General features: G+C 60.3%; 57 protein-coding genes, 2 tRNA genes and 1 pseudogene (2 of these 60 only partly in view). 14 read left to right on the forward strand and 46 right to left on the reverse strand.

The window, feature by feature from the left end:
* From D1223_RS13455 to D1223_RS13475, 5 genes are all read right to left on the reverse strand, one after another.
* A protein-coding gene (locus D1223_RS13455; protein WP_119376927.1) for a hypothetical protein crosses the window boundary here: on the reverse strand, nt 1-105 show its start. 681 nt of this gene lie to the left of the window's left edge; the window shows 105 of its 786 coding nt (coding positions 1-105); its start codon is at nt 103-105; the stop codon falls past the left edge of the window.
* An 87-nt stretch (nt 106-192) separates the two neighbouring features.
* Nucleotides 193-2,469, reverse strand: a complete 2,277-nt coding sequence (locus D1223_RS13460) for a xanthine dehydrogenase family protein molybdopterin-binding subunit (RefSeq protein WP_119376928.1) — start codon at nt 2,467-2,469, stop codon at nt 193-195.
* Between the two features lie 2 nt (nt 2,470-2,471).
* Entirely contained in the window at nt 2,472-3,521 is a 1,050-nt protein-coding gene (locus D1223_RS13465; RefSeq protein WP_119376929.1) for an FAD binding domain-containing protein, read from the reverse strand.
* Between the two features lie 9 nt (nt 3,522-3,530).
* On the reverse strand, nt 3,531-4,013 hold the full coding sequence (locus D1223_RS13470; RefSeq protein ID WP_119376930.1) for a (2Fe-2S)-binding protein: 483 nt from the start codon (nt 4,011-4,013) through the stop codon (nt 3,531-3,533).
* A gap of 187 nt (nt 4,014-4,200) precedes the next feature.
* The gene (locus tag D1223_RS13475) at nt 4,201-5,094 is read right to left on the reverse strand and encodes a LysR family transcriptional regulator (RefSeq protein ID WP_119376931.1); all 894 of its coding nucleotides are present in this window, start codon (nt 5,092-5,094) and stop codon (nt 4,201-4,203) included.
* Between the two features lie 162 nt (nt 5,095-5,256).
* Between D1223_RS13475 and D1223_RS13480 the strand changes: the two genes are divergently transcribed.
* Nucleotides 5,257-6,510, forward strand: coding sequence for an acetyl-CoA hydrolase/transferase family protein (locus tag D1223_RS13480; protein WP_119376932.1), 1,254 nt, complete (start codon nt 5,257-5,259; stop codon nt 6,508-6,510).
* Nucleotides 6,511-6,514: 4 nt separating this feature from the next.
* Here the strand turns inward: D1223_RS13480 and D1223_RS13485 are convergent, their stop codons facing one another.
* The 6 genes from D1223_RS13485 to D1223_RS13510 form a co-directional block, all read right to left on the reverse strand.
* Nucleotides 6,515-7,279 carry an SDR family NAD(P)-dependent oxidoreductase gene (locus D1223_RS13485; protein ID WP_119376933.1) on the reverse strand — a complete coding sequence of 255 codons (765 nt, stop codon included), beginning with the start codon at nt 7,277-7,279 and terminating at the stop codon, nt 6,515-6,517.
* Complete coding sequence (locus tag D1223_RS13490; protein ID WP_119376934.1) at nt 7,276-8,607, reverse strand: FAD-binding protein; 1,332 nt, start codon at nt 8,605-8,607, stop codon at nt 7,276-7,278. Before D1223_RS13490 ends, D1223_RS13485 begins: the two co-directional genes overlap by 4 nt.
* Nucleotides 8,604-10,058 (reverse strand): UbiA family prenyltransferase, encoded by a 1,455-nt coding sequence (locus D1223_RS13495; protein ID WP_119376935.1) that lies wholly within the window; start codon nt 10,056-10,058, stop codon nt 8,604-8,606. Before D1223_RS13495 ends, D1223_RS13490 begins: the two co-directional genes overlap by 4 nt.
* On the reverse strand, nt 10,055-10,465 hold the full coding sequence (locus D1223_RS13500) for a GtrA family protein (protein ID WP_119376936.1): 411 nt from the start codon (nt 10,463-10,465) through the stop codon (nt 10,055-10,057). The genes D1223_RS13495 and D1223_RS13500 overlap by 4 nt, the downstream gene beginning before the upstream one ends.
* Entirely contained in the window at nt 10,459-10,758 is a 300-nt protein-coding gene (locus D1223_RS13505) for a hypothetical protein (protein ID WP_147372821.1), read from the reverse strand. The genes D1223_RS13500 and D1223_RS13505 overlap by 7 nt, the downstream gene beginning before the upstream one ends.
* 195 nt (nt 10,759-10,953) lie before the next feature.
* On the reverse strand, nt 10,954-13,026 hold the full coding sequence (locus D1223_RS13510) for a hypothetical protein (RefSeq protein WP_119376938.1): 2,073 nt from the start codon (nt 13,024-13,026) through the stop codon (nt 10,954-10,956).
* A gap of 235 nt (nt 13,027-13,261) precedes the next feature.
* Between D1223_RS13510 and D1223_RS13515 the strand changes: the two genes are divergently transcribed.
* A complete protein-coding gene (locus D1223_RS13515) occupies nt 13,262-13,651 on the forward strand; it encodes a VOC family protein (protein WP_119376939.1) in 390 nt (129 codons plus the stop codon).
* 100 nt (nt 13,652-13,751) lie between these two features.
* Here D1223_RS13515 and D1223_RS13520 read toward each other — a convergent pair.
* A tRNA-Lys gene (locus D1223_RS13520) sits at nt 13,752-13,827 on the reverse strand.
* Between the two features lie 113 nt (nt 13,828-13,940).
* Here D1223_RS13520 and D1223_RS13525 point away from each other — a divergent pair.
* Nucleotides 13,941-14,732: a hypothetical protein gene (locus D1223_RS13525; RefSeq protein WP_119376940.1), complete on the forward strand. Its 792-nt coding sequence runs from the start codon at nt 13,941-13,943 to the stop codon at nt 14,730-14,732.
* Here D1223_RS13525 and tgt read toward each other — a convergent pair.
* Complete coding sequence (gene tgt / locus D1223_RS13530) at nt 14,686-15,822, reverse strand: tRNA guanosine(34) transglycosylase Tgt (protein ID WP_119376941.1); 1,137 nt, start codon at nt 15,820-15,822, stop codon at nt 14,686-14,688. The genes D1223_RS13525 and tgt overlap by 47 nt on opposite strands.
* An 89-nt stretch (nt 15,823-15,911) precedes the next feature.
* Here tgt and D1223_RS13535 point away from each other — a divergent pair, with 89 nt between their 5' ends.
* A complete protein-coding gene (locus D1223_RS13535) occupies nt 15,912-16,475 on the forward strand; it encodes a nucleotidyltransferase family protein (protein WP_119376942.1) in 564 nt (187 codons plus the stop codon).
* On the opposite strand, the gene queA is transcribed toward D1223_RS13535, so the two are convergent.
* The 5 genes from queA to D1223_RS13560 all read right to left on the reverse strand — a co-directional run bounded on the left by queA (nt 16,476) and on the right by D1223_RS13560 (nt 23,159).
* Nucleotides 16,476-17,528 (reverse strand): tRNA preQ1(34) S-adenosylmethionine ribosyltransferase-isomerase QueA, encoded by a 1,053-nt coding sequence (gene queA / locus D1223_RS13540; protein WP_119376943.1) that lies wholly within the window; start codon nt 17,526-17,528, stop codon nt 16,476-16,478. It lies immediately after the preceding gene.
* A 12-nt stretch (nt 17,529-17,540) separates the two neighbouring features.
* Nucleotides 17,541-18,452, reverse strand: a complete 912-nt coding sequence (locus D1223_RS13545) for a peptidylprolyl isomerase (RefSeq protein ID WP_119376944.1) — start codon at nt 18,450-18,452, stop codon at nt 17,541-17,543.
* Between the two features lie 2 nt (nt 18,453-18,454).
* Entirely contained in the window at nt 18,455-18,949 is a 495-nt protein-coding gene (gene coaD, locus D1223_RS13550; protein WP_119376945.1) for a pantetheine-phosphate adenylyltransferase, read from the reverse strand.
* 49 nt (nt 18,950-18,998) lie between these two features.
* Nucleotides 18,999-21,773: a DNA gyrase subunit A gene (gyrA, locus tag D1223_RS13555; protein ID WP_119376946.1), complete on the reverse strand. Its 2,775-nt coding sequence runs from the start codon at nt 21,771-21,773 to the stop codon at nt 18,999-19,001.
* Nucleotides 21,774-21,923: 150 nt separating this feature from the next.
* Entirely contained in the window at nt 21,924-23,159 is a 1,236-nt protein-coding gene (locus D1223_RS13560) for an acyl-CoA dehydrogenase family protein (RefSeq protein WP_119376947.1), read from the reverse strand.
* 161 nt (nt 23,160-23,320) lie between these two features.
* Between D1223_RS13560 and D1223_RS13565 the strand changes: the two genes are divergently transcribed.
* Both D1223_RS13565 and D1223_RS13570 read left to right on the forward strand, forming a co-directional pair.
* Nucleotides 23,321-24,337: a Kelch repeat-containing protein gene (locus D1223_RS13565; RefSeq protein WP_233353165.1), complete on the forward strand. Its 1,017-nt coding sequence runs from the start codon at nt 23,321-23,323 to the stop codon at nt 24,335-24,337.
* Between the two features lie 32 nt (nt 24,338-24,369).
* The gene (locus tag D1223_RS13570; RefSeq protein WP_119376948.1) at nt 24,370-24,996 is read left to right on the forward strand and encodes a YitT family protein; all 627 of its coding nucleotides are present in this window, start codon (nt 24,370-24,372) and stop codon (nt 24,994-24,996) included.
* A 1-nt stretch (nt 24,997) separates the two neighbouring features.
* Here the strand turns inward: D1223_RS13570 and D1223_RS13575 are convergent, their stop codons facing one another.
* The 3 genes from D1223_RS13575 to ssb form a co-directional block, all read right to left on the reverse strand.
* Nucleotides 24,998-25,738, reverse strand: coding sequence for a type I pantothenate kinase (locus D1223_RS13575; protein ID WP_119376949.1), 741 nt, complete (start codon nt 25,736-25,738; stop codon nt 24,998-25,000).
* Between the two features lie 78 nt (nt 25,739-25,816).
* Nucleotides 25,817-27,271 (reverse strand): amidohydrolase family protein, encoded by a 1,455-nt coding sequence (locus tag D1223_RS13580; RefSeq protein WP_119376950.1) that lies wholly within the window; start codon nt 27,269-27,271, stop codon nt 25,817-25,819.
* Nucleotides 27,272-27,760 (reverse strand): single-stranded DNA-binding protein, encoded by a 489-nt coding sequence (gene ssb / locus D1223_RS13585; RefSeq protein ID WP_119377149.1) that lies wholly within the window; start codon nt 27,758-27,760, stop codon nt 27,272-27,274. It lies immediately after the preceding gene.
* Nucleotides 27,761-27,969: 209 nt separating this feature from the next.
* Here ssb and uvrA point away from each other — a divergent pair, with 209 nt between their 5' ends.
* Nucleotides 27,970-30,897, forward strand: a complete 2,928-nt coding sequence (uvrA, locus tag D1223_RS13590; RefSeq protein WP_119376951.1) for an excinuclease ABC subunit UvrA — start codon at nt 27,970-27,972, stop codon at nt 30,895-30,897.
* Nucleotides 30,898-30,899: 2 nt separating this feature from the next.
* Here the strand turns inward: uvrA and D1223_RS13595 are convergent, their stop codons facing one another.
* From D1223_RS13595 to D1223_RS13615, 5 genes are all read right to left on the reverse strand, one after another.
* Complete coding sequence (locus D1223_RS13595) at nt 30,900-31,868, reverse strand: hypothetical protein (protein WP_119376952.1); 969 nt, start codon at nt 31,866-31,868, stop codon at nt 30,900-30,902.
* A 39-nt stretch (nt 31,869-31,907) separates the two neighbouring features.
* Nucleotides 31,908-32,804, reverse strand: coding sequence for a hypothetical protein (locus D1223_RS13600; RefSeq protein WP_119376953.1), 897 nt, complete (start codon nt 32,802-32,804; stop codon nt 31,908-31,910).
* Between the two features lie 109 nt (nt 32,805-32,913).
* On the reverse strand, nt 32,914-33,189 hold the full coding sequence (locus D1223_RS13605; RefSeq protein WP_119376954.1) for a hypothetical protein: 276 nt from the start codon (nt 33,187-33,189) through the stop codon (nt 32,914-32,916).
* Nucleotides 33,190-33,274: 85 nt separating this feature from the next.
* Nucleotides 33,275-33,583, reverse strand: coding sequence for a hypothetical protein (locus tag D1223_RS13610; protein ID WP_119376955.1), 309 nt, complete (start codon nt 33,581-33,583; stop codon nt 33,275-33,277).
* Nucleotides 33,584-33,655: 72 nt separating this feature from the next.
* Entirely contained in the window at nt 33,656-34,375 is a 720-nt protein-coding gene (locus tag D1223_RS13615) for a fused DSP-PTPase phosphatase/NAD kinase-like protein (RefSeq protein WP_119376956.1), read from the reverse strand.
* Nucleotides 34,376-34,510: 135 nt separating this feature from the next.
* Here D1223_RS13615 and D1223_RS13620 point away from each other — a divergent pair, with 135 nt between their 5' ends.
* Nucleotides 34,511-35,317, forward strand: a complete 807-nt coding sequence (locus D1223_RS13620; RefSeq protein WP_119376957.1) for a hypothetical protein — start codon at nt 34,511-34,513, stop codon at nt 35,315-35,317.
* Here the strand turns inward: D1223_RS13620 and D1223_RS13625 are convergent.
* Both D1223_RS13625 and infA read right to left on the reverse strand, forming a co-directional pair.
* Nucleotides 35,314-35,889 (reverse strand): Maf family protein, encoded by a 576-nt coding sequence (locus D1223_RS13625; RefSeq protein WP_119376958.1) that lies wholly within the window; start codon nt 35,887-35,889, stop codon nt 35,314-35,316. The two genes, D1223_RS13620 and D1223_RS13625, sit on opposite strands and share 4 nt — an antisense overlap.
* Nucleotide 35,890: 1 nt before the next feature.
* Complete coding sequence (gene infA, locus D1223_RS13630; RefSeq protein ID WP_084394245.1) at nt 35,891-36,109, reverse strand: translation initiation factor IF-1; 219 nt, start codon at nt 36,107-36,109, stop codon at nt 35,891-35,893.
* 182 nt (nt 36,110-36,291) lie between these two features.
* Between infA and D1223_RS13635 the strand changes: the two genes are divergently transcribed.
* Entirely contained in the window at nt 36,292-37,338 is a 1,047-nt protein-coding gene (locus tag D1223_RS13635; protein WP_119376959.1) for an HWE histidine kinase domain-containing protein, read from the forward strand.
* On the opposite strand, the gene D1223_RS13640 is transcribed toward D1223_RS13635, so the two are convergent.
* The 5 genes from D1223_RS13640 to D1223_RS18945 all read right to left on the reverse strand — a co-directional run bounded on the left by D1223_RS13640 (nt 37,314) and on the right by D1223_RS18945 (nt 41,083).
* Nucleotides 37,314-37,802: a UPF0262 family protein gene (locus D1223_RS13640; RefSeq protein WP_119376960.1), complete on the reverse strand. Its 489-nt coding sequence runs from the start codon at nt 37,800-37,802 to the stop codon at nt 37,314-37,316. The genes D1223_RS13635 and D1223_RS13640 overlap by 25 nt on opposite strands.
* Nucleotides 37,795-39,102: a histidinol dehydrogenase gene (gene hisD, locus D1223_RS13645; RefSeq protein WP_119376961.1), complete on the reverse strand. Its 1,308-nt coding sequence runs from the start codon at nt 39,100-39,102 to the stop codon at nt 37,795-37,797. Before hisD ends, D1223_RS13640 begins: the two co-directional genes overlap by 8 nt.
* Nucleotides 39,102-39,563 carry a DUF2948 family protein gene (locus tag D1223_RS13650; protein ID WP_119376962.1) on the reverse strand — a complete coding sequence of 154 codons (462 nt, stop codon included), beginning with the start codon at nt 39,561-39,563 and terminating at the stop codon, nt 39,102-39,104. The genes hisD and D1223_RS13650 overlap by 1 nt, the downstream gene beginning before the upstream one ends.
* Nucleotides 39,564-39,574: 11 nt before the next feature.
* The gene (gene murA / locus D1223_RS13655) at nt 39,575-40,855 is read right to left on the reverse strand and encodes a UDP-N-acetylglucosamine 1-carboxyvinyltransferase (RefSeq protein ID WP_119376963.1); all 1,281 of its coding nucleotides are present in this window, start codon (nt 40,853-40,855) and stop codon (nt 39,575-39,577) included.
* A 78-nt stretch (nt 40,856-40,933) separates the two neighbouring features.
* A complete protein-coding gene (locus tag D1223_RS18945; protein WP_199288216.1) occupies nt 40,934-41,083 on the reverse strand; it encodes a hypothetical protein in 150 nt (49 codons plus the stop codon).
* 77 nt (nt 41,084-41,160) lie between these two features.
* On the opposite strand from D1223_RS18945, the gene D1223_RS13660 reads away from it, so the two are divergent.
* Nucleotides 41,161-41,235, forward strand: a tRNA-Thr gene (locus D1223_RS13660).
* 538 nt (nt 41,236-41,773) lie between these two features.
* Here D1223_RS13660 and D1223_RS19290 read toward each other — a convergent pair.
* The 9 genes and pseudogenes from D1223_RS19290 to D1223_RS18860 all read right to left on the reverse strand — a co-directional run.
* Nucleotides 41,774-42,802 (reverse strand): annotated as a pseudogene (locus D1223_RS19290) (recombinase family protein); the annotation flags it as partial.
* Nucleotides 42,799-43,170 carry a hypothetical protein gene (locus D1223_RS13680; RefSeq protein WP_119376966.1) on the reverse strand — a complete coding sequence of 124 codons (372 nt, stop codon included), beginning with the start codon at nt 43,168-43,170 and terminating at the stop codon, nt 42,799-42,801. The pseudogene D1223_RS19290 and the gene D1223_RS13680, both read right to left, overlap by 4 nt.
* A 164-nt stretch (nt 43,171-43,334) precedes the next feature.
* Complete coding sequence (locus tag D1223_RS13685; RefSeq protein ID WP_119376967.1) at nt 43,335-43,757, reverse strand: hypothetical protein; 423 nt, start codon at nt 43,755-43,757, stop codon at nt 43,335-43,337.
* Between the two features lie 17 nt (nt 43,758-43,774).
* Complete coding sequence (locus D1223_RS18745) at nt 43,775-44,077, reverse strand: hypothetical protein (RefSeq protein WP_147372826.1); 303 nt, start codon at nt 44,075-44,077, stop codon at nt 43,775-43,777.
* Nucleotides 44,068-45,696: a type IV secretory system conjugative DNA transfer family protein gene (locus tag D1223_RS13690; RefSeq protein ID WP_158588487.1), complete on the reverse strand. Its 1,629-nt coding sequence runs from the start codon at nt 45,694-45,696 to the stop codon at nt 44,068-44,070. The genes D1223_RS18745 and D1223_RS13690 overlap by 10 nt, the downstream gene beginning before the upstream one ends.
* Nucleotides 45,697-45,706: 10 nt before the next feature.
* Nucleotides 45,707-45,997, reverse strand: a complete 291-nt coding sequence (locus D1223_RS13695) for a hypothetical protein (protein ID WP_147372828.1) — start codon at nt 45,995-45,997, stop codon at nt 45,707-45,709.
* A 50-nt stretch (nt 45,998-46,047) separates the two neighbouring features.
* The gene (locus tag D1223_RS13700) at nt 46,048-46,569 is read right to left on the reverse strand and encodes a hypothetical protein (RefSeq protein WP_119376970.1); all 522 of its coding nucleotides are present in this window, start codon (nt 46,567-46,569) and stop codon (nt 46,048-46,050) included.
* A gap of 370 nt (nt 46,570-46,939) precedes the next feature.
* The gene (locus D1223_RS13705) at nt 46,940-48,211 is read right to left on the reverse strand and encodes an SEL1-like repeat protein (protein WP_119376971.1); all 1,272 of its coding nucleotides are present in this window, start codon (nt 48,209-48,211) and stop codon (nt 46,940-46,942) included.
* A 69-nt stretch (nt 48,212-48,280) separates the two neighbouring features.
* Nucleotides 48,281-48,436 (reverse strand): hypothetical protein, encoded by a 156-nt coding sequence (locus D1223_RS18860; protein WP_158588488.1) that lies wholly within the window; start codon nt 48,434-48,436, stop codon nt 48,281-48,283.
* Nucleotides 48,437-48,618: 182 nt separating this feature from the next.
* On the opposite strand from D1223_RS18860, the gene D1223_RS13715 reads away from it, so the two are divergent.
* Nucleotides 48,619-48,981: a hypothetical protein gene (locus tag D1223_RS13715; protein WP_119376973.1), complete on the forward strand. Its 363-nt coding sequence runs from the start codon at nt 48,619-48,621 to the stop codon at nt 48,979-48,981.
* A 93-nt stretch (nt 48,982-49,074) separates the two neighbouring features.
* Nucleotides 49,075-49,659, forward strand: coding sequence for a hypothetical protein (locus D1223_RS13720; protein WP_119376974.1), 585 nt, complete (start codon nt 49,075-49,077; stop codon nt 49,657-49,659).
* A gap of 29 nt (nt 49,660-49,688) precedes the next feature.
* Here the strand turns inward: D1223_RS13720 and D1223_RS13725 are convergent, their stop codons facing one another.
* On the reverse strand, nt 49,689-50,150 hold the full coding sequence (locus tag D1223_RS13725; RefSeq protein ID WP_158588489.1) for a recombinase family protein: 462 nt from the start codon (nt 50,148-50,150) through the stop codon (nt 49,689-49,691).
* A 274-nt stretch (nt 50,151-50,424) separates the two neighbouring features.
* Here D1223_RS13725 and D1223_RS13730 point away from each other — a divergent pair, with 274 nt between their 5' ends.
* On the forward strand, nt 50,425-50,784 hold the full coding sequence (locus tag D1223_RS13730; RefSeq protein WP_119376976.1) for a hypothetical protein: 360 nt from the start codon (nt 50,425-50,427) through the stop codon (nt 50,782-50,784).
* Here D1223_RS13730 and D1223_RS13735 read toward each other — a convergent pair.
* The 3 genes from D1223_RS13735 to D1223_RS18750 form a co-directional block, all read right to left on the reverse strand.
* Complete coding sequence (locus D1223_RS13735) at nt 50,781-51,986, reverse strand: hypothetical protein (protein WP_147372832.1); 1,206 nt, start codon at nt 51,984-51,986, stop codon at nt 50,781-50,783. The two genes, D1223_RS13730 and D1223_RS13735, sit on opposite strands and share 4 nt — an antisense overlap.
* 194 nt (nt 51,987-52,180) lie before the next feature.
* A complete protein-coding gene (locus tag D1223_RS13740; RefSeq protein ID WP_119376978.1) occupies nt 52,181-53,047 on the reverse strand; it encodes a DUF4238 domain-containing protein in 867 nt (288 codons plus the stop codon).
* Nucleotides 53,044-53,904 (reverse strand): hypothetical protein, encoded by an 861-nt coding sequence (locus tag D1223_RS18750; protein WP_147372833.1) that lies wholly within the window; start codon nt 53,902-53,904, stop codon nt 53,044-53,046. The genes D1223_RS13740 and D1223_RS18750 overlap by 4 nt, the downstream gene beginning before the upstream one ends.
* A 678-nt stretch (nt 53,905-54,582) precedes the next feature.
* On the opposite strand from D1223_RS18750, the gene D1223_RS13745 reads away from it, so the two are divergent.
* A protein-coding gene (locus tag D1223_RS13745; RefSeq protein WP_119376979.1) for a class I SAM-dependent DNA methyltransferase crosses the window boundary here: on the forward strand, nt 54,583-56,247 show its 5' portion. The gene runs 1,113 nt beyond the window's last position; the window shows 1,665 of its 2,778 coding nt (coding positions 1-1,665); its start codon is at nt 54,583-54,585; the stop codon falls past the right edge of the window.

The raw sequence follows: 56,247 nt of genomic DNA on the forward strand, positions 1-56,247 counted from the left end.
CTTGATCTGGAAGCGCCCGGAGAGGTCGGCATTCTCCTTCAGCGACCCGCCAGACGCCATCAGGGCGACGAGTACCCCTCGCTCTACCGGTGTCAGATCTGCCAAATCCCGGCCCTCATCAGCTCTTCCTGGTCGAGAGGCCTACCTTAGCGAGCGAGTCGGGCAAAGGTCGATACTGATTGTCCGTACCGATCAACCGCGCTGACGGGCCAACTCACCCTCAAGCAGGTCCTTGATATGGATCGGATAGCGCTGGGGCCGCACACCAGTTGCATGCCAGACGGCATTGGCAATCGCACCCACGGTGCCGGTAATTCCGATTTCGCCAACGCCCTTGATGCCGAGCGCATTGGCGTGCGGGTCATGCTCCTCGACCAGGATCGACTCCACCGACGGCACATCGGCAAGCACGGGGACATGGTAGCCGGCCAGGTCATTATTGATCGGACGGCCCGACCGCAGGTCGTGAATGCCTTCCTCGTGCAATGCGAAGCTGAGGCCCCAGATCATGCCGCCATTGAGCTGGCTCTTGGCAAGCCGCGGATTGATGATCCGGCCAGCCGCGAACGCGCCGACAAGCCGGCTGACGCGGACCTGGTAGAGATCGGGATCGATCTTGACCTCCGCGAAGACCGCGCCGTGCGAATACATGGCATATTGCTCGGCCGCCGATTTCTCACGGCGCCCGCGCCCCTGCCCCTGGACCTCTGCCACACCGGCCCGGGTCAGGATCTCGGCATAGGTTTCGCCGCGCGCCGGATCGTCGATCCGGTGCAGGCGTCCACCACTCGCCCTGACACCTTCATTGCCAGCCCCATAAAGCGGCGACTCCGGATCATTCATGGCGATCTCGGCCACCTGCCGGACCGCATCGCTGCCAGCGGCAAACAGCGCGCCGCCTGCCGACGCGGTGTGCGCCGAGCCGCCAGCGACGCTGCCATCGGGAAGGCCGGAATGGCCGATCTCGAACTCGATCTCATCGGCCGGCATGCCAAGACCATCGGCGGCCATTTGGGCGAGCGCCGTCCAGGCCCCCTGCCCCATATCGGCGCCGGATGTCTGTGCGGCGACGCTGCCATCGCTGCGGATGACGGCGCTGGCCTTGGCCGGGAAGAATGGCGCGTGGAAAAGAGCGGTGCCGACGCCCCAGCCGGTCAGGTATCCGTCCGCGTCACGCATCTGGCCGGGCTCGAGCGGGCGGTCTTTCCAGCCGAAACGGGCCGCGCCCTCGGCATAACATTCGCGCAGCGCCTTGGCCGAAAAGGGCTTACCCGTTCCCGGATCGGTCTCGGCATAGTTGAGCAGGCGGAAATCGAGCGGGTCCTGCTTCATCCGGTAGGCCGCCGCATCGATCGCGACTTCCAGCGCAGCCGTGCCGCTCGCCAGGCCCGGTGCACGCACCGCGCCCGGCGTTCCCGTATCGACGCGCAGGCCGGTATGAGACACCTTGATGGCCGGGCTCGCATAAATGCTGAGCGAGGCATTGGCGGCAGATTCAAGCCAGTCGTCGAAGCTGCTGGTTGACGACAGGGAATGATGATCCAGCGCCAGGATGCGGCCTTCCTCGTCGAGATCGATCCGGACCGTCTGGCGCGTGGCGCTGCGATGCTGGACCGGGCCGAACATCTGGTCGCGGCGCAGGACGAGCTTGACCGGCCGGCCCACTTCTCGCGCGGCCAGCATCGCCAGGTATTGAGGCCCGAAGACAACGGCTTTCGAGCCAAACCCGCCGCCAAGATAGGGCGAGCGCAAGGTGACGTTCTCCGGGTCGATGCCGAGATAGGTCGCGATCCCGGCCCGCGCGAGCCCGATTGCCTGGTTCGGCATGTCAATGGTCAGCTTGTCGCCATCCCATTGGGCGATGATGACATGCGGCTCCATCGCATTGTGGTACTGCAGCGGGGTATCGACGGTGACTTCGACCGTGTGCGCGGCCCTTTGCCTTTCGGCCTCTAGGTCACCGACCTGCCGGGCTGGCGGGTTCCCCGTCGTGACGTATTCCGGGTCGTAGGTTTCACCGTTCTCAAAACCGATACGGGCCGGCTCCTCTTCGTATTCCGGCGCCAGCAGTCGGGTACCCTCTGTTGCAGCCTCCAGCGTTTCAGCCAGGACGAGCGCAATCGGCTGGCCGGCATAGCGCACGCGATTGTTCTGCAGGACTTCCATGCGCGCGCTGAACGGCATCGGCTTCTCATCCGGCGAAACGGCGAGTGAAGGCGCGTTCTCCGGCGTCATCACATGGACAACACCCGGATGGGCCAGTGCTGCTTCGGTGTTGAGCGAAACGACCTTGCCCCGCGCGATACCGCTTTCAAGATAGACCGCATGCAGCAGGCCTTCGGGCTTGTTGTCGGCGGCGTAATTGGCCTTCCCGGTGACCTTGGCAACGCCTTCGCGGCGCGTCATGGACTGGCCGGAATTGGAGCCGAGGCGGACGTGTCCCGCCGGTGCGATGGGTGTATCAGCCATTCTTACCTCCCTGCCGCCTGCGCGGAGAACACAGACCCCGGCAGGGCCGGTATCGTCTGAGGCGTTCCGGCCAGCGCCTGTTCGATGGCGCGATGTACAAGCCGCTTTGCGAGTTCGATCTTGTAGGCGTTGTCGCCTGAGGGCGAAGCATCCGCCAGTGCCGCCTCTGCTGCCGAACCGATCAGCTCAGGCGAAGGCGCCTTGCCTTTCAGGGCCGCTTCTGCCGAGCGGGCCCGCCACGGGCGAGCGGCGACGCCGCCTATCGCAATCCGGATCTCCTGCACGACACCGTCGCTGATATCGGCCATGGCCGCGGCAGAGACGATAGCGAAAGCATAGGAGGTGCGGTCACGCAGCTTGATATACCGGGCATGTCCGGCAAAGCGCGCAGCGCCTGCGGGCAAGGTCACGGCGGTGACAAGTTCGCCGGGGCGGATGTCGGCACCGCCCGGCGCGTCTTCGGTTGGCAGCGCGTAGAACTCTTCGACGGAGACGCTGCGGGGGCCGTCCGGGCCTTCAAGCTCGACACCGGCCTCGAGCGCGGCCAGCGCGACGCAGAAATCCGACGGATGCGTCGCGATACACTGGTTTGTCCAGCCAAGTACGGCGTGCTTGCTCGTCTCCCCGCCAATCGCATCACATCCGGCGCCCGGCTGGCGGCGATTGCAGCGGCTCTGCTGGTCGTAGAAATAGAGACAGCGGGTCTGCTGCATCAGATTGCCGCCGACCGTTGCAGCATTCCTCAGCTGGGCCGACGCGCCCGAAAGCAGCGCTTCGGCCACTGCCGGATACGCCTTCGCAAAGGCGGTATTGCGCGCGAGATCCGAATTGCGGACCAGCGCCCCGATGCGCACGCTGCCATCCTGCAGGGTCTCGATCTCGCCAAGGCCCGGCAGGCGGGAGATATCGACAAGCACATCCGGCTTTCGCGCGCCCACCTTCATCAGGTCGAGCAGATTGGTGCCGCCAGCCAGATAGGCCGCGCCCGGTTCGGCGCCAGCGGCGACTGCGTCGGCAATGGATGAGGGGCGTTTATAGTCGAACAGGTTCATGGCTTACCCTCACTCCTTGCCCGACAGGCGGGTCTGCGCGTCGAGCAGCGCTTCGGTGATGCCGGCATAGGCTGCGCACCGGCAGATATTGCCGCTCATGCCCTCGCGCAGCTGCTCGGGGTCATTCGCCGTCCCGTTTTCGCTGAACAGGCCGATCGCGCTCATGATCTGTCCCGGCGTGCAATAGCCGCACTGGAAACCGTCATTCTCGATAAAGGCCGCCTGGACCGGGTGGAGCGTGTCGCCATCGGCAACGCCCTCGATCGTGGTGATATCGGCGCCGTCATGACTCATCGCGAGCGCAAGGCAGCTATTGATCCGCCGGCCATCCACAAGAACCGTACAGGCCCCGCACTGTCCCCTGTCGCATCCCTTTTTCGTTCCCGTCAGCCCGACCCTTTCGCGAAGCACATCCAGCAAGGTTGGCCGTGCATCCTCCAGCTCGATGTCGTGTTTCGTTCCGTTGATGGTCAGGGTGAGGGTTTGGGTCATGGGCACTCCATGAAGGTGATGGGCTGTGCAGATAAGGCTGGCGAGCGCTCAGGCAAGTGCGGTGGGCCGAATTCCTTTTTGGCATGGTTCAGGCCAGGCCATCGAGTATGACAGGGTAAACCAAGCCTCGCGCATCCGTGCCCGTCTGGCCAGACCTGCCGCGGCGTATGGGCAGACGACATATTGTCTAGCCCGAATGACTGAGGGCATCGGTGAGAACCTCGAGGGCCGCCGAATCCTTTCGCCGCTGCGGGTAGTAAAGGAAGTAGCCCGGAAATGGCGGGCACCAGTCGTCAAGCAAAGTGACAAGCCTGCCATCAGCCAGCGCCCGGCTGACGAGGCCCTCCGGAACATGGCCGATGCCATAGCCCTCCAGGGCCGCGTCGACGACATGCTCGATCGCATTGAAGCTCAACTGGCCATCGACGCGTACGCGGACCTCGCGGCCGGCCTTGCCGAACGTCCAGACCGGCAATCCGCCCGAGGCAGGCGGGCGCAGTCTGATGCAGGCATGCCCGGTCAGGTCCTGCGGCTTTTTCGGGGCCTTTCGCCCTTCAAGATAGGCGGGCGCAGCCACGGCCAGCATGCGGAAATCCGGACTGATGCGGACAGCGAGAGTCTCTTCATCGATCCGTTCGCCGGGGCTTACCCAGGCATCGACCGGCGCGCCAGCACCATCGGCCGAGCTATCTTCGCTGACGACTTCCACCTGAACGTCGGGGTAGTCCCTGAGCACCGGCGCAAGCTTCGGCCAGAGAATGGCCGCCTCGGCGTAACGGGACGCGCGGATCCGGATTGTCCCGGCCGGCCGGTCTTTCCGTTCCAGGATGCGCGCGAGGTCGGCTTCCATCTCGCCAAGATGCGGCTCGAGGCGTTCGAGCATCTGTTGGCCAAGCCGGGTGGGCGTGACCTTGCGAGTCGTGCGGTGGAGCAGCTGGACGCCGAGACGCTCTTCCAGGCCGCGCACCGAGTGGCTCAGCGCCGATTGCGACACACCGATCTGCGTTGCCGCTCGGGTAAAGCTGCTTTCGCGCGCGACCATGATGAAGGACATCAGGTCGACAATGTTTTCCCTCAGCATTGATAAACTGTTCTCATGAGCCCCCGCACTTTATCCCATACTACTCTTGAATGATCGGGTTTCCAAACGTCTATTCGCCCGCCCCCGTCGGGAAATCACGGCGGACTGCGTCGTCAGGGGACGCATTCCAATCTCTGCAGGTGCGTTCTATGACAGCGCGTGATGGATAGAGACGGGATCGAAATCGCCCTGGACGCCCTCGACTGGCCCGCGCTTGTCCGGCCTGGATCGCTGGTTGTCTGGGGACAGGGCTGCGCCGAGCCGAACGGGCTGACGGCGGCTCTCATGGACGCGCGCCATGCGGTTGGGCCGTTTCGCGCTTTCGCCGGGATCAGCTATGGCCCCAGCGTGTCGCCCGGTTTCACGGACGCGGTCAGCTATCTCTCCTATTGCGGCACCGGGCAGAACCGGACGCTCGGGCGCGCGCTCGACATCCTCCCGGTGCACTATTCACGTCTGGCCCGGACCCTGGAGCAGATCGGCGCAGGCGAGCTTGTCCTGATGATCCGTCTCGCCCCGGGCGCCGACGCGGACCATTTCAGCTTTGGCGCCGGCGCAGACTATACAGCAGACCTTCTGAGAACCGCCCGTCTTGTCATTGCCGAAGTCAGCTCTCAGACACCGACGACCGGCACCGGGCGGGAGATCCGGCGCAGCGACATCGACATCATCGTGCGCACCGACACCCCCTGCCTCGTCCTGCCCACGGTCGAAATGGGCGATATTGAAACCCGAATTGCCAGGCATGTGGCCGGTCTCGTGCACGATGGCGCGACGATCCAGATCGGCCTCGGCACCTTGCCGCAGGCCATCCTCGACGCGCTACATGGCCACAAGGATCTTGGCGTCCATTCCGGGCTGGTTACCCAGGGCATTGCCGACCTGATGGACGCCGGCGTGATCACCAATGCGCGCAAGTCCTTCGACCGCAGCACCACCGTCGCCGGCCTGCTCGCCGGCGGCGAGCCCTTGATGCAATGGGCGAACGGCAACCCGCGCCTGTCGATGCGGCCCAGCACTTATACGCACGCTGCCGATATCCTGGCCGGCATCGACAATTTCACCGCAATCAACAGCGCGATTGAGGTCGACCTGACAGGTCAGGTCAACGCAGAGGTCGCTGGCGGGCGGTATGTCGGCGCGGTCGGCGGGGCTGTCGATTTCATGCGTGGGGCAAGGGCATCGCGCGGCGGCGCCGGGATCATCGCGCTGCCCTCAACAGCGCGCGGGCGCAGCCGGATCGTGAACAGGGTGTCCGGGCCGGTGACGACTTCGCGGGCCGATGTCGGCTTCGTGGTAACCGAACACGGCATCGCCGACCTTCGCTTCGCAACGCTCACCGAACGCCGCGACCGCCTGCTTGCCATCGCCGCACCGGAGCATCAGGCCGCCCTTGCCGATGGCGACGCAACCTGACGCGTCAGATATTGACGCGCTTGAAGACGAAATTCGGCGTCATCCTGATGGCCAGCATGATCCACCGCCAGAACCACGGCGCGTAGACGATCGGCCCGCCCTTTTCGAGCGCGCGTTCAATCGAAACCGCCACGCCATCCGGCTTGGCCCAGAGCGGGCCGCCCTTGTCCAGATGATCGGTCATGGGTGTGTCGACAAAGCCGAGCTTCACGTTCACAGCCCGCAACTCTTTCGACATTGCATCCCATTTGTGGGCGAGGCCCTGCATGAAGACTGACAGGCCTGCCTTGGCAGCGCCGTAGACATAGTTCGACCGCCGGCCCCGGTCCCCTGCGACCGACGAGATGGTCAGCACGACCCCCTGCTCACGCGCCTCCATCAGCTGCGCCGCCGGCAGGATCCAGTCGACCGCCGAATTGAAGTTGATTTGCAGGATATCGCGGGCATGCGCCGGATCGGTTTCGGCGCGGGCCTGGTCGCCGATGATACCGTAAAACACGAGCAAGCCGTCTATCGGACCACCTGTCTGCGCAATCTCCTCGAGAATTGCGGCCTGACCGGTTTCCTGCGCCAGGTCGAGCGCGTGGCTGGACGCGATCTCGGCGCCTCTCACTCGCAGGTCGTCCTCGATCTCCTGCAGGGCGCTGCTGTTGCGTGCCAGGAGGGTGAGCTTGTGCCCCTTTGTGGCGAGCCGCCGGGCCGTGGCGACGGCAATCGCCGAGGTCGCGCCGAGAATGACATAATGCTTGGGCATGGAGGCTGTACTCATGATTGGCTGACCCGTTGCCAGAAGCTTGAGGAAATGGCCGGATCGCGAAGCGCTTCCACGCGCTGCCAGTCGGGATAGCCCGATTGGAACATGTCGGCGGAAATCCGGCCATCCTTGGCCGGGTAGAGCCGGCCGCCAGCGGCGCTGACGATCTTGTCGAGATTGGTCATGAGCTGCAGGGTCTTCTGTCCCTTGTTCTGGAAATCGAGCGCGAGCGTAACGCCCTCCCTCGGGAATGAAAGCCATCCTCGTCCCTCGATGGGACCAAGGGTCTTGAGGACAGCCAGCATCGACCCTTGTCCGGATTCGGCGATCAATGTCAGCATTTCCCGCGTGGCCTCTTTCGCCGTCGAGAACGGGATGACCGACTGGTACTGGAAGAAGCCGCGTTTGCCGTAGAGGCGGTTCCAGTTCTTGATCGCATCAAGGACATGAAAGTGAGCGGTGTAAGGCACCTTCGAGCGGCCCGCCTTCGAGAGCTGGCGCCATCTGTACAGGGAATTGAACGTCTTGAGCGTCAGCGGATTCAAGGCGAAGCCCGGCGCCGTGAAGGGGACATTCAGCATTCCGGTCCTGTGCGGCTCCAGCACGCCGTCGGACGACCAGTTTCCACCTGTGAACACGCCCCGGCCGAGTTCATCTTTCCGGGCCGTGCAGTCGACCCAGGCCACGGTGTGCTCGAATTTCGGGGTGTTCTCCTCCATCACCTCAAAGAAATGATCGAGGGATTTAATCGCGAAGATTTCCTGCTCGATGTTTGACGATGCGATCCTGACCAGCTGGATCTCGCCCCAGGTGATAATGCCCGTCATGCCCAGCCCGCCAACGGTTGCCCGGAACAGCTCGGGCTCGGAGTCGGGTGTAACTGTCACCTCGCCGCGATCGGAGCGGAGCAGACCGAAAGCCCGGACATTCTCGCCAAAAGAGCCGGCAACATGGTGGTTCTTGCCATGGACATCATTGGCAACCGCCCCGCCCAGCGTCACGAAACGCGTGCCCGGCGTCGTATGCGGAAAGAAGCCGTACGGCACGGTCACCCGCATGATCTCGCCAAGGCTTACGCCGGCCTCGGCTCTCAAGATGCCGGTGTCGCGGTCGAAGGCGATGAAGCGGTCGAGGCCGCGCGTCTCAAGGATCACATTGCCGGGCGAGAGGCAGCTGTCGCCATATGAGCGGCCAAGACCATGCGCGAGCAGTGTTTTGTCCATCCCGGCGGCCGCGTCGAAGACATCGCCCACCCCGTCGCGCCGCGCCGGCGCCGCTACGAAGTGCGGCTCCCGGGTGACACCGCCCCATGACCGGATCGCCTTTGTTTCCTTCAGGGTCATGGCACGTCCAGGAAGACAGCGCCCGCAAAGCAAAGGGCCAGCAGCAGGCCGAGGCCGAGACTGATCCGGTCGCGAACAGCGAAGGAAACCGGGTCATCATGCAGTTCACCGCGATGGGCGAGCAGCCAGATCCGCATCAGCCAGAACCCGATGAGGACCGGGACAGCCCAGAGCAGGCCCTGGAAGACATATATGTCCGACTTGAAGGCGCTTTCGGCCAGGAACAGCACCATGATCACAATCGATGCCGCCGCGGTCGACAAGCCGATGCCGAGCGTCAGCGGGGCATCTTCGGCGTAATAGCCACGCCCACGGACCTGCTGGCCGGGCGCCGTCGACGCGACTTCGACATGGCGCTTGGCCATCGACAGCGAGAAGAAGAAGAATACCGAAAATGTCAGCAGCCATTCCGACAAGGGCTGGCTGATGATGAACGCTCCCAGCGCTACCCGCCAGCTGAACAGCGCCGCCAGAACGCTGACATCCAGCATCGGAACGCGTTTGAGACCGAAGGAGTAGGACAGCGACAGGCCGAGATAGGTGAGCAATCCGATGCCGAAGGGGACGGAGACATAAAGGGCTGCCGCCAGTGCACCGGCAATCATCAGCGGTGCCGCTATCAATCCGTGCAGGACAAACAGGTCACCTGCGGCCAGCGGGCGATTGCGTTTGGTGCGGTGACGCCGGTCTGCCGACAGGTCCAGCAGGTCGTTGAGAAGATAGGTTCCGGAGGCGGCCATCCCCATCAGAAAAAAGCCGAGAATCGCAAGCCCCCATGCATCCGGATTCATGAACTGGCCGGACAGGAAGAGCGGCGCAAACAGCAGGAAGTTCTTGGACCATTGGTGAAGCCGCAGCGCCTTCAGCCAGACACCGAGCGGGTTCTGCCGCTTGTTCTCGAAGGTCTGCTCGACGGGCTTTCCAAAGGAGCGCGCCTTTTTCTGGATCGCTTTCGAAGCGCCAGCGAAGACAATGCCGCCAGCCTCTTCCCAGATCGCAAGGTCCGCCTTGCTGTCTCCGGCATAGACAAAGCCGTCCGGGAACGTCTCGAGCAGGAAGTCGCGCTTCTTCCGCCCCTTGAGGTTCACGCTATCCGATGACCCGTAGGCGCCGTCGAGCAGCTCCCTGTAGCGTTTGAATATTTCGTCCGCGACCGACTGCGTCGCCGCCGTGACGAGGTAGATGCTGCGGCCCCTCGCCTTTTCGGAGCGGAGGAAGGGCAGAAGGTCGGCACGCTCGGGAAGCGCATGAATGTCCACCTCGGCAGTCTCATGGATGAAGCGCTTGAACGCCGCACGCCCGCTCAACAGGGTAAGCAGGCCGCCCGAGGTCCTCAATGGCTTGCGAAGGACCGCATTGGCAAAGCCTTCGGCCAGGGTGTCCGTCACAAGGAGCGTTCCGTCCAGATCGACAATGAGCGGCAAGTGTTTCGACATGGGCGTCCTGCTCATACGTCCTTCTTGGCCCGCGGCCCGAAGGTGAAATACCGGTGCCCCAGATAGCTTGTCAGCACAGGCGAAGCGACACCGGCCGCATGGGCTATGTCTTCAGGGCGCCATGTCCATCCGATGGCCGGCAGCAGGTAATCGGCAAGTCCGATTGTGACGAGCCAGACCTGGACAAGCGCGACGACGTTCACAAGGGCAAACCGGGTAAATTCGCTGGAAACGCGGCGTCCGCTTTTCTGAAACACAAGTATTCGGAACAGCGTATAAGCGACTGCCATACCGATCAGGTAGGCGACGACAATTGCAATCTCGAGCGACATGTAGGCCGACAGCACCATGCGCGAGAGCCAGTTGCACAGAGCAGCAAAACCACCGGTCAGCAAGAAGTAAAGGAACTCCCGGCTCACCATGGCCGCTCTACCTGTCCTTTTTCGACATCATCGACACGCGCATTTGAATAACGGAGTATCACTTGAAAGAACGCCCCCAAATCACCGGTTCTCGATTTCGCTTTGTGGCGGACCTGACCGGTCTGACGCAAACAGCAGTTGATTGATCGGAAAAACGACAGCTTTTCCTCTGTACGCGTATTGGCCGGGTGCTTGTCGGCCGCAATGATTTCGAGGTCCGCAGACTGCTTCAGGGACGGAATGAGGTTCTGCCCAACCAGGCCTGCAGCTCCAGAAACAAACACTTTCGGCACGTCGAGCGTCCTAACATTCTGATGGTGAAACCAGCGGCTGCGAGATGCTGTCCAAACCTGTTGCCCGATGACGTGTCAAGGGCGCGGCTCGTCCATCGGCGTCATGGAAAACAGCTAGCCTGTATTTCGCGCCTCATCGCCCAAACGGCGGCCGCTCGCGCTCCCCTGACCGCCCGTTCCGCATGGCGCCAGAGCTCACTGGCCTGCGGGCACCTTGGTAATCGACAGAAGCGTGACCGCGAGATTGCGATGATCGTCGCTGCCGAACTGGCCGGGCGACAGTGTCCCGTCAGCCTCAAGCGACAGGACGCTTGTCCGCGGCAGCTGGAGATCGGGCGTCACCTCGATTTCGACGGACGCGTAGATCTTGCCGAATCTGAAGGTGTGCGAGAACACGTCTTCGCCGCCGATGCGGCCGACCAGCCTGCGCGTATAAGACTCGTTTGGCAGGTAGGCCGCGAAGTCCAGGACGATCCTGTCGCCGAGTTCGAGCTCATCGAATGGGAGCAGCAGTTCGGCATGCTCGCTGTCCATCCAGACGCCATCCGAACCGACTGTCGAAAACCCGTCGATCGCCAGGACATCCAGCAGCATCGTGTCCTCGATCCTTTCCGGCGTGAAGCGTCCCGAGAGGACGTAATCGTCCCGCTCGGCCTTGTAGACCCCGGTCGTCTGATAGGATGCGATCAGATTGAGCGGATTGCGGATATGGTCGAATGTCGGCGTGACGCCGCTGTCATTGCGGGCAAGGAAGAACACGTCGCCATTCTCGAATGCCGTTTCGATATCCTGCGCCGAGCAGATGTTCCGCCGTCCGTACAGGACGTGCCATTCATCCCGCATCAGGCAGATATCCCCGGCATTGGCGCGGTCGTAGAGGTTCACGATCATCGCCCCCTCCTGCCAGAAGCGCAGCTCCAGCGGGATGAGCACCGCTTTCGGCCCGGCTGTCGCCTCCAGCATGGCCGGCGCGATGCCAGGATCGTGGATCACCTCACGGATCCGGTTCGTGTCGCCCGTGGAAAACGTGCCGAGATAGACCGAGACCGCACCGAGAAGCAGTGCCCCCCTGAAGAGCAGATGGCTGATCGGAATCGCGCGGAGCACAATGAAAACCAGAGCCGCAAGCCCAGACGCAATCGCGCCGTAATACCAGTAGCCGATGTAGTATTCGTGCAGGTTGTCGATCTTCGCGGTTGCGTAATAGGCCAGTGCGAGGGTGAAGGCAGCAAGGACCCAGATGGCATCGACCAGCGCGCTGAAATCCTGCCGCCGCCCCGTTCCGGCGGTCCCCGGCACGTCGGACGCATCTCCGGTCGCCGCGGTGTGATCCACCTGCCCCGCGCGCAGGCGCACGGCAAGGACGATTGCGGCGATCACCGCCAGGACCGGGATCAAGAGCGCCCAGCCGGTTTTCCAGTAATGGGCCGTGTAATAGAGGCCTTCGGCCAGCGAGTTGCTCTCACGGTCCGAAAATTCCGCATACCGCATGATTTCCGGCGGCATGACGGTGAGATTATGCACGGCGAACGGAAAGACGAACGCCGTAAAGATCACCGCGCACCAGACAAGGTGTGACCGTTTCAGATCGAAGGCGAACGGCGTTTTGCTGGCGAATTTGTAGACGAGGCGAAGCGCGACCAGCACGGCGATAAGCGGGACGAGTGCCAGATTGCTCGCATGACCGTGCACGAGCGCCCCGCCCGCAAGGCAGAAGCCGATCAGCGCAAAGCCGGATCCGTTGAGCACGGCCCAGGCGCTGACCCCCAGTAGGAAAGCACACACCAAAAAAAGGTTGGGCGGCCAGACGGTGGAGACGACATCCAGCGTCATGTGCAGGCAGGCAATCGAGACACAGACCGCAACGATCGCCGCCACCAGGTGCTCGCGGTCTACACCTCTCAGGGTCCGGACCGAAAGGATGAAAAACACAGAAGCGTATATGGCGGTGCCGATATTCTGGGCGACCGGCGCCGACGTGACCTTGAGAAGATCGTGGAAGATGACCTCACCAAGGGTCATCAAATAGATGAAGAACGGGCCGGGGTGAACGAAACCGACGCGCGAATAATGACCGTGCCAGACCACGCCAGACTTGGCCTGGTCGATCAGGATCGAATTGGCCGCCCGGTCCGAGATGGGCACAAGGTCCGCACCGAGCGGAAGCACGAAAAGGACAGGCGCGATGATCAGCAGGAAAAGCAGACAATACAGCGCCTTATCCACCCAGAACGAGGCCTGTTCCGTTCGCATCGTTTCGGTTGTCACCGTCGTGTCCTCACCTGCGGTCTGTTGGGAAAATGCTCATCGGTCCCGCCGCGAACGGCGCTGAAACATGTGCGATTACTCCTAGTGTACAGGCTGCGCACGCGCAATCCGTCAGGCCGGCTGAAAAGCTGCCCCTGCTTCGCCTGCCTCAAAGCTCTAGCCCGCGGGCAAATCGAAAAGGCCTTGCCTGCCCGCGCCCATCCAATACCCTGCGAGCGACGACGGGGGATGATCCATGAAAATGTACATCAAGAGCGTGATGGTCGACGATCAGGGCAAGGCGCTGGCCTTCTACACCGAAAAGCTCGGATTCGCGGTCAAGCACGACATACCCATGGGTGAATTCCGCTGGCTGACCCTTGTATCGAAGGAAGAGCCTGATGGCGTCGAGCTTGCGCTGGAGCCAAATGTCCACAAGGCGGCGCGAACCTTCCAGGACGCGATCTATGCTGACGGGATGCCTTACACGGCGTTCAGCGTAGACGATTTGGACGCCGAAGTGGAGCGGCTACAGTCGCTCGGCGTCGAATTCCGGCAACTGCCGACGGATGCGGGCGGTGTAAAAATCGCCGTCCTGGATGACACATGCGGTAATTTCATCCAGCTCATCCAGCTCAACGGCTAGCCCGAGCCCGACGGACAGTCGGGACGCGAAAGGCTGGTGCTCATGGAGGCTGCGACGCAGCTGGTCGAGGAAACCCCTTTCCTGTCCAGCCTGCAGTAAATGGTACGCCCAACAGGATTCGAACCTGTGACCTACTGATTAAAAGTCAGTTGCTCTACCAACTGAGCTATGGGCGCGCCGAGCCGGTTACCTAGCCGGGTGCGCCGTGGAGGTCAACGCAGCTTTGACGGCGAATTGCAGGTCATGTGGCGCCTTTATTTCGCCCGCTTGATGCGCTCAAATATTAACCATGAAGGCAGTTGTAGCGTTTACGATATCCTGCGCCGCACTTCTTGCGGCCTGCGCGAGCCACGAAACGGGCGCTGCGGCCAATCGCGCCGTCAGCGAAACGCGCTCGGGCGCCACGACAGCCGCCATGACCCCGCTGCGCGATCTCAACCTGCAACGCGAACCGATTCCCGCCATCCTGCAGGAAATCGAGAACCCGTATGACATTCCCGCTGACATCTCCTGCCTCGAGATCTCCCAGCAGGTTGCCGCACTGAACGAAGTGCTGGGCCCGGACTGGGATGCCCTGCCGCAACATGAAGCCGATCCGACCGTTTCCGATTACGCCGCCGATGAGGCCTCCGAGGAAGTCCTTGACATCATCGCCGACGAAGCCGGCGCCATCATTCCCTATCGCAGCTGGGTGCGCCGCCTCAGCGGGGCCAAGGCCTACCAGAAGAAAGTCAGCCAGGCCGAAAAACGCGGCAGCCACCGGCGCACCTACCTGAAGGCGCTGGGCTTCATGAAGGGCTGCGAGGGCATTGCCGCACCCTATCGCGAACCTTCAGACGAAGCGCTTTCCGTCGAGCCCGCCCCGCCGCCGGTCGACTTCGTCGATACCACCCCGCCCCAATACCGGCCGGCCAGCGCCGATGCGTCTGCGCCGGTGACCCCGAATACGGGCATGAGCCTCGAAGAGACCTATGACTGGCCCGAGGAATGGCCCGATGACAAATGGTCGGAGAGCCCGGCCGAAGCGGAAGAGGCTAGTCCTGCTTCGGACGCGACTTCGTCGCCGCCCAGCGATGGCTGAGATGGGCGCGCAGCGCCTCGAACCGGTTCTCTGAAATCGCCAGCCGGATCTCCGCCATCAGCGCCTGAAAGAAGGCGGTGTTGTGCCAGGAGAGGATCATCGGCGCGAGGTACTCGCCGGCCTTGATGAGGTGGTGCAGATAGGCGCGCGAATAGTCCTGGCTTGCTGGGCAGTCGACCGCCGCATCGATGGGGGATGTGTCTTCGGCGAACTGCGCATTCTTGAGGTTGATGGGGCCGTCCCAGGTCCAGGCCTGGCCATGGCGCCCGGCCCGCGTCGGCAGAACACAGTCGAACATGTCGATGCCGCGCGCAACGCTCTCAACAAGGTCGATCGGCTTGCCGACGCCCATGACATAGCGCGGCTTGTCGTCCGGCAGGTGCGGTACCGTCATGTCGATGGTCCGGCACATCTGGTCATGGCCTTCGCCGACGGCCAGACCGCCGAGCGCGATCCCGCCAAAGCCCTGTGACACGACCCCCTTCGCAGACCGCTCGCGCAGATCCTCGAAATTCGAGCCCTGGATAATGCCGAACAGGGTCTGGCCCTCGCGCTGGCCGAACGCCCCGAGGCTCTTGCCGCCCCAGTCGAGCGACAGCTCGAGCGAGCGCAAGGCTTCTTCATGGCTGCACGGAAAATCGGTGCACTCATCGAGCTGCATGGAGATGTCCGCGCCGAGCAGGTCAGCCTGGATCTCGATGCTGCGTGCGGGCGTCAGGCGGTGCTCGGAGCCGTCAATATGGCTGCGGAAGGTCACGCCGTCCTTGTCCATCTTCCTGAGCTGCGACAGCGACCAGACCTGGAAGCCGCCACTGTCGGTCAGCATCGGGCCGGACCAGCCGGAGAAGGCGTGCAGCCCGCCGAGCCGCTTTACCCGCTCGGCGCCGGGGCGCAGCATCAGGTGATAGGTATTGCCGAGGATGATATCGGCGCCGGCCTGCTTGACCTGGTCCATATAGAGCGCCTTGACCGTCCCGGCAGTGCCGACCGGCATGAAGGCGGGCGTGCGGATATCCCCGCGTGCTGTCTTCAGCACACCGGTCCGCGCCGCCCCCTCGCGGGCCTTGATCTCGAATGGGAAAGTCGCCATGCGAGGGCATGTGGCTCAACCGCAGGGGGCTGGCAAGCCTTCAATCGCGGCTGGCATGACGTCCATGACGGACAGGAGGTGAATCCGAATTGCTCGATCAGGCCGGCTTTCTCCGCCATGTCCGCGCCGTGCCAACCAATGTGGCCCTTCTGGAGCGGCTGCCCGCGCTCGGCCTGCCGGATTGCTACCTCGCAGCGGGCTGCCTGTTCCAGCCCGTCTGGAACCATCGCTCGGGCAACCCGCCAGGTTGGGGCATCAGCGATTTCGACATCTTCTATTTCGATGCGTCCGATGTGTCCTGGGAGGCCGAGGACGAGGTCATCCAGCGCGCGGCGCAGCACTTCTCTGACCTTGATGCGACGATTGAAATCCGTAACCAGGCGCGGGTCCATCTCTGGTATGAGCAGAAATTCGGCCGACCCATCGCGCCCCTCACTTCGTCACGGGACGGGATTGAGGGCTTCCTTGTCGCCTGCACCTGCATCGGCATCAATGTCGACACTGGAGACATCCACGCGCCGGACGGCCTGCAGGACCTCTGGAACGGTATCCTGCGCCCCAATCCGAAGACGGCGGACGATCCGCTCTTCCTGAAAAAGGCCGAGAGTTACAAGGCGCGCTGGCCCTGGCTGACCATCCAGAACAACACCTGATCAGGGCAGCAGCAGGCAGGCATCGCCATAGGAATAGAACCGGTATTCCTGCCTGATTGCATGCGCATAGGCCGCCTGCATCACATCCGTCCCCATCAGTGCGCAGACCAGCATGAAGAGCGAGCTTTCCGGCAGGTGGAAATTGGTGACCAGCGCATCCGTCGCCTGGAGCCTGTCGCCGGGCTTCAGGAAGATGTCCGTCGGCCCAACCGTCGGCACAATAAGCCCGCCCGCGACCGAGCTTTCCAGCGTACGTAGCGCTGTCGTGCCGACCGGGACGATACGCTTGCCTGCCTCGCGGACCGCGTTCAGCCGTTCGGCCACTTCCGGGCTGACGCGCCGCCATTCTTCATGCAGCTTGCCGCTTTCCAGCTGGCTTTCCTTGAGCGGCGAGAAGGTGCCGAGGCCGACATGCAGGCGCACCGTCTCGTTCAATATGCCGACCGCGGCCAGTTCCTCGCGCAGGCGCGGGGTGAAGTGCAGGCCGGCCGTGGGCGCGGCAACCGACTGGGCATCCTCTCCGGCAAAGCTGGTCTGGTAGGTCTCCCGGTCCTTGCCATCAGCCGCCCGGCGCCGGGCGATATAGGGCGGCAATGGCATTGCGCCGAAGGCATCGAGCGCGAGATCCAGCGCCTCGCCTTCCACGTTGAAATCAAGCGTGATTTCGCCGGTCTCCGCCTTGCTGGTGAGCGCCGCCTCGAAGCCCTCTCCGAAAATGATCCGGTCACCCGGCTTCAGCCGTTTGCCCGGCCGCGCCAGGGCGCGCCATTCGGACGGCCCGGCCCGCTCGACGAGATTCGCGTCAACGGCGATATCCGACCCCGATGAATCGCGTGCAAGGCGAGTGCCCTTCAGGGCTGCCGGGATGACGCGTGTATCGTTGAAGACCAGCGTGTCGCCGGCCGCGAGATAGCGCGGCAAGTCCCGCACGCCCGCATCCTCCAGCCGGCCATCGCCGTGCACGACCAGCAGGCGCGCAGCATCCTGCGGCTCAGCCGGCCGCAGCGCGATCAGCGCTTCGGGAAGATCGAATGCGTAAGCCGTCAGGTCCAAGGCAGGTAGCGCCTATTCGTCGATGACGGCAGGCACGCGCGGGATGTCGCAAATGTCGTTCTTCAGCTGCGCTGCCGCGGCCAGCCGGTCGGTCCAGACCTGGATATCCGTGCGCTGGACATAGGCGACCGGACGCTCATCATCAGGCAGTTCGGAGGCCATATACGCCTCTTCAAGAATGTCGGGATCCTCGATCGGCGTGCCATTCGGTTCCGGCCCGATCTTGATGGCGCGTACGACATCAAACCCGTCAATCACACGGCCCCAGGCGGTGTAGCCCTTGTCGAGGTGCTCGGCCTGGTAGCGCATGAGGAAGAACTGGCTGTTGGCGGAGTTTGGATCGTCAGTCCGCGCCGTCGAGACGACACCGGGGCAATGCGGCACCCAGCTGTCGACGCTGCCATCCTTCGTCATCTCGGCGAGATAGGCGCTCTGGGTGGCGATCGGGAAGCCCTTGTAGAGGCCCTGCGTCGCGCCGCCCTCAGGACCGATCGGATTGATCTTCATCTCCTGCGGGTTGCGGCGGAAGGTGAACTCGCCCTTCAGGTCCGGCAGGCCGGACTCGCGGCCCTTCAGGGCAAAGATATCGCCGCCCTGCGCCATGAAGTCATCGATCACGCGGTGAAAGCTGGTGCCGTCAAAATCGCCGGATTCAGCGATGGTGCGGAACTGTTCGACATGGTTCGGCGCCACGTCCGGCAGCATCTCGATGATGATACGCCCCTTGCTGGTCTCGAAGACCAGCATGTTGTCCGCATCGACCTGGCGCCACTCATCGGGCGCAGCGTTCACGTCTTCCATGGTCCACTCCGGCGCGCTCGCGCTGGAGGGTTCGGCATTCGCGCTGCCATCGCTCTCCTCGCCGCAGGCGGTGGCGACCAGCAAGGCACTACAGGCAAGGGTAACGGAAACGAGGCGTGTCATCGTCACTTGTACTTCTCCAGAAGCCTCTCCCTCACGCGCGGCGTGACGAAGGAGGTGATATCGCCCCCGAACTTCGCGATCTCCTTGACCAGGCGAGACGCGACAGCCTGATGCTGAACATCCGCCATCAGGAAGACGGTTTCAATCTCGCGATTCAGCTGCTCGTTCATCGCGGTCATCTGGAACTCATATTCAAAGTCCGACACAGCGCGCAGGCCGCGGACGATGACGTTCACATTGCAGGTTTCGGCAAAGTGCATCAGCAGGTTGTCGAAGGGCCTGACCTCGATCGTGACATTGCGCGGATTGGGCAGGTCGGCGGTGTCCTGCTCGACAATCGAGACCCGTTCCTCCAGCGAGAAAAGCGGCTTCTTGGCTTCGTTGACGGCAACCCCGATGATCAGCTTGTCGACCAGCTTGAGGGCCCGGCCGATAATATCAAGGTGCCCCATCGTGATCGGATCGAAGGTTCCGGGGTAAAGTCCGACGCGTTCCATTGAGGTTCCTCCCTGCCCCGTGCACTGAATAGCAGGCCAGGACGGCCTGCTACTCTTCTGTATCGTCTTCGCTGTCTTCTACAAGACGTGCAACAGAGACAACACGCTCGCCCTCATTGGTGCGCAGCACCCAGACGCCCGAAGTTGCCCGTCCGGCAATGCGGATTTGGTCAACCCCGGTGCGGATGAGCTGGCCGCCATTGGTGACGAGCATGACCTGGTCATTATCGTCGACCGTGAAGGACTGGGCGATCTTCTTGACCGGCCCCTTCTTCTTGTCGCGGCCCCAGATATTGTGCGCGACGAGGCCTTTGCCGCCACGGCCGGTGACCCGGTAGTCGTAGCTGGAAGAGCGTTTGCCCATGCCGTCATCGGTGATCGAGAGGATGAACTCCTCCCGGGCGCCCAGTTCGGCGATCCGCTCGGTGCTGAGCGCGGCTTCTTCCTCACCGCTCTCGTCGGCCTCATCGTCGGCGGCAATATCGCCTTCGTCGATATCGTCCTCGCCACTCGCCGCGCGCCGCATGGCGGCTGCATGCTTGAGATAGGCGCGCGCCTCGGCGGAGGTCACTTCGACATGGTGCATGATGCCCATGGCAATGACTTCGTCGCCCTTCTCCAGACGGATGCCGCGAACGCCAGTGGAATTGCGGCCCGCAAAGACGCGCACATCATCGACCTTGAAGCGGATGCATTTGCCGAGCGCTGTGGTCAGCATGATGTCATTGTCTTCGGTACAGATCTTCACCGAAACGATGCCATCGCCCTCATCCAGTTTCATCGCGATCTTGCCGTTGCGATTGACGCGGATGAAGTCGCTCAGCTTGTTGCGGCGGACCGTGCCCGAGCGCGTGGCGAACATGACGTCGAGCTCGTTGCGGCTCTCCTCATCGTCCGGCAGCGGCATGACCGAGGTGATGCGCTCATCCTTGGCCAGCGGGAAGATATTGACCAGCGCCTTGCCGCGCGATTGCGGCGAGCCGACCGGCAGGCGCCAGACCTTTTCCTTGTAGACCATGCCTTCGGAGCTGAAGAACAGGATCTCGGTATGGGTATTGGCGGTGAAGAGACGGGTGACGAAATCCTCGTCCTTCATCGAGACGCCGGAGCGCCCTTTCCCGCCGCGATGCTGGGTACGGTAGGTCGAGAGCGGGACACGCTTCACATAGCCGCCATGGGTCACCGTGACGACCATGTCCTCGCGCTCGATCAGGTCCTCATCGTCCATGTCCGCATCGGCGAAGGTGAACTCCGAGCGGCGCGGTACGGCGAACTTTTCCTTCACCTCGCTCAGTTCGGCGCGGATGATGTCGAGGATACGCGGCCGCGAGCGCAGGATGTCGAGATAGTCGGCGATCTTTTCCGACAGGCCTTTCGCCTCATTGCCGATCTCGTCACGGCCAAGGCCGGTCAGGCGCGAGAGCTGCAGGGCGAGGATGGAGCGGGCCTGCTCGTCGGAGAGGTAGATGGTATCGCCATCGCCCCGGCGGGTCCGCCTGTCGGCGATGAGGTCGAGCAGCGGGCCCATATCCATGATCGGCCAGGCTTTCGCCAGCAATTGCTCGCGGGCTGCATTCGGATCCGGCGCATGGCGGATGATGCGGATGACCTCGTCGATATTGGCCACGGCCAGCGCAAGACCGACCAAGACGTGTGCGCGGTCGCGGGCCTTGTTCAACTCGAACTTGGTGCGCCGGGCAACGACTTCCTCGCGGAACTGGATGAAGGCCTGCAGCACGGCCCGCAGGTTCAGCTGTTCCGGCCGGCCGCCATTCAGCGCCAGCATGTTCACCGGGAAGGAGCTTTGCAGCGGCGAGAAGCGGTAGAGCTGGTTCAGCACCACATCGACGCTCGCATCCTTCTTCACCTCGATCACGACGCGGATGCCGTGACGGTCGGACTCATCGCGCAGGTCGGCAATGCCCTCGATCCGCTTGTCGCGGACCAGTTCGGCAATCTTCTGCACCATCGCCGCCTTGTTCACCTGGTAGGGAATCTCGCTGACGATGATCGCCTGGCGACCGGAGCGCACCTCTTCGATCTCCGTGCGCGAGCGCATCAGGACAGAGCCGCGGCCCTCCAGCAGCGCCTTGCGCGAACCGGCATAGCCAAGGATCAGGCCGCCGGTCGGAAAGTCCGGCCCCGGGACGATTTCCAGCAGTGCCTCGTCGTCAATGGCCGGATCGTCGATCATGGCGAGCGTCGCATCGACCACTTCGCCGAGATTGTGCGGCGGGATATTGGTCGCCATGCCGACCGCGATGCCGCCGCCGCCATTCACAAGCAGGTTCGGGAACTGCGCCGGCAGGACCATCGGCTCCTGCTGCGAGCCGTCATAGGTGTCCTGGAAGGGCACCGTGTCCTTGTCGATATCGGCGAGCAGGTACTGCGCCGCCTTCGTCATGCGCGATTCGGTGTAGCGCATGGCGGCCGGCGGGTCGTTGTCGATCGAGCCGAAATTGCCCTGCCCGTCCACCATGGTGAGGCCCATGGAGAAGGGCTGCGCCATCCGCACCAGCGCATCATAGATCGCGCTGTCGCCGTGCGGGTGGAAGTTACCCATCACGGCACCGACAATATTGGCCGACTTCTTGTAAGGCTTGTCAGGCGTGTTGCCGCCGACATGCATTGCATACAGAATCCGGCGGTGAACGGGCTTCAGGCCGTCGCGCACATCGGGCAGCGCGCGGCTGACAATCACGCTCATCGCATAGTCGAGATAGGAGCGCTTGAGCTCATCCTCGATATCGACCGGATCGATGCCGTCCTGGTGCGGCGGCTGCGGGTTCTCGGGTTCTTCTGGCGGAGTGTTTTCGTCGCTCACGGAAGACCTGCCTTCTGCTATCCTACGCAGGCGTCGAATCGCCCGCCGAATCTGGCTTTCAGCCTAGCAGGCGGCAGCCACAGAGACCACCCTCGGCGCCACCTTTAAGCAGCGCTGGCAGGCCTTTCCACAGGCGACGTCGCCCAACCTCTAAAGAAGGTCCCCGCCGGCCGCGGCTGCGGTCGTTCCGTCCTTCTTGAAGGCGCGGATGACATTCTTGCCGGTGATCCATTTATGGACCTCGTCCGGGCCGTCCACCAGGCGCTGCGAACGTATATGGGTGTACCAGGCCGCGAGCGGCGTATCGAGGCTGTAGCCGAGCGCCCCGTGCAGCTGGATTGCGGTGTCGACCACCTTGTGGACCATGTTGGCGAGGAACACCTTGGCGATGCCGTTCTCCTGGCGCAGGTCCATGCCGTTCTCCGCCTTGTAGGCAATGTGCATCAGCATGAGGCGCGCGATGTAGAGCTGGCTTGCGCATTCGGCCAGCATGAACTGGACGCCCTGGCGGTCTTCGAGGCCCTTGCCGAAGGTCGACCGGCTGGTGACGCGTTCGGTTGCGAGATCGAGCGCGCGCTGGGCCATGGCGACATTGTGCATCCCGTGGCGCAGGCGCCCATAGGCAAGCCGGTGCTGGCCCATGGCAAAGCCCTTGCCCTCCCCGCCCAGCAGGTTTTCCTGCGGCACGCGGAGGTTTTCGATCTTCACCTCGGCATGGCCGCCGCCCATGATCTCGTAGAGCGGGCCATGGACGGCCATGGTCGGGATATCGCGGACGATATTGTAGCCCGGGTCGGGCAGCTCGACGATGAAGGTGGAGAACTGTTCGTGGCGCGGCGCTTCCGGATTGGTCTTGGCCATGACGACGGCGATGTCGGCGACCGACGCCGCAGACGAGTACCACTTCTCGCCATTCAGCACGTAGTGACTGTTGCCGTCCTTCTCGGCGCGGGTCTGCATGCCGGTTGCGTCAGCGCCCGCGGCCTTCTCCGTCATCGAGTAGCAGACGCGCTTCTCGCCATTCAGGATCGGCTTCAGGAACTTTTCCTTCTGATAGTCGGTGCCGTGCGCGAGCAGCGTCAGCATGGTGGCATCGTCCGGGCCCTGCGAGTTCATCGACAGCGCGCCAAGATGGCTCTGGCCAAGCTCCATCTGGACCAGCGCATTGGCAAGCGGCCCAAGCCCCATGCCGCCATGCTCTTCCGGAATGAAAGGCAGCCAGAGGCCCTGCTTTCGCGCCTTGCCGCGCAGCTCATTGAGGACGGTCTTGTAGTCCTCGCCGGCTTCAAGCCGTTTCTCGGCCGGGATGCACTCATCCTGCACCCATTGGCGCACGCGCTCGCGGACCTTCTTCGCCTCTTCGGGTATCGTGAAATCAATCGCCACAGCGGGCCTCCCTTGTTTGTCTTTCAGGCGAGCCTAGCGGCGATCTTCACTGCTGCACACGCCTGCCGCGAGGTCACGGAGGAAAGCGGGAGTGCAGCTTCGAATTGCCTCTGGCCGCGCGCCGCCGCTAAGGTCGAGTCGGACAGCGTGGAGGAATCGGCATGAGCGAGAAGTCTTCGTGGAACCGGCGCAGGCTTCTGCAGGCCGGTGCAGTGGCGGGCATCGCCTCGCTGGCTCCTCGTGCCATGGCGAATGAGCGGCCAGGCTGGCGCGACGGGCCGTCGCTTCCCGTTCCCGTGCAGGAAATCTATCCCTGCCTGCATGAAGGCCGGATCCACGTCGCAGGCGGCTTCGTCGCCGCAGACGGCCGGATCACCGGACCAACCGCTGCGCACCATGTTCTCGATGTCGCGAGCGGCGCCTGGCAGGCCGGAACACCCCTTCCCGTTGCGCGCCACCATCCACAGCTCATCAGCTTCTCCGGCAGCCTCTACTGCATTGGCGGCTTTGAATCGCACCAGGCCGGCGCCTGGCAGATGAAGCGCGATGTCTGGCGTCATGCCGGCGAAGATGAGGGCTGGGTGGCCGGTCCTGAAATGCCCGCACCGAATGGCGAGAGCGTGGTCGGCATTCTGGGCCGAAACCTTCATGTCGTCGGCGGGCGCCAGCCGTCGGGGACGCGCAATCTCGACTGGAACGACCACACCGATACCGGCGCGCACTGGGTGTTCGACGGCACCGCCTGGGGCGATGCCGCCCCGCTGCCGACCCCGCGCAACAGCGCTGCGGGCATTGTCGCCGATGGCCGGCTGCATGTGGTCGGCGGACGCACCGTGTCCGGTGGCAACACGCCCGTGCATGAGGTTTATGATCACTGGTCGGACCGCTGGGAGCGCCTGGCACCGATGCCCAAGGCGCAGGGCGGGCTGGCCGCGGGCGTCGTCGGCGACCGGCTCTACGCCTTTGGCGGGGAATTCTTCAACAATGGCGGCGGGGTGTACCGGGAGGCCTGGGAATACGACACGATGGAGGACCGCTGGCGTGCCATTGCCGACATGCCCAAACCGCGCCATGGCCTCGGCGGCGTGACGGTCGGAAACGACATCTATCTTATCGGCGGTGCGCGCCAGCGCGGCGGCAGCCGGACAAGCGCAGCCGTGGAGATCTACCGCCCTTGACCTTCTGACGGGTGCGGGCGAAAGCCCCGTCCATGGCAGACACCGCAGACAATCCAGCCCCGCTGCAGCAGCACAAATGGTATGAGGACGTCCAGGCGATCCTGCTTGGTACCTTGCTGCTCTCCTTCGGTGTCACGCTTTACAGCGAGGCGATGCTGATAACGGGCGGCGTGGCGGGCACCAGCCTGCTCGTGGAATTCGGGACGCCGCTGAGCTTTGGCCCGGTCTTCTTCGTGCTGAACCTGCCCTTCTACATCCTGTCCATCATGCGCATGGGATGGGGCTTCACACTCAGGACCTTTGCCTGCATCGCGCTGATCTCGGCGCTGACGCGGCTGATCCCGCTCTGGGCCGACTTTTCATTCCTTGCGCCGAGCTTTGCAGCGGTCATGGGCGCGGCGATGATGGGGGTCGGCCTGGTCGTCCTGCTGCGTCACCGGGCCGGGATTGGCGGGGTCACCATCCTGTCGCAGTTCCTGCAGGACAAGGGCGTGATGCGGGCCGGGCTCTTCCAGCTGATCGTCGACCTCACCATCCTCATCGTGGCGCTGTTCATGCTGCCGCTGAAACTGGTCGCCCTGTCGATTATCGGCGCCTTCGTGCTGAACCTGACCGTCGCCATCAACCACAAGCCCGGCCGCTATCGCGGGATGAGCTGAGCTAGGCCCGCCGGTCCTCCACGATCCGTACGGCGTGGCCGGCGTCCTTCTTCACGACAATGTCGGCATGATCGCGCATCGGCAGGATGTGGTTGTCTAGATTGGGGCGGTTGATGTCGTTCCAGACCTTCAGGGCGAAGACTTTCAACTCGTCCAGCGTCATGTGCCTGAAGCGGGCATAGAACGACGTCGGATCATGCTCGGCGGCCTCCCAGAACCGCACGAAGCGCTCGACATACCAGGTTTCGAGGTCGGCAATGTCGGCATCGAGGTAGACCAGCAGGTCCGGCTCGCCCGCGCCCCGTTCCGGGCCGCCAGGCACCGGCAGGCCGAGGCCTTCGAGGATCAGCACATCCGGCCGGGCAATCTCGCGCGCGAGCGCCGGATCGATGTCGAATGTCTCATGGCTGTAGCCCGGAAAACGGGCCGGACCTGAGCGAACGGCCCGGATCGCTGTTGCCATCGCGGCGCGGTCATAGGTTTCGGGAAAGCCCTTGCGGTTGGTCAGCTCGCACGCCTCCAGCACCGAATTCGGAAACAGGAAGCCATCGGTCGAAACGGTCTCGGACGTGTGGCCGGCTGAAGACAGGTGTCGTGCGACATGCCCGGCGAGCGTCGACTTCCCCGACGCAACCGACCCGGTCAGTCCGACGATCAGCGCGTCGCCAGCTGTGGCCCGCGCGAGAAACCTTGCCGCAACCGCGTCGATGCCTTGCGTGTTCATTTGTCCGGCATCGGCCATGAATCTCGCCCTTCCGTTTGCAGTGACTTTAGCGGGCAAAGGCTGCAGGACAAGCACAGGTCGGGCGAAGGCCGGAGACTATTGCGCGGCCGGTCTGCCCGGTATCTCCGGGAGCGGTGTACCCTGCGCCTGCAGCCCAGCCATGAGATTGGCCTGCGTCCGCGCGATGTCATGCCGTTTTGCCGCCTCGCGCAAGGCAAACAGGTCGTCCCGCGACAGCCATCTACCCGCGCGAACCACGCCCACCAGATCCCCAACGCAGGCAATGTCCTGAAGCGGATCGCAGGTATACATAACAAGGTCTGCCGCGCAGCCATTGGCCATGCAGCCATGTCGTGCCTCTTCACCGAGGATCAGCGCCGCATTCCAGGTCGCCGTCTGCAGCGCCTCATAAGGCTCCAGCCCGGCATCGACCAGCAAGGCAAGCTCGTCGACCAGCGACTGGCCGGGCACATTGATGAAGATGCCAGCATCGCTTCCAGCCACAAGCAGCACGCCTTCTTCATTGAAAATGCCAGTCACGCGCGCCTGGAACGCGTCATTCTCGGCGAGCCGGCTCGAAGAGCTATTGGCCCATCGATCCTTCACCGGCTGTTCCATCGCCTGAACGAAGGGGTTGAGCAGGTCCATCCCTTCGCGACGGCCAGCGTCACCGCGCGTCTCGGCCATGCGCAGGAGGTTGCGATGGGCGACGCGGGTCGGTGTGACCGGCACGCCTGCAGCCGCAATCTTCCGGGCCAGCGCGCGCGCCGCCGCCTCGTCATGGCGGCTTCTCAACCCGTGCCAAACGATGGATTCGACATGTTCGATGGTCTCGAACCCGTCATCCAGGATGTCCTCGAACGGAATATCGAAGGCCTCGGTGAGCGGCATGCCGGGCCGCCTTTCGCCCTCCGGCGTGTGGCCTGTCACCGCCATGCCATGCGCGCGAGCCGCTTCGAGGACGGCGGCATAGGCATCGGCGCGCAGGTTCGAATAGACCTTGATGCGGGTGAAGCCGGCTTGCGCCTGCCAGTCGACAGCCGCGCGGGCGGCATCCGTATCCTCGACCATTTTGTGATTGAGCTGTGCATTCGGCCCGGCGCTGTTGAGGATCGGCCCGGAAGTCAGCAGCCTTGGCCCGATACGCTCTCCGGCATCGATCTCGCGCGCCAGGTCGAGATGAAACGGCATGCCCGACAGGTTGCGGATCGTGGTCACACCGTAAGACATATAGGCGCCGAGTTCGGCCTCGTCCCAGACATGGACATGCATGTCCGCCAGTCCCGGCGTGATGGTCCGTCCTTCCGCATCAATGACTTGCGGTGCCTCGAAACGGGCCGATGCATCGCCAATGGCGGCGATACGCCCGTCACGGACGAGCAGCGACGCCTCGTCCAGTATGGACGGTGTCTCGCCCGACAGGTCGACGAGCCGGGCATTGGTGATAAGCAGGGAGCCGGTGTCTGTTCCGGCACCCGGTTCTTTGCCGGTGCACGCCACCGCCAGAAGCGCCAGGCAGGCGCCAGCTAGCCTGACGCAGCCGCGACGCATCTAGAACGGAATTTCGTCGTCGAAATCCTGGTTGAAGTCCTGCGGCGGGCCATCGAGTTCACGCGGACCGCCGGAGCTGCCACCGCCATAGCCTCCGCCACCCATGCGGCCGCCACCGCCGCCGCCCTGACCGCCGCCGGGGCTGTCGAGCATGGTCAGCGTGCCGTCAAAGCCCTGCAGGACGACTTCCGTCGTATAGCGGTCCTGGCCATTCTGGTCCTGCCATTTGCGGGTCTGCAGCTTGCCCTCGATATAAACCTTGGAGCCCTTCTTGAGATATTGCTGCGCAATGCGCACAAGCCCTTCGGAGAAAATCGCGACATTGTGCCATTCGGTCTTCTCACGACGCTCGCCGGTATTCTTGTCTTTCCAGGTCTCGGACGTCGCAATACGCAGATTGCAGACCTGCCCGCCATTCTGGAACTGCCGCACTTCCGGGTCGGCGCCCAGATTACCGATGAGGATGACCTTGTTCACCGAGCCTGCCATGTCGCGCTCCATTCATTTCGCATTCGAATCGTAAGGCTTGGGTGTAATACGTGTCTTGGCGCGTGTCGCCCTCGCACCCCATATTTCCACAATCCTGCGCCCAAACCACTGTCACTGGCATGATGTTCATTTTTTGTTCTTGTCGTCAAGCTGGACTCCGGGCACACATGTAGATTGATAGACCTGAAGCGTTCCCAGAGGCTTTGCCGATGACTGCCCCCGACCTTCGCATGATCCGCGTGCGCGGCGCGAAAGAGCACAATCTCAAGAATATCGATGTCGATATTCCGCGCGACCAGCTCGTCGTGCTGACCGGCCTGTCGGGCTCGGGCAAGTCCTCGCTTGCCTTCGACACGATCTATGCCGAGGGCCAGCGGCGCTATGTCGAGAGCCTGTCGGCCTATGCGCGTCAGTTCCTCGAGCTGATGCAGAAGCCGGACGTGGAAAGCATCGAGGGCCTCTCGCCGGCCATCTCCATCGAGCAGAAGACGACCTCGAAGAATCCGCGCTCGACGGTCGGCACGGTTACCGAGATCTACGACTATATGCGCCTCTTGTGGGCGCGTGTCGGCATTCCCTACTCGCCGGCCACGGGCCTTCCGATCCAGTCGCAAACCGTTTCGGAAATGGTCGACCGGACGATGGACCTGCCTCAGAAGACGCGCCTTTACCTGCTCGCGCCGATGATCCGCGGGCGCAAAGGCGAATACAGGAAGGAGTTTGCCGAGCTCCTGAAGAACGGCTTCCAGCGCGTGAAGGTCGATGGCGAGTTCCACGACCTCGAAAGCCCGCCGACGCTCGACAAGAAGTACAAGCATGACATCGATGTCGTGGTCGACCGGATCGTCATCCGCGAAGGCATGGAACAGCGCCTGGCCGAGAGTTTCGAGACCGCGCTTGGCCTCGCAAACGGCATCGCCGTGCTGGAATATGCCGACCTTGAAGAGGGCGATACCGAGCCGAAGCGCATCACCTACTCTGCCAATTTCGCCTGCCCCGTCTCTGGCTTCACCATTCCGGAAATCGAGCCGCGCCTCTTCTCCTTCAACAATCCGTTCGGCGCCTGCCCGACATGCGACGGCCTTGGCCAGCAGTCGAAGACCGACCCGGAACTGATCGTGCCCGACAAGGACCTGACGCTCGCCAAGGGCGCGATTGCACCATGGGCGAAGGGCCAGTCACCGTACCAGACGCAAACCCTCCAGGCGCTGGCCGACCATTATGATTTCGACCTCGACCAACCGTGGAACAAGCTGCCGGAAAAAGTCCGCGATATCATTCTCAACGGCACGGGCGATGAGGAAGTCCAGTTTGTCTATGATGATGGCCTGCGCCGCTATGAGGTGAAGAAGACGTTCGAGGGCGTCATCCCAAATCTCAACCGGCGCTATCGCGAGACCGACAGCCAGTGGGTACGCGACGAGATCACCAAATACATGTCGGCGGCCGACTGCCCGGCCTGCGGCGGCAAGCGCCTGAAGGCCGAAGCCCTGGCGGTGAAGATCGCCGATCACGACATTGCCGACGCCTCGGAATTCTCCATCAAGGAGGCCGGCGACTGGTTCGGCTCGGTCGAAGGCTCGCTGAGCGACCAGCAGAAGGAAATCGCAAGCCGCATCCTGAAGGAAATCAATGACCGGCTGGTCTTCCTCAACGCGGTCGGCCTCGAATACCTGTCCCTGTCGCGCGCCTCGGGCACGCTGTCGGGCGGGGAAAGCCAGCGCATCCGCCTCGCCAGCCAGATCGGGTCCGGCCTGCAGGGCGTGCTCTACGTCCTCGACGAGCCCAGTATCGGCCTGCACCAGCGCGACAATGAGCGCCTGCTGGAAACGCTGAAGCGGCTGCGCGACCTCGGCAATTCCGTGCTGGTCGTGGAGCATGACGAGGACGCCATCCTCACTGCCGACCATGTCATCGACATGGGCCCGCGCGCCGGGGTGCATGGCGGCGAGGTCATTGCCGAAGGCAAGCCGGAAGACATCATCGCCAATGAGAACAGCCTCACTGGCGCCTACCTCTCCGGCAAGGAAGAGATTGCCATCCCGGCCAAGCGGCGGCTGAAGAAGAAGGCCCGCTCTCTGACCATAAAAGGCGCGAGCGGCAACAATCTCAAGAAGGTCGATGCCACCATCCCGCTCGGCACCTTCACCGCGATCACTGGCGTCTCGGGCGGCGGCAAGTCGACGCTGATCATCGAGACGATGTACAAGGCACTGGCGCGCAAGCTGAACGGCGCCTCTGACGCCCCGGCGCCCTATGAGAGCATTGAAGGCCTCAACCATCTCGACAAGGTCATCGATATCGACCAGTCGCCCATCGGCCGCACGCCGCGTTCCAACCCGGCGACCTATACCGGCGCGTTCGGTCCGATCCGCGACTGGTATGCCGGCCTGCCGGAAGCCAAGGCGCGCGGCTATGCGCCGGGCCGGTTCAGCTTCAATGTGAAGGGCGGGCGCTGCGAGGCATGCCAGGGCGACGGTGTCATCAAGATCGAGATGCACTTCCTGCCGGATGTCTACGTCACCTGCGAGACCTGCAACGGCAAGCGTTACAATCGCGAGACGCTGGAAGTCCTCTACAAGGGCAAGTCGATTGCCGACGTGCTCGACATGACGGTTGAGGAAGCCGAGAAGTTCTTTTCCGCCGTGCCAAGCATCCAGACCAAGATGGAAACGCTGAACCGGGTGGGCCTGTCCTACATCAAGGTCGGCCAGCAGGCGACGACCCTGTCGGGCGGCGAGGCGCAACGCGTGAAGCTCGCCAAGGAGCTGTCGAAGCGCGCCACGGGCCGCACGCTCTACATCCTTGACGAACCGACCACGGGCCTGCATTTCGAGGATGTCCGCAAACTGCTCGAAGTGCTGCATGAGCTGGTCGATGCGGGCAATACGGTGGTGGTGATCGAGCACAATCTCGACGTCATCAAGACCGCCGACCACATCATCGATATCGGCCCCGAGGGCGGCGATGGCGGCGGCAAGGTCGTCATTACAGGAACACCTGAAGAAGTCGCCGCAAGTGACTCAAGCTGGACAGGAAAATTCCTCGCGGAGACCTTCCGCCGGCAGGATGAGAGACGGGCCCAGCGCAACAAGGTGAACCGCAAGAAGGCCAAGCAGGCGCAGGCCGCCGAGTAGGCTCAGGCGAACACGTCCGGCGCCTGCGCAACCCCGCCGCCGCGCGGATCGGTCTTGGCCGCCAGCGCGGCCGGGCCGGCCCACATGAAGGTGATCAGCCCCTGCACCATCACCCAGAACATCCACCCGCCAATGATCGGGGCAAGGATGTCGAACTGCATCAGCGCCGACAGCAGCATCAACGGGTTCTCGGCATCGATCGCCGTCTGGAAGCGCTCGATATTCGCCATGATGGCCGCTGCGACGCCCGTGCCGATGAAGTACCAGGTCAACGTGGCCATCGTCACCACGATGATGGCCAGCACCAGATAGGATCCCAGCAGCGTCCAGAACCGCCCGCGCGTGACGTTCCAGGCGTCGAAAAAGGTAACCCTGCCATCGCGCACGGTCATCGCCGAGGCGGGCGCGAGCCTCACGCCGATCCATATCCAGAGGCCGGTGAGCAGCGCCATGCAGAGCAGGACCGCGATCGCGCCGCCGCCCGGATTGTCGAGGGCATAGACCAGCGAGGCCGTGGAAATGGCAATGAAGATGATGCTGAAGATCTGCGCCGCAAGGCCAAGCCCGACCCAGATCAGCCCGACCAAGATCAGCCGGAACTCGTCGCCGCCGATCCGAAGACTGAAGCCCTCGTCGCGCACCAGGCGCCGCTGGGCCGCCGCCTCGAACACCGCCCAGAACATGACGCCAAGGATCAGCATCAGCAGGTAGCCGAACACGATCCAGCCAACGATCTCGACCGCGCGCCGGGCGAGGATCGCCTCGATCTCGGCGTCGCTGGCCCCGCCCATCGCTTCGACAAGGATGCTGAACCATATCCCGAAAAGCGGCTGGAAGAGCGCATAGCTGAGCGCGGTGAGACAGACCGCCACTGCCAGATAGGAGGCGAGGTATTTCCAGAGGAAGCCGCCGGGGCCGTCGCTGCGCGCAAAATGCAGAACCGAATTACCAAAGCTGAACTGCTGGGCCATGCGCGGCGACGTCTCCGGGTATTATCGTTTTTCGATATATCACCCGAATGTGGCGTCTGGGTCAACTCTGTTCGGCGCCAGCTGGTTGTAAAGGGTCACCGCCAGACCGTGGCCGAGCCAGTAGAACGGCGCCATGATCAGGGTCGCGACGCTGGTGAGCCCGGCATAAAGACCTGCCGGCACGGCGGCGTCACCCGTTGGGCCCTGCCCGGCCGTGGTGAAGGAGAAGATCGTGTCGACGCCCATCAGGTGCAGGAAGCCGGATGCCAGCAGGGTCAGCACGATCCATGGTGCCAGCTGCAGCACCACCCAGAGCAGCGCGATGCGCGAGACATGGCCTGACGTCCACGACCAGCTGCGGAATATGGTCAGGCGCCGCTCCCCGACGGTCGCCGCACCGAACAGGAAAAGCCGCAGGCCGAGCCAGACAAGCCCGGCCGCAGCCACGAAGAGCAGGATGTAGAGCAGCACCGCGCCGCCTGAGTTCGACAGCGCCCGGATCGATTCCCAGACCGCTTCCGTGCTGCCCGCATTCTCGGAAGGGTCGTAGCCCGCCGTGCCGATCAGGATGCCGGCAAAGATAGAGAAGAAGAGCGTCAGCAGGAAGCCGACGATAAAGTACAGGCCGTAGACAGCGAGGCTCGCCAGGAACAGCCGTCCGGCATCGACAAAGACCGTCCGCACGCCGCTATCCGGCATCAGCTTGCGGTACATGTCCGCCGACCAGAAACAGCCGACGAAAATCGTGACCAGGCTGACGCACATCCACAGCAGCATGAAGGAGCTGCCATCGGCCGCCAGCCGGTTGAACCAGCTCTGCCCGCCCATGGCCGCCGCGAACAGCAGGAGGCCTGGCAAGGTCGGCAGCGCAATCGAGCGCGCATTCGTGAACGCATCGCGCATCAGGGCCGCGGGTTTTGGAAGCACAGCACTCATCCCGTTTTCCTAGCGCACCGCCCGCCTTCGCACACCCTCTCCCTGCACAAAAAGAAGGGGCGGAAGACCATGCTTCCGCCCCGTTCGATCATGTTGTGTGCCAGCGCGCTCAGTCGTCGCGGCGGGCGTCCGGCAGGCGGTCGTTGATGTCGTCACGAATGTCCAGAAGCGTCACGATCAGGCCGCAGACAAGGCTGGCCGATATCCAGCCGATCAGCGTCCCGACACCGATTTCCAGAGCCCGCGCCACTGGGCCTTCAAGGCCAAGCAGGTCGTACGCAGCCGCCCCTTGCTGGTAGATACCCATCAGGATGCCGGCGAGGATGATCGCAATGTACGCGACATAGACCATCGTGCGGAAGCTGTTGATAATAAAGAACTTCATTTGCGTCCCCTTTCCACATTGAGGGTAAGACCTCGCGCAGGACCATAGCGGCTCTTGCGCAAGCTGTCTTCAGTCAGATTCGCGCTTATTCGCCCATGCCGCAGGTCATCGCGGCCTGCATGGCAAAGGACATGAACTGGGTTTGCTGCTCGGGCGTCAGGTCGCCCATGATTTCCTCGGTCGCTTCCGAGCCGTCGCGCGCCGCATCGGCCAGCATCGAGAACAGCTTCCCGTCGAGATTTTTCTCGGCCGCATCGGCCATGCACTCACAGGTCGCCTGGTCGCTTGAACCGTCAGCGACACAAGCGTCGACAATGGCCTGCTTGTCGTTGCCGCCGCCACCACAGGCAGCGATGAACAGCAGCGAGGCCGGAGCAATATGAATGAGTTTCACGGCGATTTCCCTCTCAATTGATACCCCGGCAAGGTTTTCACGATTTTCCCGCGCTTGCCAGAAAAAAAGCGGTCATTCGCGCCGTAGCAGGCGATCCCATTGAAACCTGTTGCCCAGGCGCTTCATGAATTCAGCCTTCACGGCGGCGGGGTCATAGTCCTCGCGCACCCACTTCATGAAGGGCTTTGCGCTATCCGCCGTCTCTTCGAGATAGGTCGCGAAAAACGCGTCCAGCATGCCGGTCTTGCCGGATTTGACGTGCAGAAACCGGCCAGACAGCTGCTCGGCAGCCTTTGCGACCGGCATCTGCCGCCGGAAGATCATGTAGAGGGCGCTCATCAGTCCGGCCCGGTCAGCGCCTGACTTGCAGTGCATCAGCGCCGGATAGGCGATGTCCTCGAACAGGGCCTGCGCCGCCTCGATGGTCTCGACCTTGGGCGTATCGCGGGAGAAGACCTGGAAATCGACCAGCACGATACCGGCCGCTTCGCAGGCTTCCTTCTCAAGCAGGTAATAGCCCTTGGTGCTCTCACCGCGCAGATTGATGATGGTACGGATGCCGCGCTCGGCCGCATGTTCTGCCACCTGCCGCGGATTGGGCTGGTTGGAGCGCCACATTTCCGGGCTGATCTGGTGCAGGTTCTGGAAGCTCTCGCGCAGGAAGCCGTGATCGCCGAGCACCAGCTCGCGTTCGGCGCGCGCGCGCCCGGCCACCGTCGACAGGTCGGCGGCGATATGCGGGCGCTTCTTCTTGCGCTTTTTCTTCTTCTTTTCCGGCGTCTGTTCGCTCATCACTCCTGCCGCCTAGCCAAGCTGCCTGCTGCGGGCAAGCCGCAAGGTCATATGGGTCTTAAACGACCAGTAAGAAGACGGGCTTAACGTGACCGGGATTTCCTGACCCAGCATCAACAGGCCCAGCACACCCGAATGATCGCCTCCCTTGCCCGCCTCCTCGTCCCGGCCCTCGGCCTCATGGCAACCGCGCTGCCGGCCCTGTCGCAGGGGATCGACATCCAGCCCTCGTCGGTGGAGATCCCGGCCGAGCCGGGCGAGCGCTACCGCCAGATGCTGACGGTCACCAACCTGTCGGATGAGGTTTCCCGCGATCTCACCGTCGGGCTGGCGGACTGGACGCTCAGCCGCCATGGCGCGCTGGTCCTGTCGCCGGAGGGCACCGATGAGCGCTCAGCCACTGGCTGGACACGCATCACGCCCGCCTACCTGCCGCTGGCGCCCGGCCAGTCCGGCATAGTGATTGTCGACATCATCGTTCCGGCCAAACCCGCTGCGGCCGGCGACCACAAGCTCGCGCTGATGGCGTCCGAAGTCGCCCCGGGCGCCGATGGCCGGATGCAGAAGACCGAAGGTGCCAGCCTCTTCTATCTGACGCTCCAGCCGGCGGTGAGCGTACCGGAGGTCAGCGGCGTGCGTGTGGCGGGGACAGCCAGTGCGCCGCGGCTGGAGGTCGATCTGACCAATAGCGGCAATGCGCATGCGCGCCTTGAGGGCAAGATCCGCATTGAGGGCCGGGACGGCACAGGCCAGACCTATCCGGTCACGAACCTCGTCGTCCTCGACGCCAGCGACCGGACCTTTTCCATTCCGCTGGACGGGCCGCTTCCGCAAGACACGCGCGTGACCGTCACGCTCGACGATATTTCGGCGCCGCAGGCCAGGACCGGGGTTGCGCCGCTGCGCACCTATTCCGCCCCGCTCGACGCGCCGGCCGGTTAGCGGTAGCCGAGCCCTTCCAGCATGCAGACCGCCTCGTAAAGCGGCAGGCCGACAATGGCTGTGTAGGAGCCGTTGATGCGCCGGACAAACGGCGCCGCGCCACCCTGTATGGCATAGCCGCCCGCCTTGCCGACACCATCGCCAGCCGTGGCATAACGCTCGATTTCCGGCGGGGTCAGGCGTTTGAAGACGACCCGTGACGTCACGACCCGGACCGATTCACGCCCGTCCGGGGCGATCACGGCGATGCCGCTCAGTACCTGGTGGGCGCGCCCCGAGATCAGCTCCAGACAGGCACGGACCTCGTCACGACTGGCAGCCTTGGGAAGCATGCGCCGGCCAAGCGCGACGACCGTATCGCCAGCCAGCGTGTACTCACCGCTGCGATGCACCGCCTGCGCCTTTTCCAGCGCAAGCCTGTGGGCCAGCGCACGGGGCGTTTCGTCTTTTTGAGGGGATTCATCGATATCGGCGGGCCTGACGTCATCTGGACGAATGCCTGCCTGGGCAAGCAGATCAAGGCGCCGCGGTGACGCGCTCGCCAGGACAAGGGGCGCGCGCGGGTCTGTCATATTACTTGAAGCGGTAGGTGATCCGGCCCTTGGTCAGGTCGTAGGGCGTCATCTCAACGAGAACCTTGTCGCCCGTCAGGATGCGGATACGGTTCTTGCGCATCTTGCCGGCGGTATAGCCGATGATCTCATGGTCGTTTTCCAGCTTCACGCGAAAGGTCGCGTTCGGAAGCAGTTCCATGATGGTCCCGTTGAATTCGATAAGTTCTTCTTTTGCCATTGGCACTCCATGATTTGCCGCGGAATCGGTTCCGCACGCTTAATATGGTGCGGTTCGGTACTTTCGTCACCGTCTCGACGCAAGTCCTTTTGCACTGCCGTGCGCCTCAAGGGTGCACCAGACGGTAACGCTTTTCTGCCAGAAGGCGTGTGAATTGGACGTAACCGGAAGCCTTATATCCCATGCCCCTCGACATGCCGCGCGCCGACAAGCCGCCCGTCCAGGCCGGCTACCTCAACTTCATGCAGCTCTTCGACACCATGCCGACACCGTACATGGTGATGGATCGCCAGCTGCATATCGTCTACGCCAACAAGGCCTATCTCACCATGCTGGAGCGCACGCTGGACCAGATTTCGGGCCGGTACATATTCGATGCCTTCCCGGATACCCCGGAGCGTGTCGCCTCTGTGCAGGAAACCTTCCTGCAGACACTGGATGGCGTCACCACCCAGCTGGACCGGCAGGCTTTCCACTTCGAACATGCCGACGGAACGACCAGCACGCGATGCTGGCAGTGCACCCAGACGCCCTATTTCGACGGCACCGGCAACGTGGTCTACATCATCCAGCACGCCGAGGACGTCACCGAAGAGGAAAATCTCCAACGCCGGAATGAGGCGATCAGCCTCGAACTCGATCATCGCGTGAAGAACGTCTTTTCGGTTGTTCAGGCCGTGGCAGCCATGGCTGGCAAGAACGCTGGCAGCATCGATGAGTTTCGGGAAGATTTCGAAGCCCGCATCATGGCGATGAGCCGCACCCATAGCCTTTTGGCCCGGACCAACTGGTCGGGTCTTTCGCTCAAGGACATTCTCGAGGCGGGTGTCGAACAGTATGGCGGCTTCCAGCCAGGCCGGGCCCATTTCCACGGACGGGATGTGACGTTGAGCCCGCGTGCCTCGCAAATGGCCTCCCTGCTCGGCCACGAACTCGCGACCAATGCTGCCAAGTATGGCTGCTTCAGCCGGCCCGGCGGCCGGCTCGACGTAACGTTCTGGCCAGACCCGGCGCGAAAGCAGCTGAAGGTCGAATGGAAGGAGTCCGGCCTCAGTGGCGTTCGCCCGCCTGAACGATCCGGTTTTGGCACGCGGCTTGAGACCTTCATGAACAATGTCAGCATCGACCGCGACTATGAGGATGACGGTATCCGGGTGACGATCCAAGCCTACCTGCCGGACAGTCCCTGGGATATGATGGCGGATCAGCCGCCGGGGGCGCGGGCCTGACCGGCATGCAGCGCGCAGATCAGTGTGAACAGCCGGCGCGCGGTGTCGAAATCCACCTCGATCTTGCCTTCGAGGCGTTCAGCCAGCAGCGATGAGCCTTCATTGTGAATCCCGCGGCGCGCCATGTCGATCGCTTCGATCTGGTGCGGGGTCTGCGTCTTGATCGCTGAATAGTAACTCTCGCAGATCATGAAATAGTCGCGGATAATTCCCCTGAAAGGCGAAATCGAGAGGATGAAGGCGTGGACCTTATCGCCGCTTTCCCGGCGGATGTCGAAGACCAGCTTGCGCTCGACCATGGACAGGTGGAGCACATAGGGCCCGCCATCATCATCGATTATGCCGAAAGTGTTTTCCTCGATGAGGTCGAAAATGGCGACGCGCCGCTCATGCTCGGCATCGGGCCCGCTGGAGGACAGCGTCTCCTCGTCAATCTCGACCGCAATGAGGCGTTTGTCAGCCATGGCCTCCGCCGGAATTGGTGCGAATGGAAACCGACCGCGCATGCGCCGGCAGCCCTTCCGCTTCTGCCAGCCGGAGGGCAGCGGGTGCAAGCGCGTTGAATCCATCGGCGCTCGCCCGCTGGATGCTCATCCGCTTCATGAAGTCGGCAAGACCAAGGCCGGAGCTGAACCGTGCCGCCCGGCTGGTCGGCAGGACGTGGTTGGACCCGGTCACATAGTCGCCGAGGGCTTCAGGCGTATGGTGGCCGAGGAACACCGCACCGGCATGCCGGATCTGCGGCAGCAGAAGGTCGGGATCCTCGACGGCAAGCTCCAGGTGCTCGGCGGCGATGGTGTTGGCGATGTCGGCGGCCTGGTCAAGCGACCCGGCCAGGATGATCGCGCCATGGCTTTCCCAGGCCTGACGGGCGCGGGCCTCTGTGGACAAAGATTTCAACTGTTTTTCCACAGCCTCTTCCACAGCCTTGCCCACATCCTTGTTCACAGTAATCAGGATCGACTGCGAGGAGGTGTCGTGCTCGGACTGGCTGAGCAGGTCGGCGGCGATCCAGTCGGGGTTGGCGCTTTCGTCGGCCACCACGAGAATCTCCGATGGTCCGGCGATGGTATCGATACCAACCGTCCCGAAAACCTGGCGCTTGGCCTCGGCGACATAGGCATTGCCGGGGCCGACAATCTTGTCGACCGGCGTAAGGTGTCCAGCCCCGAAAGCGAGGGCGGCGATGGCCTGGGCGCCGCCGATCGGATAAAATTCATCCACACCCGCCTTGAGGGCGGCATAGGCAACCGCCGGGGCGAGCTGGCCGCCCGGCGCGGGCGCGGTCATCACGACGCGGTCCACACCGGCAATCTTGGCTGGAACCGTGTTCATCAGCACCGAGCTCGGATAGGAGGCAAGCCCGCCCGGCACATAGACGCCGACGCTGTCCAGCGACGTCCATTTCCAGCCAAGCTCGACGCCTGACGCGTCCTTGAAGATGTGGTCCACCGGGCGCTGCTTCTCATGATAGGCGGCGATCCGCTCGGCCGCGAAGTCGATGGCCTCGCGCAGGTCGGCCGGACAGCCCGCCGCCAGCGCTGCCAGGTCGACATTGTCCGACTGCAGCGTCACCGGGTCGAGGGTCAGCCGGTCGAATTTAGAAGTGTATCGCGCAACCGCCTCGCCGCCATTCTTGCGCACATCTGCGATGACATCGCGCACCGTCCCGGCGACATCGCCGGCTTCGCCGCGCGGTTCATCCAGGAAGGCTGCAAAGGTTTCCTTGAAGCTGCCTTGCGTCGCATCGATCCAGCGGACCATCAGCGCTTTCTCCGTTCGTGGCTCGGCGTATGGCGGGTCGTCCACTCATACTCACTGTCAAGCAGGGTCACGTCGAGCGCCTCGACCTCGAGGGCCAGTTCACCGTCGCCTGCAAACACGATACGGACTATCCCGCCCGGCGGTTCATCGGCCGGGTCGAATTCAATGGCGAGCAGCGAATAGACCATGTCGGGATCGGCCTTGGAAATGCCGAGCGACTTCACCGACAGCACGCCATCAAAGGCCAGCAGCGAGCGCACGCGCGCGCCCGGCTCCTTCTTGCGGCGCTTGCCACTCGTCTCTTCCCAGCGGAACCGGTTCAGCTCGATCGAGAAGCGGTGGCGCCGGGCTTCGTATTTCAGGTGCTCGGCCTTGGTGACCGCATCCTGGATGGCAGCGGAAATCACCGTCAGGTCGTCCTTGTCCTCGGCGATTAGCCTCAGCGGCTTCATGTCAGCCATGTCTGGCGCCCCTATTCCTCACTGTCGCTGACACGCCGGATATCGGCCCCGACAGCGCTCAGTTTTTCTTCCAGCCGTTCAAAGCCCCGGTCCAGGTGGTAGATCCGGTTGACCTCGGTCTCACCTTGGGCAGCGAGCGCGGCGATGACAAGGGAAACCGACGCGCGAAGGTCAGTCGCCATCACCGGTGCTCCTTTCAGGGTCTCCACACCCTTCACAATCGCCTCATGACCGCGCACGGCGATGTTCGCCCCGAGCCGCGAAAGCTCCGGCGCGTGCATGAACCGGTTCTCGAAAATGTTCTCCCGGATCACCGACGTGCCATTGGCGAGCGTCATCAGCGCCATGAACTGCGCCTGCAGGTCGGTCGGGAAACCCGGATGCGGCGCGGTGTCGACGCTGACAGCATTGAGTGTCGACCCATTGCGCACAATCCGCATCGTGCTGGCCTGCTTGTCGGTTTCCACGGAGACACCGGCATCGCGCAGGGCCCCTGTCAGGGCACTCAGCGCGCTCACGGGCGCATTGGTCAGCGTCACGTCGCCGCCGGCTGCGGCGACGGCCATGGCATAGGTGCCGGCTTCGATCCGGTCTGGCATGACGGCATGCGTGGTGCCGTGCAGCTTCTCGACGCCCTGAATCGTTACGGTTGCCGTGCCGCCCCCGCTGATTTTCGCGCCCATCGCATTGAGACAGTCCGCAAGGTCGGCGATTTCCGGCTCACGCGCGGCATTCTCAAGCACCGTCTCACCCTCGGCGAGTGTCGCGGCGAGCATGGCATGCTCGGTCGCACCGACGGAGACGAAGGGGAAGACGATATGCGCGCCCTTCAGCCCGCGAATCGCAGCGGCCTTCACATAGCCTTCCTCGACGACCAGGTCGGCGCCCATGGCCTCGAAGGCCTTCAGGTGCAGGTCGACGGGCCGGGCCCCGATCGCGCAGCCGCCAGGCAGCGAGACCGTGGCATGGCCGTAGCGCGCCAGGAGCGGGCCGAGCACGTTGAAGCTCGCCCGCATTTTGCGCACCTGCTCATAAGGCGCGATGGTCGAGGTCAGCGATTCTGCATTCATCCGGCAGGTCGAATCGCCCTTCGGCCAGTAGACCTCGACCCCGAGTGTCTGCAGCAGCTGCGAAAGGAATCGCGTGTCTGCCAGCTGCGGCACATTGGTGAGGGTGAGCGGCTCAGGCGTCAGCAGCGCCGCCGCCATCAGCTTCAGCGCGGAATTCTTCGCTCCCGAAATCGGGATCGTGCCGGAAAGCGGTTTGCCGCCAGTGATCTTCAATCTGTCCATGGCGGCTCCTTATAGTGGTCTTGTCGGCATGGAAAAGGCGGGAATGCGGCGCGCCTGCCCAAACCCTGAACAGAGCCTTTATGTGTCCGTCCCGGCACCCTTTTCGCCCGGTTTGCGGGATTCGTCTTCCCGCCCGCGCCGGGCGGCCTGTTTGCGGCGTTTGAGATTGTCGCGAAGGGCCGCCTTCAGACGGGCATCGCGGCTGGCGGCGCTGTCTTTGTCAGTCATTTGTTCAGTGAACCTTCCGAAACGGTCTTTTCATCATTCCCCGCATAAGCTAAGGGCCTCCCTCACCCGCTTCAAATGCCGCGGTAGCTCAGTGGTAGAGCGCGTCATTGGTAATGACGAGGTCGGGAGTTCAATCCTCCCCCGCGGCACCATTCCTTCTGCTGAAGTGAAGTCAGGCGTTTCAGTCATTTTTCCTCCTTTTACATTGTTGATTTGGTTGAATAATTTGAACGGCGCTGTCGTTTCAGGGAGTTCAATGCCGCCCTTTTTCGAGTAACGCAGATGACTCGAAAAGGTGAGCCTCAGCACTAAGCGGCGAAGCTCTAAAACCCCTGAATCCCATAGAGTTTTTGGCGCTGAGACGTATTTCAGGGAGAGTTCAATCAAACTCTCCAAAGGCATTTGCGGCCTGGCGGTTCGAGCGGCTTTTTCGAGCAAGACGAGCTTGCGCTTTTCAGCTTCGGCGATCTTGTCTTCATAGGCTTGGATCACGCGGGGATTCGTCGCCTCAATAATTCTGTCGACCAGCTCGCCAATCTGCGTCTCGCAAGTTTCAGCTTCACGCCTGAATCCGTCTGCCCGCTCCTCAGCACGCGCAAGGCGCTGGTTCCAACAATCGGTCAGCATGGCAGTCGCCACTTGGACCAGTGCCCGTGCAGGCTCAAGCTGACCCAACAGGTTAGCAAACTCACCCTCTAGCTTGTCGCGGGAGATGGTTTTGGAGCACTGCTCGCAATCGCGGTTCACACAAAAATAGTATGGGTATTTTTTGTACTTGCCTTTGCACCAGCCGCCCGTGAGATTGTAACCACAGCACGCACATTTAAGCGCTCCGCGAAGCGCAAAGTCCTCACGTGTATCAATGCGGGTCGGTGCGTAGACGCCTTCTTTGAGTTTGTGCTGGATGCGCTCATAGGTAGCCACAGAGATCAGGCCTTCATGCTGGCCCTCGCGAAGCGTCACACCCCATTTCTTTGAAGAGACCAGCCCGGCATAGACCTCTTTGCCCAAGAAGCGCACAACGCTTTGCGGGCGGATCGAGCCGTTAGGCTTGTCCTTCGGAAACTCAGGCTGTGCTTCCAGCCAGCGGAGCACTTCGGTCTGAGAGGCGAACCGATTGCTCGCAAACCCTTCAAGCGCTTCGGCACAGATCGAGGCCAAAGGCTCATCACGCACCAGGACTTTGCCGCCGCCTTTTGCGGGCACGTATTTCATGCCGATAGGCGCATGAAAAACCCAAAAGCCCTTTTCAAGCCGAGCCTTCATTTTCTGGACGACCTGACGGCTGTTTTGCTCACGCTCTAACTGCCCCTGCGCGGCAATGATCGTCTCGATGAACTTCCCTTCGGGGCTTTCCTCGAATTTGAAATTCAGAGATTCAACGGTAGCGCCGCGCGATGACAATTCCTGACGCAGAGCAATATGCGCCGCTGTATCCCGTGCAAGCCGTTTGAGGTCATCGAAGATGACGACATAGTTCTTGTCCTTTTGCGCATCGAGATATGTCAGAAGCGCCACCATGCCGGGGCGCTTCAAATAATCTCCGCCCCCTGTGATGGAGTCGGGAAAGACCGCCTCAACGTCATAGCCTTTTTGTGCAGCATACTGACGGCACCGATGCTCCTGAGAGTTCAGCCCATCACCGTCTGAGGCCTGCTTTAGCGAGGATATTCGGCAATAGATGATAGCTGATTTTGTGACTGTCCTTTGCGAGCTCATGCCTCGACTCCTTCCTGCGCCGCATCGCGCACAGGGCCTGCAGCATTTTCAAAGCGTTCAATGAAATTGTGATGAGAAGAGTATACATGATCCCGCACAGCCTGGGCTGATGGATCGGCCAATTCTTGCGGTTTTCCACAAGGCGGATTTTCAATGGAAAAGCCCAGATCAACGAAACTGGCCATGATCGCATGGAGCGCTCTGAGCAGATCAAGTTTTTGGTCGTCTGGGATATCCGTATCTTCGAGAAGCGGCATATAGGCTTCAAGATCGAATTGTACGGTGTTCGTTATGGTGCGCTCATTGCCCTCTATCGGCGTGGCGGCGGCGCGGTCCGCTGGTGGGTGTGTGGTCCTGGTTTCCTCCATGACTCGGTGTCCTTTTTCAATCAGGGTGTATCAATCATTTTCGTCCTTTCCTCTTCTTGCGTTGCGCTTCGGCAGGATCGCCAAAGGCAATAAGAACAAAAAGTGAACATACGTTCATTTGCGCTTTTTGGCAAGAAGAATCTGCTTGGCTTTAGGCCCGCGATTTAGCGGGCCGCTCTATCTCGCGGTTTTGTGCGGCGGGTGCCACGGGCAGGCTTGCGCTCGTCTTTGAATCGCTCCCGCTGAATCTCATCACGGCGTTTATCATCGTCGTGCCAGTCTTCGGATAGCTCTTGCTGATTATCCTCGCGCTGCGCATTGCGCTCTTGGGCGTGTTTGCGCTGTCGGGCGAGGATCTTGTAATGGGTCTCGCGCGCAAGCTCGCTGACGCGCAGAAGGTCTTTCGAGCCTAGCGTGGAGGTCTCTTGTGGGTTGCCATCTTCATCACGGTATAGCTTCGTAATTTTGGTATTGAAAAGCGGGCCATACTCACCCTCGCTTCGCCATGTCGCGCTTCTCAAATTGCCGTCGCGCAAAACGAGCTCAGGGGCGTTGTCTTTGTTCCGGCCTGGCGGGGCGTCTGTCATGGGCAGTCTCCTTTTGGTTATGAAAGTGAATGGTTGCGTGATCGCTCTTGAGAACGGGGCGAGCCTTGAGTTTTTCGAATTTCTCGAAAAGCCTTGATCTCATTCGCTCTGTCTGCGGCCTCCCGCACATATTTCGAGGCGCGAGGTTCTAGCGAGCGATCTAATTGATCCCTCACCTGATTAAGCCCTTCGATATCCTTGCTTCGCTCGCTCAGCGCCAAACGCACACGCATGGATGCGATGCGCGCTTTGACGGCCTCAAGATTATCTTTGGCGGCCTGACCTGCTTTGAGCGTGTCTTCGGGCGACTTCACAGACATGGACGAAATCCTTCGACATACGACCACTGGCCGCTTTGTTGGTACTGAGGAAAGTGCGAGAGCCGCGCTGGTACGGCTTCAGTAATAACGCGCCGATATTCCGGGCCGCGCTGTCCCATTATCTGCACACGGTCTATTGGCGGGTAATAAGGCGAGCCGAGATAGCGCCCAGCCATCCACGGCATCTCATAATAAGGGTAGCGATCCGCATAAATCGCGCCTTCGACGCCATCCATGAACACATACATCTTGCTGCCGGGCATATTTAAAATCTCATCCGGCGTCCGCACATCGCGCTTTTGCTTTGAGCGAATGCGAGAGGAGCGTTTGTAGTGAGTGGCTTGCAGTCCGGCGCTCAGGACATCCCCGCCATCGATCAACTCCAGGAGCGCTCGATTATAACCTTGTCGGGCTTTGGCCTGCTGGACCTCATCATCATATTCGAGGGTCTCAGCACCAATGCGGCGGCTCAGCGTCGTGGCAGAGGGCATATCCCTGATACCGAAATACGCCTGATAGCCTGCGCTTCCGAGCAGGATATTCTCGGCGTTCTCACCCAACGCGCGCATTTGATAAGTGCTCTGCCAGACCGTCAGCGGCGTCACGCCCCATGAGCCTGCGCCAATCGTGTAAGCATCAAGGAGGAATTGCGCCGCGCCGAGTTGGGCGGCTTCGTCAATCACCCAATGCTGGCGCGGGGCCTGTGGCGCGGCGGCCCGATAGGTCTTGGCCGCCAAGAACATCGCCTTGATAACGAGCGCCCATTGCCGGACATATTCGCCCTTCGGGCATAGATTTACCGTGTAGAGACGGCCTTCATCGCAAAGCTGCTTAAAAGAAAAATCGTAGGGCGGACTCACGGACGCCCGCAATTGCGGCGAGCTAAGACAGATAAAACTCTTGCTCAATTCACCTGCAATGCCATCGAAACCGCCGCCTTCACGTGAACGAAGGCCTGCAATCTCTTCTTCGCATTGCCGCACATCCTCAAAGCGTGATTGGCTCATCGGAAAGGCGAGCCGCTCCAGCCATTCATCGCCTCCGCCTACGAAGAGCATGACCGCCCAATAGAGGCGATCCAGCCGCAAAACACCGTCCATCTCGACCAGAGCCAGGCAGATATGCTGGAGGAACCAGCGCGCGCGCATCTCGAAGAACCGCGATTGCGGCGCACCTGAAAGCGGGACCGCCATTTCGCAAAAGGCAATCACATCATCGATCAGGCTGGGGCTATCGATGTGAATGTAATCGACAGGGTTGATCCGATGAAACGGCAGCCCTGCGATCCGGCAGGGATTCCAGACATAGCTATAGCGCCCTTCGACGGCCAGAAGATTTGCAATGAAGAACGCTTCCGCTTTGACATCAAGAATGACGCGATTGTGCTGGCTACCGCCCAGGCAAAGTTGATACGCCAGCAAGCTTGCCAACTTGCCGCTTCGCGCGCCGCCGACAATCAATTCCCCGGCAAGCCCCGCGTGCCCAAACGGCCGGCCAAAGGCGAAGCCCCCGAAGCGTGTTTGCGAGTTGAAGTTGTATGCACCAGCGGCGGCGATTTGCGCTTGGGATGCCAGCTCCGCGCTTCCGAACCGAAACCGCTCATTATCAAAATCAGGCAAGCCCATCTCTCTACCGCCGTGTGAACACGCCGAGCAGGAAGAGCTTCGGGATCAGTTGGAACAAAACCGTCAGACCAAAGAAGCCGACCATCATGCAGAGCAGAAAAATGGGAATAACCAGATATCCTGCATCTGAAGAAACATCCTCGAAGAATTTTTCCATGATCCAGCGGGAGATTCCAAAGACCTGCGGATAGCACAGCACCATCATCAGGCCGGAAAGCGACAGGGCGAGCCAGCCGCCATCACCGCGCTTGCGCGGAGGGTATGAAGGATTTCGAGACATGGATGTGTCTTTCAATTTTTAGGGGTTGAGCGGGCGGCCTCACAAGCCGCCCGCTTGAGCCGTGCTTACCGCTTGCGCTCACTCCACAGCGTCGCAAAGCCGCGAGCAAAAATGCTGAAGAAGAACACGTGGGTCAGAACCGCAAAGATCGTGTATCCCGGCAGTCCCGCATTCATCCCGTTGAAGGTCGTGATCGTGTTGATGAGCGTGAGCCCGCACACGATGCCGGCGGAGACGAGTCCGCGCCGCCAGACCATCAGGAGTGCCGGAAGACCGAAGCCGACCAGGATATACAGCGTTGAGCCGAAAGTGGCCTCGGGTATGCCTGCCGCTTCGTTGATACGCGCTTGACCGACGATACCGCCGAGACCGTACCAAATAGCCGCATAAAATGCTTGCCGAACAGGGTCGCGAAACAGCTCGCCTATTTCTCGTCCGAGCGAAAAGCTCTGTTTCTGGCGGGACCGCTCATGAACACGGTCAAAACCGTACTCGATATCCGGCGGCGGGCTTTGAAGGCCAATAAAAGGCCTGCTCCCTGAATTAGGATGTGTGTGTTGATTGTGTGAGGGATCATTAGATGCCATGATCCGGCTCCTTCTATTGAGGCTGACTGGCCGATTTTTGAGGGATAGCGCGAGGGGAGTTGCCGCTCTCCTCGCGCTGCTTTTACGCTACAAAGCGTAGCCTGTAGCGTGACAGACCGGGCAAGGCCTCTCTGCCGTGCCGCCACCGTTGGTAGCAACACTCTGGTAGCGCCTGCCATTGCAATGGTTGCAAATACGCCGCTTGGGTGCGCTATAGCCTGACGATTTCGTCGTGGTTTTCTTCTTCGATCCGAACATCTGATCTCTCCGATAAGGACGAGGTAACGGGGATGCGCTACCCCACTGAGCCGTGAACCTCAGCAAGACCAGAATGCGTATGTTTTTATACGCAGTCAAGCCAAATTTTTTATTAGGGGTCGATACGCACTAGCTCAACATCTAACCGATATCCGATTTTATTTAACAATTCCAAAGACCTATCTATCGTCGCTTCGCCTCTGTAAACTTGGCGCAAATTTCCTTCACTAATGCCGAGACGATCTGCAAACTTTCTCTGTGAAAGTCCTAGTTGGCTCTGTGCAAGTTGCAGCGCTTTGATAGCGAACTCTCGGTCAAGAGATCCTTCGAAAATCGGCGCTAGCCCATCTACCTTCTTTTCTTCATCCAATAATCCCTCGTCTGACCCTGCAATGTCAGGATTGTCAGTATACGGAGTATTATGACGAATTCTCAGCGCACGAGCAACTTTAAAGAGGTCAATGATGTTTCTATATAAATTAGCCTTCAACTCGCGCCGTTCTTTTTCTGGAAGCGCACCTCCCTCAAAGCGATCAAAACGCTGATCCACGAGCGCGTATTCGGCGAGGAAAGGTATGTTCGCGGCGGCAAAGTCTATTTTCTCAAACCACTTTCTGGACAGAGGCGAACTTACAGGCACACCTAGCCCGTCTCGATAGATCGTGGCCAGCGCAATTAAGCAAGTATTTCGTAAAGAAGTAATGCCGTCTGAGTCACTCTCCACTTTAGCTATTTGCTCAAGTGAGTGAATCGGGTCATTCAAAGTCGCTAGTTCTTGAAACCCTGGTAACATGAACAGCTGGATGATAGCGGCATCTGCCATTGCGAGGAGATTTCCATGCTCCGCAGCATCAACTAGCCACCGCATAGACCGTACGACATTGGCGGACTGATGGTGGTCATATGCATGAAGCTCAGCAAGCATATACTCAGCGCCGGCGTGACCTTGGCGAGCGGCTCGCTCCGCCCAGAAAAATGCTTCATCAGGTACATTTAACTCTTTGCCGAGACCCTGCAAAAAGCAGTCTCGCGCGACCAAAAATTGAGCTTCTTTGTATCCAAGTTCAGCTGATCTACGGATAAGCGCTTTGACCTCGCTTTGGTCTCGGCGCAGCATTTCTGGTATGGTCTGATTTTCTGGGAAGGCTTTGAGGAATAATGCTTCAGCGTCCCCACTCTGAACAGCATCATTCAAATAATTCAAGGCTTCGGCCTGCCTATTCTCGACCAGGGACTTATAGAGCAAAACTCGCGCTTGGTTACTCCCGGCCTTGGCCGCTTCTCGAAGGTGATCCGCAAATATCTCATCAGATAGAAACTGCTTTGGTACAGTAACTTCTGCATTTTGCTCAGATCTGAGGTCGAATAAGTTATTGAAAGTCATACTCGTATTTAAAGCGTTTTGAGCTTATAGGCATACCCTCAAATCGTTAACCCACTCAGGAAAATCGGCTCACATTTCAGGACTTTTGTCGGTGTTTTCTTTATGCCACCGACTGCCACCTAGAGTTTTCTGGTAATCTTCTTCATCGGCATTTGTGAGTTCGATCAAAGAAGGAAACCGCATAATTAGCCAAAGTCCTCTTCTCAGGAATTCCGCCGCATCCATGTCAGACCTCTCGGCGGCAGCCAGCACAACCTCTTTGACGCGCCCCCTCATTCGGGTCGCGACGGACTCTCTCGAATCCGCATTCATCTGCTCCGCATGATCAATACCCGGTCTGCCTGGAAGTCACCCTCGATGAACTTCAACTATTTCTGGCTATCGCGGTATGTTAAGCAGTAGATATCATGCAGAAGTTTTACAAATTCCGCCTGCTGGGGCTCTCAGTTATGGCGTTCTTGCTCGCAGATATTGCCATTGCTCAAGACGCTCTGGCGGATTCCGTAAATGCGGATCAGATTGATCAGGCCGCGCAAGCAGAAAGCTCCAACGCCGTTGGTGACGGCAGGCCTGTTCAATTCATTTATGGATCAGGGGTCAATAGCTTCACTCTACAAAGAGTTGTTGAAAGCGTCGAAGAAGCTGGATGCCCAGTTACAACCAAGCAATTGAGCGACACCGATAGAATAATAGTAAAAGTCGCCGAAAAGACCATCGGGAGCCAAGATGTTGTGTTCGCTGGAATGTTTGCTCTCGAAAACTGCAAATAGACAACCTGGGCGCGCCCTCAGATAATCTACCGATCACACTTTAATTGGCCCTCAAGGCCACGATGGCGAAACAAAACAGCAAGGCACGACGCGATGACAGACTGGCTCACAATTCTAAAACGCTGGCAAAGGTTGTTGGCCAGTGCTTCTTTGCTAGTGTGCACCGGCGGAGCGCCGCCTTTGCTAAGCATCGCAAACGCCCAAGAAGCAGGGAAAAATAGTGAGCTTTCACAGAAGCTTGCGTCCGAAGTGGGAAACCTCAAACGAGAGGCTGTCAGATTTTCTCGTGAGGGGAATAATGTCGGTATTTTTATACGCGTTGGAAATGATGTGCCTAACCAGCATTTTCAGTCTGCCGAAGAATATAAGCAGTACATGGAAGCTCTTTATCAGCAAGCGCTTGATGATAGCCGTCACAATTTGAACGGTGACGCGAAAGTTTTTATGATTGTAGATCCAAGGGCAAAAGGGTCTTCGGTTTTGATTGCCACTGGCGGTTTGTTTTACAGCATAAATAATGCGAAATATGGACGTGATGAGCGGATTGATCCCGCATTGTTGAGTGCCGGAATTGCTATTGGCATCGCAGATGAGGTTGTCGAAGGATTGCCCATCGCGAAAGCTATTCAAGAGCAGAATGAGCGTGATGGTAACGTTCAGCGCAAAGCTAACAGATAGCGCCGCGTCCTAGGTGCATTCTCAGAAAATTATGCCGCCATCTGCCAGCCGTTGTCTTTGCGTGGCCGTCCTGGGAAGCGGCCTTGACGTGCGGCCACTTCCAATCCTGCTAAAGTCCGTTCACGAATAATCTGCCGCTCCAGCTGGGCTACCGCCGCCAGGATATGAAACACGAATTCCCCCATCGCGGTTGAGGTATCGAGCTTTTCGGTCAGGGACTCAAACCGCGCCCCGCGCTGGGCCAGTGTCTCATTGACCTCAACCAGATGCCTCAAGGAACGGCCCATGCGATCCAGCCGCCAGACAATAAGCTTATCGCCTTCGCCGATCCGGCTCATGATCTCATCGAAGGCAGGGCGCGAGGTCTTCGCGCCGGAATAGCCGACATCACCCAGGATTTCGGTGCATCCAGCAGCCTTAAGAGCATCGATTTGTAATTGAGGGTTCTGTTCAGCAGTGCTGACGCGGTAATAGCCAAAAGTCTGTGTCATTGGGAATGTCCTTCCTGTCATGAGAAACGACACCAACGGCCACCAAAGCACCGCTGGCGACACACCCGATAAAACGACCCTTTTTCAAGAATTTGCGCGGTTTCGATTCGCAACGGCCCGCACTTGTTAAAAGTCGATGCAATAACAACGACCTAGTATTCAATACGGAACGTAACACAAAGTTGAGTTGCGTTGCAAGAAAAAGGGTCCTTTTTCTTGGAATTTGCTGAATAGATTCAATGCACTCCGCCGACACGACACAAGGTGAAGTGTGATGAAGAACACGATGAAAGCAGGAATATTGGGATTGTCCGCCGTGGCGCTTCCATTTGCCGGCGCAGCAGAAGATACGCCGCAGGAGCGTGTGCAAGTCGCACAGCTTGAAAGCTCCCCTCAGCAAGTGAGCTTTTCAGACGCCGCTAGAGGCAAACCTGTACAGTTTATCTATGGTTCGGGAGTAAATGGATTTACGCTCCAAAGCGTTGTTGAAAGCGTTGAAGAAGCCGGATGCCCCGTCACGACTAGAGAGCTCAGCGACACTGATATGATTATCGCCCGAACAAATGGCGAAGGTATCAGTACGGATGATGTTGTTTTTGCCGGTCAGTGGACGATTGACAACTGTCTCGACTAGATAGGCTGGTTATCAATCCGATCTGTCGCTACATCACTGCCCATTTCGACATTTTGTTCTGCAATAGCTTTGAGCTCTGCACTGGCAGATGAGCTCTGGAGTATGGCTTTCTGCGCCTGCTCGCTAAGGTCCCCAACAGCAAACTCTGCAAGCATCAGATGATCAGGTGAGCTGAGGTCAAACTTTGCTTCTAGCTGCGCAATCTTGTCTTCGACAAGATACTTAACAAGTACGGGATCGAGACTATCCTCCTTGAGAAGCATCTCACGAGAATTGTCCGCAAGCTCGCTAACAAGCATATCAACCGCATTTTCGAAAAGAACGCCCTGGTCGGAGGTCAGGCTCAACTCGGCATAGGCCGCTTTGAACCATTCAACATCCCTCTCTGTATGCTCTGACCGCGCGATGTACTCTGACACCAAGTTGATTTTTCTGATTTCGAGAAGATCACGCCTAGAGAGATCTTCAAGGTCCACATCCGGGTTGCGGTTCGCGTATTCCTCGACAGCTTTCGGTGTCGTAAGCGTCGATGCTGAGACAGGCTGGCCTTGTTGCCAGTTACTTTCCGCCTGCTCATAAGCCGCGCCTTCAGCAACCTTCTTATCGAGTTGATCCTTGGCTTTGTCGCGCTGCTCTTGGAGTTCTTCTCGGTGCTTGCGTAGATCATCGAGCGTGACCGTACCCCAGTCCTCTTCAGGAATGCCGGCCAGTCTCAGCAATCTTTGATGCTCGGGGTCGTTCGGATCGATCTCGCCGCCGCTTGCCAGGATTTCAATCAAGCTATCCGTCGCACCGATCTGCTCGTCATACCGGTCGATCTGATCCTCAAGCGCTTTGATCTGCTCAGCCAGGTCTTCAAGCATCTGTAGGAACATGATTGTATCGTTAGATGCCTTGCGGCGGGCCGTCTCGCGCTCTTGCTGTTCTGCTATCCGTGATGATGCGGTTGCTCCGCTCCCTGACGCACCATTAATCGATGCGCTTTTGAGGCCCATCTCACGTTCGTTCTGAAACCCTTGTGAGCCCGATACATTGAAAAGCTCTCCTAGTTTCGGAGGCGCTGAATTTCCGGAGCCAGCATCCGAAACTGACGCGGAAACCCCTTTTGGATCGAAGGCCGAGCCCACAGCAGGCAGTTGCGCCGAAACCCTTAAGGCATCGGCTCTGAACTCCCGAATCTTCTCGTTTGTGTGCGTTGTCATGCGCTCCCCACTATCCCTGTTAACTCGCCTCTTTCCGGGCGTTGCCATCGAAGCCTGCGAAAGTCGCAGAAATTCCGAATGCTCATCAATGATAAGGGATTACGTTAAAGGAAACGTTAGTTTTATTAACAATTTTAAGGACTTACGAATAAAATTTGAGTCAAATTTGTCTAAAATTTGATCTATTTTCAGGTCTACGCGTCATCGAATGAGATAGTCTGACTATCCTGTCTTTTCGCGAGGCTTTTGAGGAGTTGAGTCGAAGTCGAAATTACGGTGGTGCTGCGCCGGTACCATCGCTCATTGATAGCTCGGACAGTTTTCTTATCGATATGCGCTCTAACGCATTCTCCTTTCTCTCCGTATGGAGAGATCGCATATTTCGGATGAATAGGAACGAAAAGCGCTATCGACTCTTCAGCCTTCGGGACGATTTCATCAAAAGCATCATCGGGTAGGATGAACGATGCGCCATCGGGAGCGACAAGGAACTGGACACCTATTTTGCCCAGCGCTTCGAGTACTTCTTCTGACTGAGCTGCACGGGCTTTCTGAACACTCAGCGTCTGCAGCTTCTCATCAAACTGGACCGATGCGACCTCTCTGCGAACTTCATCAGGATCATGCCCTGCGGTAATAGCGGCCTCGATAGTGCTTTGGCGTATTGCGTCATGATCTATGCGATTAAGGTATTCATCCCACGTGCCAGGCAATCGCTTCTTCGCATTGTAGATATAAAACTGCCAGAGTAGCGTTCTCGTCGGCTCATCAAGATCAGGCAGTTTTCCATCATCGAGGATTGATATTATTTGCGCAGTAAGGTCTGCCGCAGCCCCGTCCATTTTTGCGTAGAGTTCGGTTTCCAGGCGCGCATCTTTAGTACCATCAGATCGCTCATAGCTATATAGGTGCCGCTGAACATTGACGTTCTTCGTATCGGACTTGAATGCTCGCAGTTGTTCGCGATCTCGGCGATCAACGCCGAAGACTGAGCTACCTCCATTGGACCAGTGCTTCATGAGCCATTGAGGGACAAAATGGTGGCGCTTGGGTACGTTCATCGCGTGCCACGATCCGGTAAGTTGCCATACGCATCAAGAACCCAATTCACCAGCCGCCGCTCCGCCGAAAGCGTTGATCCATTGAACCAAGCTTGAACAGTTGTAACGGGAAGATCATTCGGCGCGTCTGCTGAGCTTTTTAGAAGTCGCCGGATAGAAACACCAGAGCGGCGCCTGTGAGCGTGAAGGCGATCATAAAGCTCATCATCGATAATGATATATCCCATATTGATCATACGATCTGACAATTTGTAATTTGCCAACGCGGGCCTCGATTTCGGCGAGGGGATAGTTTCTGAATCTAGATCAGGCCGTAAGTCCTGATAGCGTCTTTCGGACAGAGTTGTCGCTGTGTCTTGTTTCTTCGGTATGTGAGGAATCGCCGGCTTTGGGGTGGGCTTTGTCGGAAATTCGTTTTCGCTAACGCTATCCAGCACGGTTTTTATCCGAAGCCATTCATCTTCTTTGAGCGTCTTCTGCTGACCATAGATGAGCCGGGAGATCAATGTGTTGAGGCGACCTTGAGGAAACTCAGGAAAATGTGAGCGACCGATTGCAGACAGCGGAAGCTGCTGGTTTTGTAGCTTGGTTTTCAGAAGGGCGCGCATAGCTGGAGTGACTGCGAGCCGCTTGCCGGATCGGTATCGCGTTCGGCCAGAATCGAGACGTTCGGGTGCTGTTTCAACGCGTCGGATGATCGGCAACAAATTGCTGGCTTGATCGTGAAGCGCATGAAGTGGGCATTCAGAAAGCAGAAGACTGAGCGTTTCAGGCTCAACGGCAGATCGGTCAGTTTCAGCAATATGAAGGCCGAGTTTGCGTAAAGTCAGACGTGTACGTTCAAGTTCAGCTTTCAATTCAGCTAGCATAATTCAGTATACTGAATTCGATAGATCGAAAGCCAGACAATAAATGTTGCGTCGAAGTTGTTGCGTGATCGGTTCAGCGCGCAGGTCATGCTGATCGGATCAATTGGGTAGTACAAAGCATGGGGCTGGCATTTGCGTGATGCGCAAGGTGTATGCTGGTAATACCAGCAACCTTGGCAAGGGAGGCCGCTGCGCGCTCCCGTTGCATCCCTCCGGCCCTGGCTTTCGCTCAGGCATCGTCCATCCATTCCCTTTGCGATCCAATTGCGCGTGCCGCTCCAATTCCTCTCCAACTCCATTCCTGGCTGACACCATCGCGAAAGCCAACAGAACGTATCGACGTTCAATCACTCGCAAGGGAGACTTCGCTCTCCCCTGCACCCCATCGACTTGGCGGGCGTTCCTGCCCCCAAGACCCCTGACCATTTCATGGAGACGCTTTCAGCGCGACCACCCCCAAGAGGAAATATTGCGCATGAATTCAACCCTAAAGACATATTGCTGTTCACATTTCGTACCAGCCTGTTTATGGTTTCAAGCATAGGGAAATACGAATCAACATCTTTGTTTCGGCTAAACATTTACCGAAAAACAAAATCGCGATTTGGTGCGTCGAACTGAATAATTTCGTCGCTTTCCATACAATTAACGCCAGGACCAAATAAATTGAACGCCGTTGAAATTGAAGAAGCGATATCTTTGCTAGCTGATCAGCGTTTCGATGCTGAGGAGTTCCCATTTGCGTTTCTTGAGGCGTTTGGCAACAAGGCCACCACCATCAAGAAGCTACGCTCTGGCGCATCTAATAAGTCCGATCAGGGCGGCGTTCTTCAAACCAACAACATCCACATCAAAGTCTGCGAGCCTGGCACCGTCACAGAATCCCTCCGCGCATTAAAGGAGAGCCCGGCCACAACAAAAGCCAAAGCCAAATATGTGCTCGCGACCGATGGCAATGAGTTCGAGGCGGAAGACCTGATTGGTGGCGAGACCGTCGCCTGCGCATACAAGGACTTCCCTGACCATTTTGGCTTCTTTCTCTCATTGGCCGGCATCTCGACCGTCAAACAAATCCGTGAGAACGCCTTCGACATCAAGGCGACCGGCCGCCTGAACCGGCTGTATGTTGAGCTTCTGAAAGATAACCCCGAATGGGGGACGGAAGAACGCCGACATGACATGAACCACTTCATGGCGCGGCTGATCTTCTGCTTTTTCGCTGAAGACACAGACATCTTCGATGGTGAGAACCTGTTCACCGGCACTATTGAGCAAATGAGCGAGCGCGATTCCTCAAACACGCATGAGGTTATTGGCGAACTTTTTCGTTCGATGAACACGAAGTTTGAGGAACGCGCCGACGCTAAGATTCCTCGTTGGGCTGACAAATTCCCGTATGTGAATGGCGGCCTCTTTTCTGGCTCGACCGACGTGCCGCGCTTTAGTCGGATCGCGCAGCGCTATCTCTTCCATATCGGCAATCTCGATTGGAAGATGATCAACCCTGACATATTCGGCTCAATGATCCAGGCAGTAGCGGATGATGAAGAGCGTGGGGCTCTCGGCATGCATTACACGAGCGTGCCCAACATTCTGAAGGTGCTGAATCCACTCTTCTTGGATGACCTCCGCGAGAAGCTCGAAGAAGCGGGCGACAACTCTCGTAAGCTTCTGAATCTGCGAAACCGAATGGCGAAAATTCGCGTCTTCGATCCAGCCTGTGGCTCAGGCAATTTCCTCGTTATCGCCTACAAGGAAATGCGGGCGATCGAGGCCGAAATCAACAAACGGCGCGGAGAAAAGGATCGCCGAACGGACATACCACTCACAAACTTTCGTGGAATTGAGCTGAGAGATTTTTCCGCAGAGATTGCTCGGCTCGCTCTCATCATCGCTGAGTTCCAATGTGATGTTCTCCATCGTGGGCAACAGGAAGCATTGAAGGAGTTCTTGCCGCTCAATGCGATGAACTGGATCACGTGCGGTAACGCTCTTCGTCTGGATTGGCTGAGCATCTGCCCGCCTACGGGAACAGGCGTGAAAATCGCTTCCGACGATTTGTTCGAGACGCCGTTAGATCAAGCCGAAATCGACTTTGAGAATGAGGGTGGCGAAACATATATCTGCGGAAACCCACCATATGCTGGTAGTTCAAAACAAACCGCCGATCAGAAAAGAGACGTTGCGCACGTGTTTGAAGCGCATACTCGCACGTGGCGTTCGTTGGATTTGGTAGCTTGCTGGTTCAAGCTTGCGTCAGACTATCTAGAAAAAACGATAGGTAGCTTCGCGTTTGTTAGCACCAACTCCATTTGCCAAGGTGAGCAAGTC

It is taken from the genome of Henriciella mobilis (assembly GCF_003576285.1).
Taxonomy (GTDB): Bacteria; Pseudomonadota; Alphaproteobacteria; order Caulobacterales; family Hyphomonadaceae; genus Henriciella; species Henriciella mobilis.

Bases quoted from the DNA above. Each gene is read 5' to 3' on its own strand.
- tgt (WP_119376941.1), bottom strand. From the start codon at position 15,822: ATGGCGACTTTCCCATTCGAGATCAAGGCCCGCGAGGGGGCGGCGCGG.
- D1223_RS13685 (WP_119376967.1), bottom strand. From the start codon at position 43,757: ATGACAGACGCCCCGCCAGGCCGGAACAAAGACAACGCCCCTGAGCTC.
- D1223_RS13475 (WP_119376931.1), bottom strand. From the start codon at position 5,094: ATGCTGAGGGAAAACATTGTCGACCTGATGTCCTTCATCATGGTCGCG.
- D1223_RS18945 (WP_199288216.1), bottom strand. From the start codon at position 41,083: ATGACTGACAAAGACAGCGCCGCCAGCCGCGATGCCCGTCTGAAGGCG.
- D1223_RS13595 (WP_119376952.1), bottom strand. From the start codon at position 31,868: ATGGCCCAGCAGTTCAGCTTTGGTAATTCGGTTCTGCATTTTGCGCGC.
- D1223_RS13735 (WP_147372832.1), bottom strand. From the start codon at position 51,986: ATGACAACGCACACAAACGAGAAGATTCGGGAGTTCAGAGCCGATGCC.
- D1223_RS13545 (WP_119376944.1), bottom strand. From the start codon at position 18,452: ATGACACGCCTCGTTTCCGTTACCCTTGCCTGTAGTGCCTTGCTGGTC.
- D1223_RS13465 (WP_119376929.1), bottom strand. From the start codon at position 3,521: ATGAACCTGTTCGACTATAAACGCCCCTCATCCATTGCCGACGCAGTC.
- D1223_RS13625 (WP_119376958.1), bottom strand. From the start codon at position 35,889: ATGACAGACCCGCGCGCGCCCCTTGTCCTGGCGAGCGCGTCACCGCGG.
- D1223_RS13680 (WP_119376966.1), bottom strand. From the start codon at position 43,170: ATGGAGGAAACCAGGACCACACACCCACCAGCGGACCGCGCCGCCGCC.
- D1223_RS13730 (WP_119376976.1), top strand. From the start codon at position 50,425: ATGAAGAACACGATGAAAGCAGGAATATTGGGATTGTCCGCCGTGGCG.
- D1223_RS18860 (WP_158588488.1), bottom strand. From the start codon at position 48,436: ATGGATGCGGCGGAATTCCTGAGAAGAGGACTTTGGCTAATTATGCGG.
- D1223_RS13480 (WP_119376932.1), top strand. From the start codon at position 5,257: ATGGATAGAGACGGGATCGAAATCGCCCTGGACGCCCTCGACTGGCCC.
- D1223_RS13460 (WP_119376928.1), bottom strand. From the start codon at position 2,469: ATGGCTGATACACCCATCGCACCGGCGGGACACGTCCGCCTCGGCTCC.
- D1223_RS13500 (WP_119376936.1), bottom strand. From the start codon at position 10,465: ATGGTGAGCCGGGAGTTCCTTTACTTCTTGCTGACCGGTGGTTTTGCT.
- D1223_RS13580 (WP_119376950.1), bottom strand. From the start codon at position 27,271: ATGCGTCGCGGCTGCGTCAGGCTAGCTGGCGCCTGCCTGGCGCTTCTG.
- D1223_RS13525 (WP_119376940.1), top strand. From the start codon at position 13,941: ATGAAGGCAGTTGTAGCGTTTACGATATCCTGCGCCGCACTTCTTGCG.
- D1223_RS13490 (WP_119376934.1), bottom strand. From the start codon at position 8,607: ATGACCCTGAAGGAAACAAAGGCGATCCGGTCATGGGGCGGTGTCACC.
- D1223_RS13485 (WP_119376933.1), bottom strand. From the start codon at position 7,279: ATGAGTACAGCCTCCATGCCCAAGCATTATGTCATTCTCGGCGCGACC.
- hisD (WP_119376961.1), bottom strand. From the start codon at position 39,102: ATGGTCCGCTGGATCGATGCGACGCAAGGCAGCTTCAAGGAAACCTTT.
- ssb (WP_119377149.1), bottom strand. From the start codon at position 27,760: ATGGCAGGCTCGGTGAACAAGGTCATCCTCATCGGTAATCTGGGCGCC.
- D1223_RS13620 (WP_119376957.1), top strand. From the start codon at position 34,511: ATGATCGCCTCCCTTGCCCGCCTCCTCGTCCCGGCCCTCGGCCTCATG.
- D1223_RS13495 (WP_119376935.1), bottom strand. From the start codon at position 10,058: ATGAGCAGGACGCCCATGTCGAAACACTTGCCGCTCATTGTCGATCTG.
- D1223_RS13715 (WP_119376973.1), top strand. From the start codon at position 48,619: ATGCAGAAGTTTTACAAATTCCGCCTGCTGGGGCTCTCAGTTATGGCG.
- D1223_RS18745 (WP_147372826.1), bottom strand. From the start codon at position 44,077: ATGTCTGTGAAGTCGCCCGAAGACACGCTCAAAGCAGGTCAGGCCGCC.
- D1223_RS13700 (WP_119376970.1), bottom strand. From the start codon at position 46,569: ATGGCATCTAATGATCCCTCACACAATCAACACACACATCCTAATTCA.
- D1223_RS13570 (WP_119376948.1), top strand. From the start codon at position 24,370: ATGGCAGACACCGCAGACAATCCAGCCCCGCTGCAGCAGCACAAATGG.
- D1223_RS13650 (WP_119376962.1), bottom strand. From the start codon at position 39,563: ATGGCTGACATGAAGCCGCTGAGGCTAATCGCCGAGGACAAGGACGAC.
- D1223_RS13470 (WP_119376930.1), bottom strand. From the start codon at position 4,013: ATGACCCAAACCCTCACCCTGACCATCAACGGAACGAAACACGACATC.
- infA (WP_084394245.1), bottom strand. From the start codon at position 36,109: ATGGCAAAAGAAGAACTTATCGAATTCAACGGGACCATCATGGAACTG.
- D1223_RS13575 (WP_119376949.1), bottom strand. From the start codon at position 25,738: ATGGCCGATGCCGGACAAATGAACACGCAAGGCATCGACGCGGTTGCG.
- D1223_RS13640 (WP_119376960.1), bottom strand. From the start codon at position 37,802: ATGGCTGACAAACGCCTCATTGCGGTCGAGATTGACGAGGAGACGCTG.
- D1223_RS13565 (WP_233353165.1), top strand. From the start codon at position 23,321: ATGAGCGAGAAGTCTTCGTGGAACCGGCGCAGGCTTCTGCAGGCCGGT.
- murA (WP_119376963.1), bottom strand. From the start codon at position 40,855: ATGGACAGATTGAAGATCACTGGCGGCAAACCGCTTTCCGGCACGATC.
- uvrA (WP_119376951.1), top strand. From the start codon at position 27,970: ATGACTGCCCCCGACCTTCGCATGATCCGCGTGCGCGGCGCGAAAGAG.
- D1223_RS13600 (WP_119376953.1), bottom strand. From the start codon at position 32,804: ATGAGTGCTGTGCTTCCAAAACCCGCGGCCCTGATGCGCGATGCGTTC.
- coaD (WP_119376945.1), bottom strand. From the start codon at position 18,949: ATGGAACGCGTCGGACTTTACCCCGGAACCTTCGATCCGATCACGATG.
- D1223_RS13725 (WP_158588489.1), bottom strand. From the start codon at position 50,150: ATGACACAGACTTTTGGCTATTACCGCGTCAGCACTGCTGAACAGAAC.
- D1223_RS13615 (WP_119376956.1), bottom strand. From the start codon at position 34,375: ATGAGCGAACAGACGCCGGAAAAGAAGAAGAAAAAGCGCAAGAAGAAG.
- D1223_RS13515 (WP_119376939.1), top strand. From the start codon at position 13,262: ATGAAAATGTACATCAAGAGCGTGATGGTCGACGATCAGGGCAAGGCG.
- D1223_RS13705 (WP_119376971.1), bottom strand. From the start codon at position 48,211: ATGACTTTCAATAACTTATTCGACCTCAGATCTGAGCAAAATGCAGAA.
- D1223_RS13720 (WP_119376974.1), top strand. From the start codon at position 49,075: ATGACAGACTGGCTCACAATTCTAAAACGCTGGCAAAGGTTGTTGGCC.
- D1223_RS13635 (WP_119376959.1), top strand. From the start codon at position 36,292: ATGCCCCTCGACATGCCGCGCGCCGACAAGCCGCCCGTCCAGGCCGGC.
- D1223_RS13740 (WP_119376978.1), bottom strand. From the start codon at position 53,047: ATGAACGTACCCAAGCGCCACCATTTTGTCCCTCAATGGCTCATGAAG.
- D1223_RS13605 (WP_119376954.1), bottom strand. From the start codon at position 33,189: ATGAAGTTCTTTATTATCAACAGCTTCCGCACGATGGTCTATGTCGCG.